This is a genomic window from Alicyclobacillus tolerans (assembly GCF_048984885.1).
In the GTDB taxonomy this organism is placed as follows: domain Bacteria; phylum Bacillota; class Bacilli; order Alicyclobacillales; family Alicyclobacillaceae; genus Alicyclobacillus_I; species Alicyclobacillus_I tolerans.
The window spans coordinates 583,015-640,685 of sequence record NZ_JBMGNK010000002.1 but is presented as its reverse complement, the minus strand read 5'-3'; the positions used below and the strand labels follow the sequence as shown (position 1 = coordinate 640,685).

Annotated in this window: 54 protein-coding genes and 2 pseudogenes (2 of these 56 only partly in view); 13 read left to right on the top strand and 43 right to left on the bottom strand. The window is 45.3% G+C overall.

Annotated elements, in window-relative coordinates; translation table 11 throughout:
* On the bottom strand, positions 1-97 hold the start of the coding sequence (locus ACOJUR_RS03350) for a biotin transporter BioY (protein ID WP_072873040.1). Its footprint begins 500 nt before the window's first position; only the first 97 of its 597 coding nucleotides appear in the window; the start codon lies at positions 95-97; its stop codon lies off the left edge, out of view.
* 101 nt (positions 98-198) lie between these two features.
* On the opposite strand from ACOJUR_RS03350, the gene ACOJUR_RS03345 reads away from it, so the two are divergent.
* Both ACOJUR_RS03345 and ACOJUR_RS03340 read left to right on the top strand, forming a co-directional pair.
* Positions 199-1,071 carry an ABC transporter ATP-binding protein gene (locus ACOJUR_RS03345; RefSeq protein WP_420949246.1) on the top strand — a complete coding sequence of 291 codons (873 nt, stop codon included), beginning with the start codon at positions 199-201 and terminating at the stop codon, positions 1,069-1,071.
* A complete protein-coding gene (locus tag ACOJUR_RS03340) occupies positions 1,068-2,711 on the top strand; it encodes an ATP-binding cassette domain-containing protein (RefSeq protein WP_420949245.1) in 1,644 nt (547 codons plus the stop codon). The genes ACOJUR_RS03345 and ACOJUR_RS03340 overlap by 4 nt, the downstream gene beginning before the upstream one ends.
* Here ACOJUR_RS03340 and ACOJUR_RS03335 read toward each other — a convergent pair.
* From ACOJUR_RS03335 to purN, 10 genes are all read right to left on the bottom strand, one after another.
* Complete coding sequence (locus ACOJUR_RS03335; RefSeq protein ID WP_255567423.1) at positions 2,686-3,231, bottom strand: CcdC protein domain-containing protein; 546 nt, start codon at positions 3,229-3,231, stop codon at positions 2,686-2,688. The genes ACOJUR_RS03340 and ACOJUR_RS03335 overlap by 26 nt on opposite strands.
* A 37-nt stretch (positions 3,232-3,268) precedes the next feature.
* The gene (locus ACOJUR_RS03330) at positions 3,269-3,556 is read right to left on the bottom strand and encodes a 4a-hydroxytetrahydrobiopterin dehydratase (protein ID WP_072873036.1); all 288 of its coding nucleotides are present in this window, start codon (positions 3,554-3,556) and stop codon (positions 3,269-3,271) included.
* A gap of 38 nt (positions 3,557-3,594) precedes the next feature.
* A complete protein-coding gene (locus tag ACOJUR_RS03325; protein ID WP_072873035.1) occupies positions 3,595-4,581 on the bottom strand; it encodes an NAD(P)H-quinone oxidoreductase in 987 nt (328 codons plus the stop codon).
* Positions 4,582-4,639: 58 nt separating this feature from the next.
* Positions 4,640-5,425: a sirohydrochlorin chelatase gene (locus tag ACOJUR_RS03320; RefSeq protein WP_420949244.1), complete on the bottom strand. Its 786-nt coding sequence runs from the start codon at positions 5,423-5,425 to the stop codon at positions 4,640-4,642.
* Positions 5,422-6,228 carry a uroporphyrinogen-III C-methyltransferase gene (gene cobA / locus ACOJUR_RS03315; RefSeq protein WP_420949243.1) on the bottom strand — a complete coding sequence of 269 codons (807 nt, stop codon included), beginning with the start codon at positions 6,226-6,228 and terminating at the stop codon, positions 5,422-5,424. Before cobA ends, ACOJUR_RS03320 begins: the two co-directional genes overlap by 4 nt.
* 33 nt (positions 6,229-6,261) lie before the next feature.
* On the bottom strand, positions 6,262-7,986 hold the full coding sequence (locus tag ACOJUR_RS03310) for an NADPH-dependent assimilatory sulfite reductase hemoprotein subunit (protein WP_420949242.1): 1,725 nt from the start codon (positions 7,984-7,986) through the stop codon (positions 6,262-6,264).
* Positions 7,979-9,139: a sulfate adenylyltransferase gene (gene sat, locus ACOJUR_RS03305; RefSeq protein ID WP_306954237.1), complete on the bottom strand. Its 1,161-nt coding sequence runs from the start codon at positions 9,137-9,139 to the stop codon at positions 7,979-7,981. Before sat ends, ACOJUR_RS03310 begins: the two co-directional genes overlap by 8 nt.
* A gap of 36 nt (positions 9,140-9,175) precedes the next feature.
* Positions 9,176-9,859 carry a phosphoadenylyl-sulfate reductase gene (locus ACOJUR_RS03300; protein WP_420950493.1) on the bottom strand — a complete coding sequence of 228 codons (684 nt, stop codon included), beginning with the start codon at positions 9,857-9,859 and terminating at the stop codon, positions 9,176-9,178.
* Positions 9,860-10,035: 176 nt separating this feature from the next.
* Positions 10,036-11,442 carry an amino acid permease gene (locus ACOJUR_RS03295; RefSeq protein ID WP_072873029.1) on the bottom strand — a complete coding sequence of 469 codons (1,407 nt, stop codon included), beginning with the start codon at positions 11,440-11,442 and terminating at the stop codon, positions 10,036-10,038.
* A 60-nt stretch (positions 11,443-11,502) separates the two neighbouring features.
* Positions 11,503-12,078, bottom strand: a complete 576-nt coding sequence (purN, locus tag ACOJUR_RS03290) for a phosphoribosylglycinamide formyltransferase (protein ID WP_420949241.1) — start codon at positions 12,076-12,078, stop codon at positions 11,503-11,505.
* 235 nt (positions 12,079-12,313) lie between these two features.
* Here purN and ACOJUR_RS03285 point away from each other — a divergent pair, with 235 nt between their 5' ends.
* Together ACOJUR_RS03285 and ACOJUR_RS03280 are read left to right on the top strand one after the other, a co-directional pair.
* Positions 12,314-14,155, top strand: coding sequence for a glucosaminidase domain-containing protein (locus ACOJUR_RS03285; protein ID WP_420949240.1), 1,842 nt, complete (start codon positions 12,314-12,316; stop codon positions 14,153-14,155).
* Between the two features lie 61 nt (positions 14,156-14,216).
* The gene (locus ACOJUR_RS03280) at positions 14,217-15,392 is read left to right on the top strand and encodes an aminotransferase class I/II-fold pyridoxal phosphate-dependent enzyme (RefSeq protein ID WP_420949239.1); all 1,176 of its coding nucleotides are present in this window, start codon (positions 14,217-14,219) and stop codon (positions 15,390-15,392) included.
* A gap of 56 nt (positions 15,393-15,448) precedes the next feature.
* On the opposite strand, the gene ACOJUR_RS03275 is transcribed toward ACOJUR_RS03280, so the two are convergent.
* Positions 15,449-16,678 carry an MFS transporter gene (locus ACOJUR_RS03275; protein ID WP_420949238.1) on the bottom strand — a complete coding sequence of 410 codons (1,230 nt, stop codon included), beginning with the start codon at positions 16,676-16,678 and terminating at the stop codon, positions 15,449-15,451.
* A 136-nt stretch (positions 16,679-16,814) separates the two neighbouring features.
* Complete coding sequence (locus tag ACOJUR_RS03270) at positions 16,815-17,642, bottom strand: undecaprenyl-diphosphate phosphatase (protein WP_072873025.1); 828 nt, start codon at positions 17,640-17,642, stop codon at positions 16,815-16,817.
* Between the two features lie 196 nt (positions 17,643-17,838).
* Here ACOJUR_RS03270 and ACOJUR_RS03265 point away from each other — a divergent pair, with 196 nt between their 5' ends.
* Positions 17,839-18,315, top strand: a complete 477-nt coding sequence (locus ACOJUR_RS03265; RefSeq protein ID WP_420949237.1) for a DinB family protein — start codon at positions 17,839-17,841, stop codon at positions 18,313-18,315.
* 77 nt (positions 18,316-18,392) lie between these two features.
* Here the strand turns inward: ACOJUR_RS03265 and ACOJUR_RS03260 are convergent, their stop codons facing one another.
* The gene (locus ACOJUR_RS03260; protein WP_420949236.1) at positions 18,393-19,676 is read right to left on the bottom strand and encodes an MFS transporter; all 1,284 of its coding nucleotides are present in this window, start codon (positions 19,674-19,676) and stop codon (positions 18,393-18,395) included.
* 387 nt (positions 19,677-20,063) lie between these two features.
* On the opposite strand from ACOJUR_RS03260, the gene ACOJUR_RS03255 reads away from it, so the two are divergent.
* Together ACOJUR_RS03255 and ACOJUR_RS03250 are read left to right on the top strand one after the other, a co-directional pair.
* Entirely contained in the window at positions 20,064-20,336 is a 273-nt protein-coding gene (locus tag ACOJUR_RS03255; RefSeq protein ID WP_420949235.1) for a hypothetical protein, read from the top strand.
* Between the two features lie 146 nt (positions 20,337-20,482).
* Positions 20,483-20,932, top strand: a complete 450-nt coding sequence (locus tag ACOJUR_RS03250; RefSeq protein ID WP_420949234.1) for a hypothetical protein — start codon at positions 20,483-20,485, stop codon at positions 20,930-20,932.
* A 59-nt stretch (positions 20,933-20,991) separates the two neighbouring features.
* Here the strand turns inward: ACOJUR_RS03250 and ACOJUR_RS03245 are convergent, their stop codons facing one another.
* The 3 genes from ACOJUR_RS03245 to liaF are packed head-to-tail and all read right to left on the bottom strand — an operon-like array spanning position 20,992 to position 23,495.
* Entirely contained in the window at positions 20,992-21,648 is a 657-nt protein-coding gene (locus ACOJUR_RS03245) for a response regulator (RefSeq protein ID WP_203115023.1), read from the bottom strand.
* A complete protein-coding gene (locus ACOJUR_RS03240) occupies positions 21,623-22,633 on the bottom strand; it encodes a sensor histidine kinase (protein ID WP_207549689.1) in 1,011 nt (336 codons plus the stop codon). The genes ACOJUR_RS03245 and ACOJUR_RS03240 overlap by 26 nt, the downstream gene beginning before the upstream one ends.
* Before the next feature lie 31 nt (positions 22,634-22,664).
* Entirely contained in the window at positions 22,665-23,495 is an 831-nt protein-coding gene (gene liaF, locus ACOJUR_RS03235; protein WP_420949233.1) for a cell wall-active antibiotics response protein LiaF, read from the bottom strand.
* Positions 23,496-23,722: 227 nt separating this feature from the next.
* On the opposite strand from liaF, the gene ACOJUR_RS03230 reads away from it, so the two are divergent.
* The 3 genes from ACOJUR_RS03230 to rpiA are packed head-to-tail and all read left to right on the top strand — an operon-like array spanning position 23,723 to position 26,701.
* Positions 23,723-25,021 carry an MFS transporter gene (locus ACOJUR_RS03230; RefSeq protein WP_420949232.1) on the top strand — a complete coding sequence of 433 codons (1,299 nt, stop codon included), beginning with the start codon at positions 23,723-23,725 and terminating at the stop codon, positions 25,019-25,021.
* A gap of 43 nt (positions 25,022-25,064) precedes the next feature.
* The gene (locus tag ACOJUR_RS03225) at positions 25,065-26,012 is read left to right on the top strand and encodes a ketopantoate reductase family protein (protein WP_420949231.1); all 948 of its coding nucleotides are present in this window, start codon (positions 25,065-25,067) and stop codon (positions 26,010-26,012) included.
* Positions 26,009-26,701, top strand: coding sequence for a ribose-5-phosphate isomerase RpiA (gene rpiA, locus ACOJUR_RS03220; RefSeq protein ID WP_420949230.1), 693 nt, complete (start codon positions 26,009-26,011; stop codon positions 26,699-26,701). The genes ACOJUR_RS03225 and rpiA overlap by 4 nt, the downstream gene beginning before the upstream one ends.
* Positions 26,702-26,825: 124 nt before the next feature.
* On the opposite strand, the gene ACOJUR_RS03215 is transcribed toward rpiA, so the two are convergent.
* The 9 genes from ACOJUR_RS03215 to ACOJUR_RS03175 all read right to left on the bottom strand — a co-directional run bounded on the left by ACOJUR_RS03215 (position 26,826) and on the right by ACOJUR_RS03175 (position 38,587).
* Positions 26,826-28,100, bottom strand: a complete 1,275-nt coding sequence (locus tag ACOJUR_RS03215; RefSeq protein ID WP_203115017.1) for an MFS transporter — start codon at positions 28,098-28,100, stop codon at positions 26,826-26,828.
* Positions 28,101-28,171: 71 nt separating this feature from the next.
* Positions 28,172-28,687 carry an acyl-CoA thioesterase gene (locus ACOJUR_RS03210; RefSeq protein WP_420949229.1) on the bottom strand — a complete coding sequence of 172 codons (516 nt, stop codon included), beginning with the start codon at positions 28,685-28,687 and terminating at the stop codon, positions 28,172-28,174.
* A 165-nt stretch (positions 28,688-28,852) separates the two neighbouring features.
* Positions 28,853-31,243 carry a glycoside hydrolase family 31 protein gene (locus ACOJUR_RS03205; RefSeq protein ID WP_420949228.1) on the bottom strand — a complete coding sequence of 797 codons (2,391 nt, stop codon included), beginning with the start codon at positions 31,241-31,243 and terminating at the stop codon, positions 28,853-28,855.
* Positions 31,244-31,267: 24 nt separating this feature from the next.
* Entirely contained in the window at positions 31,268-33,004 is a 1,737-nt protein-coding gene (locus tag ACOJUR_RS03200; RefSeq protein ID WP_420949227.1) for an alpha amylase N-terminal ig-like domain-containing protein, read from the bottom strand.
* A 58-nt stretch (positions 33,005-33,062) separates the two neighbouring features.
* Positions 33,063-34,109, bottom strand: a complete 1,047-nt coding sequence (locus tag ACOJUR_RS03195) for a LacI family DNA-binding transcriptional regulator (protein WP_420949226.1) — start codon at positions 34,107-34,109, stop codon at positions 33,063-33,065.
* A gap of 44 nt (positions 34,110-34,153) precedes the next feature.
* A complete protein-coding gene (locus ACOJUR_RS03190) occupies positions 34,154-35,056 on the bottom strand; it encodes a sugar ABC transporter permease (protein WP_072873010.1) in 903 nt (300 codons plus the stop codon).
* Positions 35,053-36,018, bottom strand: a complete 966-nt coding sequence (locus tag ACOJUR_RS03185; RefSeq protein ID WP_072873086.1) for a carbohydrate ABC transporter permease — start codon at positions 36,016-36,018, stop codon at positions 35,053-35,055. Before ACOJUR_RS03185 ends, ACOJUR_RS03190 begins: the two co-directional genes overlap by 4 nt.
* Positions 36,019-36,096: 78 nt before the next feature.
* Positions 36,097-37,353, bottom strand: a complete 1,257-nt coding sequence (locus ACOJUR_RS03180) for a sugar ABC transporter substrate-binding protein (protein ID WP_072873009.1) — start codon at positions 37,351-37,353, stop codon at positions 36,097-36,099.
* Between the two features lie 412 nt (positions 37,354-37,765).
* Entirely contained in the window at positions 37,766-38,587 is an 822-nt protein-coding gene (locus ACOJUR_RS03175; protein WP_420949225.1) for a COG4705 family protein, read from the bottom strand.
* Positions 38,588-38,818: 231 nt separating this feature from the next.
* On the opposite strand from ACOJUR_RS03175, the gene ACOJUR_RS03170 reads away from it, so the two are divergent.
* Positions 38,819-39,040 carry a hypothetical protein gene (locus ACOJUR_RS03170; RefSeq protein ID WP_072873007.1) on the top strand — a complete coding sequence of 74 codons (222 nt, stop codon included), beginning with the start codon at positions 38,819-38,821 and terminating at the stop codon, positions 39,038-39,040.
* Positions 39,041-39,151: 111 nt separating this feature from the next.
* Here the strand turns inward: ACOJUR_RS03170 and ACOJUR_RS03165 are convergent, their stop codons facing one another.
* The 14 genes and pseudogenes from ACOJUR_RS03165 to ACOJUR_RS03100 all read right to left on the bottom strand — a co-directional run bounded on the left by ACOJUR_RS03165 (position 39,152) and on the right by ACOJUR_RS03100 (position 49,615).
* A complete protein-coding gene (locus ACOJUR_RS03165; RefSeq protein ID WP_420949224.1) occupies positions 39,152-39,775 on the bottom strand; it encodes a LysE/ArgO family amino acid transporter in 624 nt (207 codons plus the stop codon).
* A 145-nt stretch (positions 39,776-39,920) separates the two neighbouring features.
* Positions 39,921-40,226, bottom strand: a complete 306-nt coding sequence (locus tag ACOJUR_RS03160) for a hypothetical protein (protein ID WP_420949223.1) — start codon at positions 40,224-40,226, stop codon at positions 39,921-39,923.
* A 164-nt stretch (positions 40,227-40,390) separates the two neighbouring features.
* On the bottom strand, positions 40,391-40,666 hold the full coding sequence (locus ACOJUR_RS03155) for a hypothetical protein (RefSeq protein ID WP_203115010.1): 276 nt from the start codon (positions 40,664-40,666) through the stop codon (positions 40,391-40,393).
* Positions 40,632-42,032: pseudogene (locus tag ACOJUR_RS03150) on the bottom strand (prenyltransferase/squalene oxidase repeat-containing protein). The gene ACOJUR_RS03155 and the pseudogene ACOJUR_RS03150 overlap by 35 nt, the downstream one beginning before the upstream one ends.
* A gap of 38 nt (positions 42,033-42,070) precedes the next feature.
* Positions 42,071-42,304 carry a hypothetical protein gene (locus tag ACOJUR_RS03145; protein WP_420949222.1) on the bottom strand — a complete coding sequence of 78 codons (234 nt, stop codon included), beginning with the start codon at positions 42,302-42,304 and terminating at the stop codon, positions 42,071-42,073.
* Positions 42,305-42,506: 202 nt separating this feature from the next.
* Entirely contained in the window at positions 42,507-42,632 is a 126-nt protein-coding gene (locus ACOJUR_RS03140; protein WP_255567408.1) for a hypothetical protein, read from the bottom strand.
* A gap of 248 nt (positions 42,633-42,880) precedes the next feature.
* Positions 42,881-43,972, bottom strand: coding sequence for a nitric oxide synthase oxygenase (locus tag ACOJUR_RS03135; protein ID WP_420949221.1), 1,092 nt, complete (start codon positions 43,970-43,972; stop codon positions 42,881-42,883).
* Between the two features lie 37 nt (positions 43,973-44,009).
* Positions 44,010-45,212, bottom strand: a complete 1,203-nt coding sequence (locus ACOJUR_RS03130; protein WP_420949220.1) for a VPS10 domain-containing protein — start codon at positions 45,210-45,212, stop codon at positions 44,010-44,012.
* A gap of 164 nt (positions 45,213-45,376) precedes the next feature.
* Entirely contained in the window at positions 45,377-46,216 is an 840-nt protein-coding gene (locus tag ACOJUR_RS03125) for a DNA alkylation repair protein (RefSeq protein WP_420949219.1), read from the bottom strand.
* Positions 46,217-46,896: 680 nt separating this feature from the next.
* Positions 46,897-47,469 (bottom strand): helicase, encoded by a 573-nt coding sequence (locus ACOJUR_RS03120; protein ID WP_420949218.1) that lies wholly within the window; start codon positions 47,467-47,469, stop codon positions 46,897-46,899.
* Positions 47,470-47,540: 71 nt separating this feature from the next.
* Positions 47,541-47,819: a GrpB family protein gene (locus tag ACOJUR_RS03115; RefSeq protein WP_420949217.1), complete on the bottom strand. Its 279-nt coding sequence runs from the start codon at positions 47,817-47,819 to the stop codon at positions 47,541-47,543.
* A gap of 27 nt (positions 47,820-47,846) precedes the next feature.
* Positions 47,847-48,605, bottom strand: coding sequence for an ornithine cyclodeaminase family protein (locus tag ACOJUR_RS03110; RefSeq protein ID WP_420949216.1), 759 nt, complete (start codon positions 48,603-48,605; stop codon positions 47,847-47,849).
* A 255-nt stretch (positions 48,606-48,860) separates the two neighbouring features.
* On the bottom strand, positions 48,861-49,232 hold the full coding sequence (locus ACOJUR_RS03105) for a DUF6904 family protein (protein WP_420949215.1): 372 nt from the start codon (positions 49,230-49,232) through the stop codon (positions 48,861-48,863).
* Positions 49,232-49,615: pseudogene (locus ACOJUR_RS03100) on the bottom strand (DUF6904 family protein). Before ACOJUR_RS03100 ends, ACOJUR_RS03105 begins: the two are co-directional and overlap by 1 nt.
* 274 nt (positions 49,616-49,889) lie before the next feature.
* Here ACOJUR_RS03100 and ACOJUR_RS03095 point away from each other — a divergent pair.
* Together ACOJUR_RS03095 and ACOJUR_RS03090 are read left to right on the top strand one after the other, a co-directional pair.
* Complete coding sequence (locus tag ACOJUR_RS03095) at positions 49,890-50,477, top strand: chorismate mutase family protein (protein WP_420949214.1); 588 nt, start codon at positions 49,890-49,892, stop codon at positions 50,475-50,477.
* A gap of 117 nt (positions 50,478-50,594) precedes the next feature.
* Positions 50,595-52,238, top strand: coding sequence for a hypothetical protein (locus tag ACOJUR_RS03090; RefSeq protein ID WP_420949213.1), 1,644 nt, complete (start codon positions 50,595-50,597; stop codon positions 52,236-52,238).
* Positions 52,239-52,447: 209 nt separating this feature from the next.
* Here the strand turns inward: ACOJUR_RS03090 and brxL are convergent, their stop codons facing one another.
* The 3 genes from brxL to pglX form a co-directional block, all read right to left on the bottom strand.
* Positions 52,448-54,499: a protease Lon-related BREX system protein BrxL gene (gene brxL, locus ACOJUR_RS03085; RefSeq protein ID WP_420949212.1), complete on the bottom strand. Its 2,052-nt coding sequence runs from the start codon at positions 54,497-54,499 to the stop codon at positions 52,448-52,450.
* Positions 54,500-54,513: 14 nt separating this feature from the next.
* A complete protein-coding gene (gene pglZ / locus ACOJUR_RS03080; protein ID WP_420950492.1) occupies positions 54,514-57,081 on the bottom strand; it encodes a BREX-1 system phosphatase PglZ type A in 2,568 nt (855 codons plus the stop codon).
* Positions 57,082-57,149: 68 nt separating this feature from the next.
* Positions 57,150-57,671, bottom strand: the final stretch of a protein-coding gene (pglX, locus tag ACOJUR_RS03075; protein WP_420949211.1) for a BREX-1 system adenine-specific DNA-methyltransferase PglX. 3,027 nt of this gene lie beyond the right edge of the window; 522 of the gene's 3,549 nt are visible here — the last part of the coding sequence; its start codon lies beyond the right edge, outside the window — the gene reads right to left on this strand; it ends in the stop codon at positions 57,150-57,152.

Sequence of the window (57,671 nt, the reverse complement as noted above, 5' to 3'; positions counted from 1 at the left end):
CCGGAGTAAAGGGCAGTTTGAATGAAACAAAACTGAGAACTGCTAATAATGCCGCAAAAAGTGCACTAAAAATGATGCCGCGAACTGTGATACGCAAATGAAATTCATCCTTTCCCAGTTTATCAAAGTAGACAAACCGATTGTTAATATATAAAATTTAATAGGTTGACAATTGGATTGTAGCATAAGTTTAAAAGAGTGCAAGTAGACCTTCTTTCAATTGAAACAACCGACATCATTGCTGGAGGAATAGAGTTGGATACACCTGTTTTGTTAGAACTTCAAAATGCTTCATTCGGTTATCCGACGCATCGCGGATGGGTAGTCCTATTGCACAATCTCTATCTGACATTATATAAAGGTCAGTGGTTAGTCGTATTAGGACCAAACGGTGGGGGAAAATCCACCTTAGCCAGAGGCCTACTCAGACTATCACCAATATTGGAAGGGAGTTTAACTGTATCTTCCACTTCTTCAATGATTTTAAGATATATTCCGCAGCGATTGGGAGCGGGAATCCTGGGTGAAACCGTTGCTGATGAATTAGCAACTGCTCGCAACTGTTCGTATACAGGCAAACAAATAGCTGATCTGCTTGAAGAGTTGGGGTTGTCTGTACCACTTCATTCTCCGGTAAAAAAACTTTCTGGCGGGCAAAAACAACTTCTCTCATTTGCCTCTGCACTTTTAGACAACCCTGACTTACTGATTGTCGATGAAGGAGCCGCCATGTTGAATCCAGCCATCCGTCATCGGTTACTAAACTTTCTTGAAAAAAAAGTTCGCCAAACCAATTTATCTATACTCTGGATGACTCAACAATTAGAAGATATTTTTTACGCTGACGAAATCGCCATCGTGCAAAACGGAACGTTACTCACTGGCTGGCATGCTCGTTCATTTTTTTACTCAGAAGAAAGTCCATGGCAGCCAAGCACATGCAGAAAACTAGGATATATTCCCCCCTTTTCCATACAAGTTGGAGAAGAGTTATATCGCCGCGGTATCCCTTGGTCTGAATTGCCGTTACAAGAAATACAGTCCTTAGAAAGTGCTGGTGTACATTCGTGAATTTACAATTCGAGAACGTAACAGTTCAACATGCAGGAACAGCCAAACCACTATTTGAAAACTTACAAATACAAGTAGAATCAGGGAAAATCCACGTCTTGCTTGGACCTATCGGATCGGGAAAATCCAGTCTCCTACAGGTTGTAGCAGGGTTGTTACCGATACAGTCAGGAAGCCTTTGGATGAACAACAGACCTCTAGAAAATGAACACGACAAAGAATGGTTAAAAAAATTTGCGCTTGTTTTTCAATCCCCTGAGGAAAGCATGATGGCAAGTACCTTAGCCAAAGAATTTGTCATCAGTCACAGTCCTTTTGCCAAAACACCTCCATCATCAGAAGAGATGGCTTATGCATTGTCCAAACAAGGTTTACCAACCTTGCTCCTGCAACAAACGCCACTTTCACTCAGTGGCGGTCAAAAAAGAAGGGCAGCAGTTGCGGTTGAGACTTCTGTACCTGCCGAATGGCTGCTATGTGATGAACCTACCGTGGGATTAGATGGTGAATCACTTAAAAAACTGATAGAAACTCTTCAAAATTGGAAACTGGAACATCCAGAAGGCGGCGTACTGGTTGCCACTCATCAAATCGATGCGTTTTTATCAGTCGCTGACCAGTTTCTGCTCTTGGCGGAGGGTGGAGACATTCGCCAGTGCCATTTATCTGAACTATTCTTACATCCCGAATGGCTAGAAGAAATTGGAATAGAAATACCGACGGTTTTACGCTTGCAGTCTCAATGGATATCCGAAGGACGAGACGTGCCAAACACACGCCTTTTGAGCGCTGAAGAAGTGGCCAACTTCCTCATGGAAGGTTGGACGGTGCGTAAACCTCATTCAGAAAACGAGCTTATGGAAAACCAGCATAGGAGAAGTGTATTAAGAGAAATAGAAGAAGCCAACAGCAAAACACAGAGGCGGACTCATATTGACTTACGCATACTTTGGATAGGCACTTGGTTCGTCACGTTAGGGTGTTTATTCACTCACGATTGGGCAGGTACCCTGCTTAGCTTGGCAATAGCTGTGTCGTCTATATTTTTACTCGGCGCTTCACCAGTGTCTGTGCTCCGCCAGATGCGAGCGCTCTTTTATCTGTCTGTGATTACCCTTCTGTTTGCAGGCTTGTCCCTGCATTTTCACCCATATCTCAATTTGGGCTTCCATCCAGTTTCTATGCTGCAAGCCCTACAGACCAGCATACGCTTGTTAGCCGCCGTTGCGCTTGGTCTCATTGTTCCATTTACAACCAGTGAAGCTGAACTCCAACAGGCGCTTGCATCTATTTTACAACCACTTTCCAAGCTGCGTGTGCCCACAGCGGCACTTTCTTTTGCGACTGCTTATGTACTGCGTTTTCTACCTCATATTCAAGAAGAGTGGCATAGATTTCAAATCATTCATCTGGCTCGCTTCAAAAAACGTCTCAGTTTTTGGCGTCTCCCCTATATCTTTGTGCCATTTTTACTTGTTTTGTTACAAATGGCTGAAGACACAAGTGACGCATTGCATGCCAAGGGGATGGTACACTTACGTGACATCACGGTGCATCCATCCCCTTGGAAACTCAAAAGATCGGATATTTTTTGGTTACTGACTGCCAGCTCACTTACGGTTTGTCTATTTCTTCTCTGAGAACCAACTCTTGTTCAGCCGCTTTTTCTTTGCTAAATCGACGCAGCCGGAACAAAAGGAAAACATAATAACCTAGATAATAAGCAATCACCAAGTAGAATAAAAAGAAAGTCAGAGGATCGCTGGTTGTAGAGAGTGCACTTGGTTTGACGTTATGAAGCAGCTCAGACTGACGAATTTTCTGATACAGTTCAATATAACGATAGGCAAAGCGAAACACAAAAAGAGCAATAACCACCATGCCAATCCAGGGATTGGCGCGATAATACACTCCATCTTGACGTTGTTCAAATCGAGTGCCGCGCAAAGCTAAATAGGCTAGCAAAAAACCAATTACCAAACCCAGCACTGCGTAGAGAAAGAGGATAGGATGCAAAGTAGCGCCAGAAAGAAGCAATACAGCCACTAAAGCAAATAAGATCGATCTCGTTACGAGTAAAGTACGGCTGGCTTTTTGATAGGTTAGTGTACGCCGAGTACGCATATAGAGTGAAAAAAGAAGCAACAAAACGACTACAATGATACTGACTATACTTCCCAGGGGGCATCCGCCTCTCTCAGTCTTCTACAAGTGCATCATACTTGTCAGCCAGTTGAAGATCTAATACTGTTATACCTCTTGCGTGCCAGGATGTCAGTTCTAATGTTACTACGCGAAAATCAATCTGAATAAACGGGTGATGATTGTGTTCCTCTGCAATCTCCGCCACTTGGTTGACAAATTGTATAGATTCAGGAAAAGTTTTAAATCGGAATCGTTTACGAATTCGCTTATCCTGTCGACTCCAATCACGATGTTCTTGTAACCATTCCTGTAACACTTCTTCGATGACAGGTGTATCCATACCCTCTCTCCTTCAATGCAGAAGTGCTTCTTGAATTTTTATCCAGACACACGCAGGACAATTTTACCCATATTTTGATTGGACTCCATGTAGGCATGCGCTTTAGCGACCTCTGTCCAATCAAAAACAGTATCCACCAGCGGAGCAATTCGTCCTTCATTCAAGCCATCCCGTGCAAATTGATAGAATTCACGAGTCAGACGAATTTTCTCGCTCACCGACCGTGATCGTAATGCTGTCCCAATAATTTGCAGACGTCTTTGCAACAAATAACCTAGATCAAGCTGCTGAACTTGCGTTCCACCCATCGTTCCAATGACAATCAAACGTCCATCGACAGCCAAAGATTGAATGTTTTCTGCAAAATAGTTAGCCCCGATAAAATCCAGTATGATATCCACACCGCGTCCATCTGTCTCTTTTTGCACAAAAGGCAAAAATGGACCCTCTTTGTAATTCCAGCCCGCTACAGCACCCAGTTTTTTGCAGACCGAAATTTTCTCTGCCGAACCTGCGGTGACCAATGCAATCGCTCCCACCTCACGAATCAATTGTAAGGCTGAAGTTCCTACCCCACTGGCACCAGCATGAACCAGAACAGTGTTTTCTTTACGTACTTTTCCCAACCAAAACAAATTGAGATACGCGGTTAGAAAGGCTTCTGGTATCGCTGCACCTTGTTCATAAGACATCGAGTCTGGCAATGGCATGGCCATTCCCGCGGGAATTTTGACATACTCCGCATACCCACCACCTGGCAACAGCGCAGCCACACGGCTACCCAAAGTAAATCCTTCCACATCTGCCCCGACTTCCACCACTTCACCAGCCATCTCGAGCCCCAGAATTTCTGATTCCCCAGGAGGAGGCGGATAAAATCCTCGACGTTGCAAAAGATCAGCTCGGTTGAGAGCGGTAGCATGTACACGAACAAGCAAATCGTGAGACCCAATCGTCGGTGTAGAAGCCTCGCCAATATAGAGAACGTCTGCATCCCCAAACGTATCTTGTCTTACTGCTCGCAAAACATCAACACCTCGCTTATCAGCTTGTATCTTCTATCATAACACGGGATGTCCCTGGTCACACGGTTTGCACTGCTCTTCTCAAGCTGAAGAGAACTATTTGCTTGGCATAGACATCCATCAATTCTTCCGATTCACCAAGCAGTGGAGCCGAACGAAAATGTAAATGAGCATGTCCCATAGCCCATTCCTTTAACTGACGATCCAATTGAGCAGAGAGACGTCCAGGAAAAAGCAGGTGCGGCAAGACAAGACACTCTCTTACCCCAGACTTTTCAAGGCGATGAAAAGCTCTCGATAATCCTGCCCCTAAGCCAGCGAAAAAGGCAGATGTTTTTTTCAAATCAGGAAACGAAGCGCTCGTCTGCTGAACGATCTGTTGAAAAATCCGATAGGAATGTGGATACGAGGAACCACGATTCACAAAAAGAAGAGCATCTATTCCCGATTCCTGCTGTAATGCATCATGAATGTGTTGCTGATAAATTTTTACCAGCCTCTCATGATCATTTAATGGTGATGACATTCGTACTCTAAGATGAGGACAATCTCTCTGTATATCATCGATAATACGCGGTAAATCTGCCAGCGCATGTCCAGCACTGAGCAGTAAGAGCGGCAAAATATAAAGTTCTCTAATGCCCTCTTGCTGATACATTTGGGTAGCAACTGCATAGATATCAGGTGTGGAAATTTCTAAAAAAGCCAATCGGCAAAGCGCATTCTCCCATAATGGATTCTGCGCCTTTAGCCTATTGGCTACACCTTCCGCAAAACAAGTCGCCGCTAAAACGCCTGCTGGCACTCGAGTTCCATGAGCAACCAGCAACACGCCGCGTCTCATGCAAACGCCTCCCTACTTGACTTGGCATCTCTATTTATAAAAAGAACATCCTGATTATTTTCCAAATATTGAGCAACTTTTTCTCCATCCCACCAAACAAGCGTCTGCAAATGATTTTTCCATGCAGCAGGGAAAAAAAGGTCTAGAGATTTCCTTGGTATATCCCCTTCTATCCACACTGCATGTATACTTTCAGGTTGCCAAAGTTGCTGCAACGCAGTTAAGGCTGCTGGCCGCAAAACATGTCCATTCTCTTCAAAGACAATATCCATGGCTTCACCGCCAAGTGATTCTATACGGCGCACCCAGTGGTCAGCTAATGCCCTATCACGAGTCACAACTAAAATACGTGATCCAAATAAAGGTTGGGACGACTGCCAATCGAGAATAGGGGCCAATCCTCTATGCGTAAGTGGGATGCCTGCATATGCAAGTGCTCCTACTGGGGAAGTCACGCCTGGCACAATTTCGTAGTCAATACCTGCTTCTCTTAACGCAAATGCCTCTTCCCCGCCCCTGCCAAACACAAACGGATCGCCACCTTTAAGACGGACCACTCTCTTTCCTTCACGTGCTGCACAGATCAAGCATCGGCAGATTTCCTCTTGAGGCATAGTATGTTTTCGATTGGCTTTACCTACATAAACAGCCTCAACCTGTGGAGACGCATAGCTGAACAATCGAGGCGAGATGAGTCTGTCATAGAAAAGAATGTCGGCCGTTTCAATGACCTCTTTTCCCCGTAAAGTCAGGAGCCCTGAAACACCTGGTCCAGCACCAACCAGATACACCTTCCCATTCATAACCTCCCTCCTCCCAGCTTTGATTTGCAGATGTTATCCAATCACTGCTGCTTCCATCTTAGCGCGCAGACCGTCCAAACCAACTCGATGACAATAGGCTCCAAACGTTTCATGGGTTGCAGCGGTTTCCGCATAATCTTGCAATACAGGGCGCAAAACCTCATCAAGTTTCTCTATTGGAACCAATTCAAGTACACGCATGTTTAATTGATTTCCCAAGATTCCGCCACCCAAAAAGATATCGTATTTGCCAGGTGTTCGACCGACAAAAGCAATATCGGCAATATAAGGACGGGCACAGCCATTAGGACAACCTGTCATACGAATGGCGATGGGCAAAGAAATCTCGGAAAGCCCTGTCTCCGCCAATAATTTTTCCATCCGTTCCATAACTTCTGGAAAAACCCGCTCCGACTCAGCGGTCGCAAGACCACAAGTTGGAAGCGCGGGACAAGCCATGGAGTGAAGAACCGCTTGTGAATAATCCACTGGTAAATGGACACCCGCATTTCGCAATTTTTTCTCCACCTCATCTCGCTGTTGCGAGTGAATGCCAACCAAAAGCAAATTTTGCTGTGAAGTTAACTGTATATCGAATTCGTACGTCTCCAATAATTCTTTCAATACACTTTTGAGGCGCATATCATGGGTATCCATTATTCGTCCATTGCGAACAAATAGACCCAAATACCATTGGTCATCTTTCAAAGAGTGCCAGCCAAGATGATCGGAGCCACTCAACCAAACAAGCTGCCGAGGCGAAGCCAGACGATAGCCCACTCGATTTTCTAACTCTTCCTGAAACCATGAGATCCCCCGCTCATCCAGCAAATATTTGAAACGAGAATAGCGTCGGTCGCTGCGATTTCCAAAATCACGTTGAATTTTGACAATCTCCATGGATACCTGCGCTAGTTCTTCTGGTGTCACAAAACAAAGCGGTGTCGCTAAGCGCGGATACGTATCGGGAATGGATGCGGTTCGGCCCATACCGCCTCCTACAAGCAACGTGTATCCCTCGACCTTTTCCTCCGCGGGATCTGGATGCGCTACAATTCCCAAATCATTCGCATAGATATCGACACAATTGTCGCCCTCAACTGTAAAACCAATCTTAAATTTGCGAGGCAGATAGACTTTGCCGTATAACGGCTCTTCTTCCGGCAAGTCCTCTTCGCTATTCCATCGTTCTCCGTCTAACCATATTTCGTGGTACGCATTTGTCTTTGCACTAAATTGCGAGACCATTTTGTGCAAATCACTATGAATTTGCTTGCGAAAACCATTTTCAAGCGGATTGCCACAACAGATAATGTTGCGCACCTGATCACCACAACCACCAAGGGTGGTAATCAACACCTGATGGAGGTGCTGCAACGTGGATTTGACATTCTCCTTCAGAACACCGTGTACCTGAAATGTCTGCCGAGTAGTTATGCGCAATGTTCCATTGCCGTAAGTATCTGCGATATTATCAAATTCCAGATACTGACTTGCATTCAAACGACCTCCCGGTATCCGGGCGCGAATCATCATAGAATAATAGCGTTCCCTGCCCAGCCGCTTGGCTTCTGCACGCAAATCGCGATCGTCCTGTTGATACATACCGTGAAACTTCAATACTTGCACATTTTCTTCAGAAAAATGGCTGCTGCCATCCTGTAGCGCTTCCTCGATAGTTCCACGCAGATGCCGGCTGTTCTTTTTGATAATTTCTACTTTGGATAGTTTTGTTTCTGAGGAATGTTGCTCAGCCAACCGTTATCGCCTCCCGCAATCCTTCAATCAAAACATCAGCAACCTCAGGTCGAGTGAATTTCGAAGAAGGACGTTCTCCACTGCGAAGAATCTGGCGTACTTTCGTACCCGAGAGGATATAGCGATATTCCTCATCGTGCGGACACGTTTTTTCTGAAGCCATGGTGTCACACTTGCTGCAGAAAAAGCTGTTCTCATAAAACAACGGAACAATTCCTAATTCTTGCTCGGAAAAATGTTCAAAAATTTTCTGCGCATCATACGTTCCGTAATAGTTGCCCACGCCAGCATGATCGCGACCTACAATAAAGTGCGTACAACCATAATTTTTCCTGACCAGTGCGTGCAGCACTGCCTCTCTCGGACCAGCGTAGCGCATGGCGGCAGGATAGACACCTAGTAAAACGCGATCGCTCGGATAATAGTGTTGAAGCAACACTTCATAACTCTTCATTCTTACCGTAGCTGGAATATCATCTGCTTTCGTCTCACCCACAAGCGGCTGAAGAAACAGTCCATCCACAATTTCCAAAGCTGATTTTTGAATAAACTCGTGAGCACGATGCACTGGATTGCGCGTTTGAAATCCAACAATCTTCCGCCAGCCGCGTTCTGCAAACATGCGCCGCGTTTCAACCGGATCGAACGTATGAGATGAAAATTGAGAAATTTGCGGACGATTTAAAATTTCGATGGGGCCAGCCAAATAGACATCAGGACGTGCCAACAATTTAGCAACACCCGGATGTTCCTTGTCTGTTGTACGATACACTGCTTGTGCTTCACGAAGTTTGTCTGCCTTATATTTTTCTTCTACTCTGAGCGTCCCATAAATTTGTCCGTTTTCTCCATAGAGGGCAACCATCTCTCCTATTTTGATTTGATGGGCTTCCTCTTCACAAACAGCCAAGGTAATAGGAATCGGCCATACGGTGCCATTTTGTAGACGCATATTCTCTAAAATCGACCAATAGTCTGCTTCCCCTTGAAATCCTGTCAAGGGAGAGAAGGCACCAATTCCAATTAACTCCAAATCAGAGAGTGCCCACATCGTAAGTACAATGGATTTCCAATCCTGAGCTTCGCGAATCCGTTCTGCACGTTCTTCTCCACGTAATTCTCTAGAAACCAGTTGTCCGCCATGCGCTTCCATATCTATACCACTCCTAATCTTTCTTTAGCCGATCCGTTACTGATGTAAACCGCACTCTGTCTTATCAAATCCCGCCCAACGACCAGCACGTGAATCTTCACCTGGTTTGACAGGACGTGTGCAGTGTAAACAGCCGATACTGGGATAACCGCGATCGTGCAAAGGGTTGTAGGGTACCTGGTGTTCATGAACATAGCGCCACACATCTTTCTCAGACCACGTGGCTAACGGATTGACTTTCACCAAGCCAAATTTGTGATCGACCTCAAAGACCTGTGCATTGGCGCGCGTAGGCGATTGCTGACGGCGAATACCCGTAACCCAACCATCATATTCCTGCAGAACACGTGTCAGCGGTTGTACTTTGCGCAAATCGCAGCATTGATTGGGATTGCTCTGCCAAAGCGATTCTCCATACTGTTCTGCCTGTTCTTCCAAGGTCAAAGCGGGCCTGACTTGCCGTAGCCGGGTCAATCCATAGCGTTCTATCGCCTCGTTACATAACGCATACGTTTCAGGAAACAAAACATCTGTATCTAAGTAGAACACGTCAGGATTTGGGCTTAATTGACTGAGCATGTCGAGCAAAACCATATCTTCAATGCCAAAAGAGCAGGCGAGAGTTATATTTTCCACACGGTGCAAAGCTTCACGCAAAATCTCTTGCGGTGAAGCATTTTCATACGTTGCTGCCAATGATTCAATTTCAATTGGACTGATGGCTAAAGTTCTCACGTTATTCCCACACCTCTTTATTATTATTCCGATTGGAATACTTTAATTTTATTCCTATTGTATGGCCAGCGACCCACGAGGTCAATAGGCAAAAAAAATAACCCGCTGACGCGGGTTTTTTGGATATGAAGACCCAGATTGGTTCTGATGAAGTCCGCAGCTTAAGAGTGAATCGATTTTACGTTCAATCGCTGCCGAGCTACCTGCACACTGGCATATACAATCATCAGTACCAACCAAATGAGACCGGCAAAGACGGAAACACGTGTCAAGGGAGATAAGAAGATGGCTAAGATAGCACCGGCCACAAGGACGATACCTATCCAGGGAAGTATGGGCCAAAAGGGCATGGCGTAACTAAGAGTCTGACCATTTTGTTGAGCTCGCCGGCGTAAAACGACTTCTGTCAGCAAAATCATCAACCAAGTAAACAATGAAGCAAACGCTGAGGCGCTCGTAATCCAGACATAGACGTTGTTAGGTGCTAGATAAGTAATAAGAATGCCTACCGAAATGGCAAGAGCCGTTAACCAAACTGCCACACTAGGAACCTGATGACGGTTTAAACGTGTTAAATGAATTTTCTCGATATTACGCTCTTGAGCCACTCCATACAGCATACGACTACCACCGTAAAGTCCTGTATTACAGGAAGAAAATCCCGATAGGACAATAATCAAATTGACCAAGGATGCAGCAAAAGGTATACCTATTCGACTGAAAAGAATGACATAGGGACTTGAATTACTGCCAATCAGGTGTTGCCAAGGAATCACGGTGAGCACAACAAACATCGAACCGACATAGAGAATGGCAATCCTTACAGTAACGGAGCGAAATGCGCGGCGCATGACTTTTTCAGGTTTAGAAGACTCGCCCGCTTCAACTCCCAGAGTTTCCACACCACTGTATGCCTGAACCACCAGCGAAACAGCCATCACAACACCAAGCCAGCCGTGCGGCAGAAAACCACCATGAGCATAAAGGTTAGTCAAGCCTAGAATTTCTCCTCCACGAAAGATGCCTGTGAAGGCAAACAGCAGTCCAAAGATAATAAAGACAGAAATGGCCATGATTTTCAGTACAGCAAACCAATATTCCAATTCACCAAATACGCGCACCGCAAGGAGATTGGTAATGGTGAAAAGCGCCAAAGCAATGACACCCGGCAGCCACACCGGAAAGTTAGGCAACCAAAACTGAATCAATTTACCAATTGCTGCTAACTCACTCATCACGGTAGCTACCCAATAGAACCACCACATACCTGCCATAATCAGACGCATACGAGCTCCAAACGCTTCCCCCGCAAACTCACTGAATGAACCAGAGGTTGGCTGATGGACAGTCATTTCACCGAGCGCCCGCATCACAATAGCTACAATAATGCCACAGAGGATGAAGTCAAGAATGACACCTGGACCTGCCAGCCCAACGGACACAGTCGCTCCGTAAAACAACCCTACCCCAATCACACCGCCAATGGCGAGCATTTGTACTTGTCGATTGACCAAGCTTCGTCGCAACGGCTTTTTTACAGTATGGGTAACATCCTGATTTTGTTGCATCATCAGCATCCTTTGCACACTCTAATCTCTCTCGCGATTTTCCTACTATTATACTATACTTTAACGTTGCCAGTTGGTGAGTACTTTTAAGTAAAGCGGTCCTTCCTGCGCTTTCACTCGCTCCGCTAATGACTGAGGTGTATCATTGGGTAGAACTGGTACAGTGGCTTGAGCTAAAATTTGACCGTGATCGTACTCTGCATCTACAAGATGCACAGTTGCCCCCGTTACTCGCTCCCCTGAAGCAAGAACAGCTTGATGTACATGAATACCATACATGCCCTGCCCTCCGAATTTCGGAAGCAAAGCTGGATGTATATTAAGAATACGCCCTTCAAACGCTGCCAAAGTTTTCGATCCGATTTTTCGCATATAACCTGAGAGTACGACTACATCCGGTCTGGCTTCCTGCAAATGAGCACAAACAGCTTCATCTTCAGAAGCATATGGATGGTGATCTCGAGCGTTCACTATCACACGCGGAATCCCATTTTCAGCAGCATATGCAAGACTGCTACTGTCTGCCCTGCTGGCAATCAAAAGCACTGGTTCGGCTGACAAAATTCCCGTTTTAACCGCTTCAACAAGATAACGCATACTACTCCCGTTATGAGAAGCCAAAAATGCGATACGCAAGCTATCATCTCTCCTATCTTGGACATATTCGATCGACACGCAATATGTAATTCATGGTATTGCACCATACACAGTAGGACATTTGCCGTTTAGAGCGAATTTCCCCCTTAACGCTGTAGGCGATATTTGCATCCAGAGGGACATCCACAGGCGAAGGACGTGAACATTTTTGCTGTATCTTAGGAAATATCGTAATCGACACCCCAAAATGAAACGTCTTTTGGGGAGTGCCTGTATGTTTTTCGCGTTGACTGGCACACCGATAGTAGAAGCGGCGACACCCAACTATACCATGTCCAAAAAGTCCATTATCGTCAATGGGCAAACCGTTGAACAACCGTATGGATTTGTCTACCAGCAAACTACCTATATGCCGCTCTATTATGTCATGCAAGCGCTCAAACCTTTAGGTTTTGTCAGCCAATGGAATGGCCATCTATGGACAATCACTTCCTCAAGCCATTTCCATCCGTCCATACTGCCGCCGCAAAACCATGCTACAGACAGTTTAATACTCAATGAAACCCCTCTTGAGCATTTCCCGACTCTGGTAGCGATTGATCCTGATTCAGGGGCGCCAACCACATACATACCTATCTGGTATATTCAGCAGGCGCTGACGGCCATTGGTATCCAAAGTAAATGGAATGGAACGACATGGACATTGACATTTAACGTCAATCCTGCTGCTTCAATTCCTGAGTATGCTGCTTATCAAAGCCCAACCAGTCAACCTGTGGACTACACTTCCTTCATACAAGCTGAAGCTGCCGTTCAGTCAAGCAATGTAGGTTATGTTGTCAACACCTCAACGAACCAGGTGGTCGTCTGGCCAAAAGACGACTGGTCTTTAATGGACGATCAATATTTCGCGGCCTCTTTTTTACCAGGATACTCATTTCCCGCACCTTCTTTTGCTGTTCCTGGAGCAACCTATGTTTCTCTCAATGCTGTACAAGGTAGCACGCCTAACGACACTGTTTTCTACCAAATTGCTGAAAATGGCACATATATAGACAAATGGGCCGGTAACTACGAGGATCCTTATCGTCAAGTTGATTTGCGTACACCTGCGCCAGCTGGTTTGACTGCCAACAAAATCAATGCCTTTCTCCAGTCTGTTGTACCCAACTCTGGCTTACAGGGACTCGGTCAAGCTATCCTGCAAGCAGCCCAAACTTATGGCGTCAATGCTACATATTTGCTGGCCCACGCAATTCTGGAGAGCAATTGGGGCACCAATAGTCTGGCTACCGAAAAAAACAACCTTTACGGTTATGGAGCATATGATGCCGATCCGTTTGCCGACGGAGGCGTTTTTCCAAGCAAGACATACACCATTCAATTCCAGGCTTGGTTTGTACGCAATACTTACCTCAATCCAGGCGGTCCTGAGTATTACGAATCCCCCACACTAGATGGCATGAACCAAAATTACGCAACTGACCCCACCTGGAGCCTGCAAATCGGCGAACTCATGCGAATGATTTCCCAATTTGCTGGACTTCATCTCAGTCAATACACAATCTACCAACCGGGATCGGCCTCACCGCCAGAGCCAGACAGCAACGAACCTGTTTTTTCTTTTAACGGTGCTTCTGCTATGCTGAAATCTGCCACAACTTCTTCTCTTATCCCGATATACAGCAATCCTGACACGGCGCTCAACTCGTTTGACAACACGCCAACAGGCAATTGGATTTCGGGAATGCAAGTTCAAGTCTTGCAAATGGAACAAGGATTCTGGCAGGGATATGTTACTGCTTGGTATAAAATTCAGAGCAGTAACTATACGGGCTGGGTAATGGGTCAGAACTTGCAATTTAACAACATCTATCAACTAAACTCGAAAGCGAATCAACCCATTCCGGTATACAGCAACGCCCAAGTTAACAGTACTTTGGAAACCACATTGCATACCGGTTCCTGGGTGGTCATGCCAAGCTATAACGCAGCCAGTCAGGATATGCTGCTGATTGACTATGTCAACCCTCTGACCGGAACACCTGAAACGGGTTATATTGAAAGTCAGAATATCACCGTGAACAAGGTAGCACAAAATTCTGCAAACGCGTAAACTGCCATTAGACAGAAGCCCAGAGCGGCAACTTAAGGAAGGTGTCATTGTGACCGTACCTATGTCAAAGCGACTCGCTACTTTAGAAACTGGCATTTTTGCTGAACTAGCTCTTGAAAAAAGGCGTTTGCAAAAAAATGGTGTCGATATTATCGATCTCAGTGTGGGCAGTCCGGACATGCCTCCGCCAGCCTTGGTCATGGAAAAATTAGCAGATTATGTTCGGCAACCAGCCAACTACGCGTACAGCATCACAGGGTTAGAATCTTTCTCTGACGCCGTCGCACATTTTTACGCTAGCCGTTATCAAGTGCAACTCGATCCTCAACATGAAGTCTTGCAATTGACCGGTACGCAAGAAGGTTTGTCACATTTGCCGATGTGCCTGCTTAACGAAGGCGATATCGCATTGGTTCCCAATCCTGGCTATCCTATTTACGATGCTTCCATCCGTCTCGCCGGCGCAACCCCCTATCCCATTCCACTTTTGGAAGAAAATCATTTTTTACCTTGTCTTGAAGATATACCCGAGGGTATTTTGGCACGCGCTAAAATGATGATTGTCAACTATCCTGGTAATCCTGTGACGGCTTTAGCCACCCATGAATTTTTTGAGCAGTTAGTCGCCTTTGCCAAACGCCACGATATTTTCATTGTTCACGATTTCGCCTATTCTGAACTCGTTTTTGATGGCGTTCGTCCCATTTCCTTTCTCTCCATACCTGGCGCCAAAGAGGTGGGCGTCGAATTTAATTCGTTATCCAAGACATTTAATATGGCTGGCTGTCGAATTGGTTATCTATGTGGCAATCGAGATGGGATCGAACGATTGGCATTGCTCAAATCGCATATTGATTTCGGCAACTTTCTCCCCCTTCAGCGCGTAGCCATTGATGCTCTTCTAGCTCCACATGAATTATTTGAAGCGCAACTGAGTGAATATATTCATCGACGCGACCGTCTCTGTGAGGCGTTACAAAATGTTGGTTGGCCAGTAGCCAAGTCTCCAGCCACCATGTTTATCTGGGCTAAGATTCCTGATGGTTTTCAATCACGAGAGTTTGCCTTGAATGCGCTCCGTGAAGCGGGGGTGGCCATGACACCAGGAAACGCGTTTGGCAGTGAAGGTGAGGGGTATGTACGCTTAGCGTTGGTACAGCCCGTCCATCGACTGGAAGAAGCCGCTCAAAGAATTGGTGTATACCTGAAAAGTGTTTCTCATGCCGTGAATCGGTAAAACCTTATCATACATGTCCTTAATCCCGCCGCACATTTATGATGCGGCGGGTATGCTTAGTTGGTATTTTCATTTTCCCCATGAATAGCCATGGCAGCAGCTTGAGCTTCCAATTTCCTATCCGATGGCAAAAGTATGGACAGAATGGCTGCAATCAATGGCAAAAATCCAAGCAAGTAAAATACTTTAGAAACACCCATTGTATCTGCAAGGGTACCAAGGAAAAAAGCGCCTATCCCACCTGCCCCCACTCCAAATCCAATCGTCAACCCTGAGGCTAGCCCAACACTGCGTGGAAGCAATCTTTGCGCATAAACCACCGTAACTGCAAAAGACGAAAGAACGGACAATCCAAAACCAAACAACACAAGGACTGCCCAAAATCCACGCACATGCGGGACAAGAAAAGCAAACGGAATCGCCAAGACCATAGAGGCAACTAGCAAGGTTTTTTTACCAAACCGATCGGAGAGCGGGCCGCCAAGAAAAGTTCCCAAAGCGCCTGCTGCCAAAAAAACGAATTCATATAACTCGGAAATTCTTACTGGCACATGGAACTTATCAAAATAAAAGGGCAAAAATCCCGCTACACCAATTTGACACCAAGAACGCAAAATGATGACCCAAACCATCATCACCATACCAATGACGTGGTTTTCGCCAACAATAGACTTACGATTACTCCGTTCCTGCAAAGTCCCCTTTTTGTACCAAGGTAAAATTCTTAAGGTTAAAAACAAACCGAGTAACGCGAGGATAAAAAACCACGTCAGCCCACGCCTGCCCAAAGGCAAAATAAATAAGGAAACCACCAAGGGTCCAAGTGCCTGCCCGCTGTTACCGCCTACCTGAAAAATAGATTGTGCCAACCCCTTAGCCTTGCCAGACGATGCTAGATGTGTGCCTCGCGACGCTTCGGGATGGAAAGCTCCAGAACCCAAGCCAGAAATGCAGATGGCTACAGTTAACCATACATATGTGGGAGCAAGACCAGCTGCGGCCAGGCCTGCGCAGGAGAGAAAAATTCCCATCGGCAGTATCCAGGGCCAGGGATGTTTATCCGTCAAAGCTCCAAAAAACGGCTGTAAGACAGAAGATGTCAAATAAGAAAAAAGGACAACCAAACTCGCTTCCGCGTAACTCAAATGAAAGGCTGATTTAAAAACAGGCAAAAGCGCTGGCACCATACCGGTTGTCATTAAATCATTCATTAAATGAGTCGCACTGAACGTCCATACTGCCCCCGAACGAATGGAACGACTCGATGCTGTTATCTCATTAGCCATTGATGTTCCCCTTCCCTAAATCGAACATCCATAGGTAGAGTGCAGAATGAACTGGGCGATTCGCTGTCATGACGCAGACAGACGAATCGCCACTTGAATAGAATCCATTTACCTCTGAATTGTTTGTTATAAAAAATTAGAAATGCAGATGCAAAAGCGCCATAATCGCTACAATCACTCCAACAATGATACAATACCAACCAAACGGACGAAGCGCTTTGACTTCATGCGTGCTGAAATAACGCATCAGGAAGGCTGTTGAAAGAAATGCCACAATCCCTGCCAAAAGACCGCCCACCAGTCCTAAATGAAGCATGGCACTAGAATTGCTTTTCAGCATTTTAGGAACTTCCAATACACCTGCCCCAGCTATGATCGGTGTAGCGAGCAAGAAAGAAAAGCGAGCTGATTCTTCATAAGACAGCCCCGTACCGAGTCCCGCCGTCATCGTGATACCGGATCGGGAAAAACCAGGGATGAGAGCAAATGCCTGCACAATGCCAATAAAGAAACTTTGAACATAAGAAATTTGCTGAATTTCCTTGCTGGCTCTGCGTCTGCGTAACCTGTCGGCCAGAAACAGGACAAAACCGTTGACAATGAGGAAAATAGAGGCTGATAAGGCATTAGGAAAGAGTTCTGCAAACTTGTGTTGAAGCAGTTTACCAATGATGGCGGCTGGTATGGTAGCCACAATAATTAAGCCAAGAATCCTGCGTTCATGCGGTTTTCTCATCCACAGGGAAGAAATCAAGTCCACCCAGTCTCTCCAGAAATAGATGAGTAACGCAAGAGCAGTGCCCAAGTGCAACATGACAATGAAGGGCAGAAACTGCTTGGAACCAGAGATGCTGGTCCAATGAAATAAATAAGGTAAGATGACACCGTGACCTACACTACTGATGGGGAACAGCTCGGTAATGCCTTGCACCAGCGCGTAGATATAAATTTGCGAGGCATGCATGGGTTTCGCTCATCCTTTCAGAGATGGACAGTTCTCTGCGATTATACCGAAGGATAACCAGACATGTCGACCGAAAAGCCGTTTTTTTGTCAAACTTCGTCATTCATTTGCTAAAAAATTCGCCAAATTTGCCGCCATCCCATTCTTTGATTATCATAGAAAAGAAAGAGTTTACATATGGGAGGCTAGATATCAGATGAATCGTGAGCAGGTGACTCAACACTGGTTTATGCACCGTAATGTGACACTGGATATCCTGCAAAAGCTGCCGGAGAGCGCTCTTCATTTCAAGCCTTGGGACGGTGCTCTGAGCTTAGCCGATTTAATCGTTCATATGCATGGATCCAGCTTAATGTTTAGCGGAGCTGTGAAAGCTGGTCGTTTTGAGCGCCCAAGCGGACAACAAGCGGCTAAACCAACTACGCTTGAAGAACTGCGACAACTTGCGGCACATATGACCGAAGAAACCAAAAACACTCTGCTTGCCATTCCCCAGGAACATTTAGAAAAACCAGTGGAAGGAACAGAAATGTTTGGTGGAGGACAACCTTTGCAAGGGAAGACTGTACTGTCCATCATGATTGACCATGAGATCCACCACAAAGGGCAACTATTTGTTTATGCAAGAATGGTTGGCGTCCAAGAGATGCCTATGTTTATGAAAAGAGCGTAAAGCCTCCACTGCATCTGATAGATGATGCCCCGTGCGCATCGACTTGCACATGGGGCGTTTGTGAATAAGACCATAGCTTATCCATCTTCTCTGAACGAGATCATATCCGAACTTAAACGAGCATGATGGATTTGCGTCTCAGTCTTTTGTGCGAGCCGATAAAAACCAAACAATCCCAATCCACCCATCATACCTACTAAAATAGCCATCCCCAGACCAGAGAGATGGGCTCCAATTGTAATACTTGCCGAAGCGAGTACTCGGCCAAGTCCCCAAGCAACGCTCATCAGAGCCAGATACATCGTTTTCCCATCATCTGGTGCAATATCTCCAACAAACGATTGACGAACGGGTACATTGAAAATTTCACCTACAGTAGCTACAGCCATCAAGAAAAACAGGCTGGTGGCATTGGTAAAGAAACACTGTAACGCAAAACCCACCGTGTTCAATCCAATTCCCAACAACAAAACACGTTTTTTAGACATGCGGCGACTGACAAAAACAGCAAGAGACGCCAGACAAACAACAATCATCGTGTTTTCAGTTTGTAAAAACCCAACCACAGAAATTCCTGTGAGTGATATTATCCAGTGCCAGACATGGAGTTGCACCGGTTGAAATGTCCGCAACAGATGGACCCCAATGTCGTTTGGCAATTCATTTTCGACTGTAGCCACAGCCACTGTCGAAAAAAAGTAAATCAAAAATGCTTTATCCTGAAGGATAGTTTTTATCGTATGACGGACCTGTGACAGTCCGCCCCTGCCATGTTGCAGCGGCATTGGTTGGTAAGTTTCAGCAATCAACAGGTAAGTAATCCACCAATTGACAAACACAACGCATGCCATGACAAGAAACAGCCAAAACCGATAAGGATAAAAGAAAATTGCTCCAATGGCCGATCCGATGGCCAACGTTAGATTCATCAGCCAATAAAACAGTGTGAAAACAAACGCCCGCGACTCTTGATTCGTTACATCCAAAATCATTGCCTCGTCGACCGGTCCATAAATCCCCCAACACATATTCCCTAGCGTGAACGCTATCAACGTCAACGTAGCGGAGGACCACCATGGACTATTTGCCATGGCCATGACTAGATAGATCAAAACAAACATAGCTTCCGCACTGAGTAAAATTTTACGTCGCCCTACGCGATCGGCAAAATAAGCGCCAAACAAACTGGCAAGCAGAGCAAGAACCATACTTACGGCAAGCAAGATACCACTTAAATCGGCACCAAACGCTTTCGCAAAATAGATTCCCATAAAGGGAATCGTTGTTGACTGGCCAACTCCGACAAAAAAGAACACCAACGCCCGAATGCGAATATTAGGATGGAGTAACTTCCAATTCATGTGAAACCCCTCTCTCAACTCTCCATGTTAAGGGAGCAGAGCGAGACAAGCGTGAGGAAACACTTCTCTCCAGACAAATAAGAGAGTGTCGTAAGCACGCTTGCCTACGACACTCTCCCAGTAACCGTACAAACTGGAATTCTAAGTGATACGTGGCAAGCCTCTAAAAGACAGACGGGCAGAATTTACCGTCATGATTCGTGCTGAATGTACGCCCAACTCTGTACGCAAGGTCTTGCCACCTCCGAAAATCATATTGCGCTAAGTATAGCTGTCGATGCTCACCATAGCAAGCCCCAAATTAACAGAATCACCAACTCATGGCATGTACACATCTGATTTGGACATACTAATACGGCTAATTATGAAAGCGAGGGAAGCCCAACTATGAATCGTGTCGATCGCAGTCGTCAATCACAAAGTCCTCTGTCTGACGCTCAAGAGGCTGTGGAAAGTGCGGTGCGAGCCAGTAAACAGGCTTTGTCCCATCCGTCAACAACCATGCTTTCCCAAGCCGAGCACGCTATTCAACACGCTGAAAAGGGACTGCTTGGCGCTTTGTCAAATAGTCAGGAAAAACCTTGGCTGGAAGCTGCAGAAAGCTTGGAAGAAGCCAAATCAACGGTGAGTGAATTAGAAAACAGCAAAAACAAAGAATAAATCTTTTGCAATACTGCAGACATCGCTTCAAATTGATGTCTGCATTTTTTTATTTCTGTAGATTGCATTTACGTGAAGAACTTGGCAGTATGTATATGAACTCAATATAAACAGTGGAGCGTAGAATCATTCACAGGAGGTAGGTTATGCATACATTTCATGCCTTTTGGTGGCTATTACATATTCTGGGCGTAGCGCTTTGGTTTGGGGGACAAGTTCTCTTTTCCATTCTCTGGGCCAAGATTCGCAAACTTCCTGATTCATGGAATGCTGACATCCTTCAATCGCTGTTTGATACTTTTGACCGAGTCTCCCTGTGGTCGGCATTATTAACGGCTGTGAGTGGTACCGTGCTCTCCTTTCTAGTCGAACCGCGGGCCAAGTTGAGTTACTTCTGGTTGACGTATATGCAGGGAATGGGTATTGTGGCGCTTATTTTGAGCGTCTTTGTATTGCGTTGGCTGGGCAAAACTGTGCGCAATCGGATGATTGCTTCTCGTTCCCCTGGCTCTACTCAAACCTACACTTCCGTCCTTCATTTGAACTCTTTCATTCTCTTGACCATTCTGATGATGGCCGCATTTAAGCCACATTGATTTCACTACTACAGGGGCGCCATGCGATTGACATTCTATGGCGCCTATGCTTTTGCCGTTTAGGAAGAAGAGAAAGGAGAACATTTGTCGAGTCCATGGCGAATCGCATAGATGGCTGCCTGGGTTCTATCTTGCACAGACAGTTTTAACAGTATATTCCCTACATGCGTTTTTACGGTCTTGATACCTATATGGAGTGTGTCGGCAATTTCCTGATTGCTCATTCCTGAGGCTAAACAGGATAAGACCTCGTGTTCGCGAGCAGTCAGTTCTTGGTGTGCGACCTTTTTCTCCGCTTGGAAAAAACTTTCCACAAGCCAAGGTTGCACTTCGCTGTGCAGGTAGGTTTTTCCGGAAGTGACTGTCCGAATGGCTTCTACAATCTCTGTAGGATGGGCAGTTTTCAAAAGATAGGAAGCGGCTCCAAATTTCAAGGCTTCCAGTAACCATTTGTCTTCTAAAGAACTGGTTAACATGACTACGGGTGTAGAATTGCCGACTTCCCTAAACCGCCGCAGAGTCTCTAAACCATCCATATGTGGCATAAGTAGATCGAGTAAAACGACATCTCCAGGATAATCTCGCCACTTGCACAGCATTTCCTGTCCATTTCCAGCTTCCCCTACCACGCAAAAATCTTGTTGCAATTCCAATATCGCTCGTAACCCTTGCCGAACCACAGCGTGATCGTCAACAATCCAGATTTTTATCGTCATACGCCCCGTCTCCTTTCGGTAATCTTGGTATCGTCACCTGTACCGTGAGACCCGGTTGTTGCTCAATCCAATCAATCCTCCCCCCCATACGCTCAGCACGCTCCTGCATGCTCAACAATCCATAATGGTCGGCAGAGATTTTTGTAGATTCATCGATAGGGTTAAGAGCTAAAAAAGGGAGCCCATTACCATTGTCCGAGATGGAAAACGTGTAAGCTGCCTCTTGCTCTATACACTGTACGCGAATTTCCGTAGCATCGGCGTGCTTCAGTGCATTGGAAACAGCCTCTTGGAGAATGCGAAACAGTTCTTGTTCCATCCATTCTGGCATAGAACCATGTACATGAAAAGATTGGTGAACTTGGATATGATGACGTTTAGATACGCTGTCAAGAAACTGTTCGGCAGCTTCTTCCAAAGACTGGTTAGCGAGCGGAAGAGGACGCAGATGCAGCAGCAGCGATCGCAATTCCCTTTGAGTTTGGCGAGCGAGATCGGCCATTTGCTGCAACAGCGATTTGAGGGCATCGTGCTTGGCTTCGACAAGTGCAGATTCAGCTAACAGCGACAGCGAAAAAAGTTGCTGGCTGACCGAATCATGCAATTCACGAGCCAATCGTTGACGTTCTGCATCCGCAGCTGCTAGTTCAGCTTTTTTCAAAAGTTGCTGATTTTCAGCGACGAGTGTTTGCAATTGGCTGACCTGTTGTTGCAAAATCTCGCTCATTCGATTAAATGCGATGGCGAGACGATCAATCTCATCCTGTTGATTGAAAATTTGAATACGATGTTGCAACCGACCAACAGCAAGCAAAATAGCCGCTTCTTCAATATCTCCCATGCGGATACGATATCCGCGAGCAAACAGATAACTGAGCATAAGAGAAAGAACTATCAGCGCGATGAAAAGCAAACTCATGAAATCGGCATGATGTTCGGACAAATCTCCGAGAGTAAAACCAAGTACTGCCGTAAACACGGACACACTTACGAAGGTAGTCGTCAGTCGCATTTTTTCACACTCGCATCACGGTCAATTCACCAACGCGTAATTGGGTCAAAAGCCGCACCCTCCGTTTGGAAATTCCGTAGGTGGGATCTTCATATAGAACAGGATAGCGAATGATTCCTTCATGCGAGTCGCCAAAAATTTGAACTTCCCCCATTCCCAGTGTTGCTTCCACGCGTACATCCAACCCTTCCGGTACAAGAATACGAATTTCACCTATCCAACCGTGTACCAAAATTGTATACTCGCCATCGTCGACATGAGCTGTAGCAAGATTGAGACGCAATTCGCCAATTCCCAACCAGTATTCTCCACTGCGCAGTTTCCACGCCCCTCTACCTATGTTTATTTCTCCCAATAAACGCTTTCCAAAAACAGGTAAATTAGTTGAGAATGGCATTGAAAGTCGCCCTAACGATACAAACTTGCGAAATGAAGACGATTGCCGATAACCGGTGGTTTCCGTTTGGTTTTTGGAGTTATTTTCAATTCGAATGACAGGAATTCTGCCACGAATTAAGATATAAAAACCGACAAATATAATAAAAAGCCCCAACATCAATTGCCACGGCTGTCGAATCTGGTTGAGCCAGGGGAAAAGTTTGGTGTGATACAAGCAGAGATACGTGAAGATGATAAAAATGTAAAATGACCAGATTCTTCCCCGCACTCGTCTCCGCGAGAGTGTAAAATACAAAAACAGCACCGCCAAAATTCCATATAGGATGGAACCACCATTGAACCAAGAACCCGGATGGGGAAAAACATGAAAAAAATAGAGCAAATAAAGCAAACCTATAAGTATAATAATAATGCCCCAATGAGTGCCACGCCTCATTCATAGCCCCCCATACTCTACTCCAATTAGAACAATCACTTTGCTGGCAATCCTTTATTGGAATTAAGACGAAGCATACAAGGATAGACCCAAAACGGCAACCCCTTTTGGTCCGATCACGTTATCCACCAAAAGTCGGAGATACATATAGGAATTGAGATGGATTTTTCAGGATATCCACAAGGATAAAATTCAATTATAATCATAGAGACTAGGAGGCCCCCCTGATGCACTTACTTTTAAGGAATCGGTTATTCCTGATCCTTTTCTCTGGCCAATTTGTATCCAGTGTGGGCAGTAATTTATTTTCACTTGCTCTGCCCTGGTACGTTTTACTGATGACCAAATCGACAACAGATTTGGCCTTAAGCGGAATTATGGGTATGATTCCAAGTTTTTTCACACTTTTCTCAGGGGTATTGGTCGATCGCTGGTCTAAACGCTGGACCATGCTGCTCAGTGATTTCATACGCGCAATACTCTGCCTGGCCATGACGGTTTCTGTAATCATCCATTTTCAGCTTTGGCTAATCCTTCTTTTGCAACTACTGCTTGGCATAGCTGGCTCTGTCTTCAGTCCAGCTTCATCTGCTTTTGTTCCTAGGATTGTTAGTGATGAGGAGATTCCTTTGGCCACAGGCCTGCTGCAATCCATGAACAGTACATCTCAAATCATTGGCACCATGGCAGGCGGAGTGTTAATCGCTCTGATTGGAGCTCCTATGTTATTTTTATTGAACGGCCTTTCTTTTTTTGTCTCTTCTCTCAGTCTGCTGTTTTTAAAAGCTAAAAATGATACACCACTGTCCAAAACAAATGCTTCCAATCTACCTTTATTAAAAAATTTTTGGCGGGAATGGATAGCAGGAATCCAATTGATATGGAAGTTCAAAGTTATGAAGGTGATTATTGCCACTGCCATTGTGGCCAATTTTGCGCTTACCCCTTTCTTCATCCTGTTGACAGCCTGGGTTAAAGGTCCACTGCATGGTACAGCACTCGTTTTGGCCATTATTGAAACGAGTTCATCACTTGGCACCATTCTTGGAAGTTTACTTTCCGCAGAATTAGGACGACGGTTTTCCACACGATGGCAGTTTGGAAATAGCCTGTTTATCATGGGGTTAATGGTGGTACTCATCTCCCTCGTACACCATGCAACTTGGACATCTGTTTTAGCCTTCATCATGGGCATATCCATGGGCAACGTCAACAGCTATCTGTTTGCTATACTCATGCGCTCCATTCCAAAAAATTTGCAAGGCCGGATTTTTGGTAGTCTTTCGGCTATAGTGAGCATTGCCGCACCTTTAGGACTCGTCATCGTGACATTGTTACTTTCTCATGTTCCGCTCTTTATTTTACTGATTGGGATTGGTGCACTGACCATCATAAGCAGTATCTTTTACACGTTTCCCAATATGAAAGACATCTCCTTGTCTGCTTTGGAACAAATGGAGCTGTCCAGAAATGATTTTCCACACTTGCAAAAGGATTCACTTTCTGTAGATTTGCCAGAAATGTGATACTCTGAGGGAGGACAATTCTCAGAGAAAGAAGGTAGAGCGTATGCGCATTGGCATATTGGGAGCTGGCGCTGTCGGAGGATATTTTGGCGGGCGACTGGCCATGGCAGGTGTACCTGTGCGGTTTTTGGTTCGCCCAAAGCGCTACCAGCAATTACGAGAACATAAACTTTGGATTCATACCGATGATGAAGAATGGCAGCTAGAACCCGATCTCGCGGCTACGCCTGAAGAGCTCGGTCATGTTGATGTGCTCCTGGTGGCATTAAAAAACTATCATCTTGAAGCAGCTTTTCCTACCCTTGACGAAGTTGTCAAACGTGGCGCGCGCTTACTACCCCTTCTTAACGGTATGGATCATCTCGATATTTTAAGCGAGCGATATGGATCTCATAGGGTGCTGGGCGGTACTTGTTACATTGAAACCACACTCGATGAAGATGGCCATGTCCGCAAAGCAGGTCCAATGCACGATCTCGTTTTTGGTCCACGCAGCGAAGAGCAAAAAGAGTTTGCGGAGAAGCTTTATCAGACCATGCTGCTAGGGAAATTCCGAGTGACACTGAGTGAACAAATTGAAACAGAAATGTGGCGAAAGTATACATTTCTCACTTGTCTGAGCGGCATGACAGCGGCTACACGCAGTCCGGTTGGCGTTTTTGTGAATGATGAATTCAGTTTGGCTTATTTGCACTCCCTTGCTGAGGAGATTATTCGCATTGCGCGTGCCGAAGGTGCTCAACTCCCCACCGAAATGGCGAAAGAGATTGCTGTACGCATGCAAAAAGCCTCTCCCAGCCTTACTTCTTCCATGCATCGTGATTTGGAAAAAGGACTGCCTCTCGAACTGGAAAGTTTGCAGGGCGGATTTTTGCGACGAGCCCACAAGCATCAAATTGCTGCGCCACATCTGGCTGCTATCTACGCTTTACTTCATCCATACATTCAGGGTAAACCACAACATGTGGAATGGGGTGTCACCCTCAAGTGACTCAACAAAACGGGAAAAAATTGGCCGCCGAGGCGGCTGTAGAACTCATTGAAAATGGCATGTGGGTTGGGCTGGGAACCGGATCGACCGTCTATTATGCCATTGAAGCCATTGGCAGGCGTATAGCAGAAGGGTTGAAAATCCAGTGTGTCTGTACATCGCGCGAAACAGAAAAATTGGCTGGCGAACACGGTATACCCTTTGTGGATATCAATCGTGCTGAAACATTGGACATCGCCATTGACGGAGCAGATGAGGTAGATGATCATTTCAATCTCATCAAAGGCGGTGGCGGCGCACTGTTTAGGGAAAAGATGGTGGCATCCCTAGCGCGACGTTTTGTGATTGTAGTAGACGCCAGCAAGCGTGTGCAAACGCTGGGCAAATTTAAATTGCCCATTGAAGTTGCTGCTTTTGGACACGAGCATACGGCGCGGAGAATTGCCGCGCTGGGCTGCAAAACCTATTTGCGCCACAAAGATTCCGTAGTGTATGAAACCGATAATCACAACTATATCTATGACTGCGACTTTGGTACCATTCAACAACCTGCTGCACTGCATGAGCAGTTAAAATCCCTGCTTGGAGTTGTGGAAACGGGACTCTTCTGCAACATGGCCAATGACGTATTTTGGAGTGACGGAGAGCAAGTTGGTCATTTAGTCTCTGACCTGGCCCCATTACCTTAATGCGCAAATAGCCTCTTATTCATCTCAAAATGGAATCAGGCGGCGATGGATGCGCCTACAGCGCATCTCTTGCCGCCTACCCCTTATCGATGCACATTTTTTCATTCTCTTTCTCGGTTTAAAATCAGGATTCTACAACGGGCTCCTCACCAATCGAACTTTCTGTTATAACGGTCTCTGAATCGGCCTTAATTTGCAGATTCGCCATATCGTCTCGGATGGGAAAAATCATACGCAAGAGTCCCATCACTACAAGCGCCCCGCAGATGACAAAAACCCACCGCAAATCCATATACATGCTCAACACACCTACGAGCACCATGCCAAGCGGCGTCATGAGTCGTGCAAACCCGTTCATGGTTGCAAACAATCGACCACGAAGCGTACCAGGAGCTGACATCAATTTAAGCGCGGTTACACTCATCATCAGCGCTCCACCCATTGAACCGATAAAGAGAAAAATTGTATCAGCGTATGGATTAGGAACTATACCTACCCCAGCAAAAAAGATACTGATGGTGAACCCGCCCAAGAGTATACCCTGTTGAAAACTGAATATTTTGGTCAATGCCCCAATAAATAGTCCCCCGACCACATCTCCAAGAGCAATGGCTCCCATCATGACACCAAGCCAACTGGCATTCAAATGCAGACCCGTTTTAATCCACATCGGCAAAAGAATAGAGAGTCCAGCAGTGCCGATGTTAAAAATCATTGCTGAAATCGAAATCCAGAAGAACAGGCTGGATTGATACATAGTTTGCAAGCCTGCCTTCCAATCACTGAAGAAAGAAGCATGAGCTCTCTTTTCTATTTTTTCCTCGACCCGAATCATGGGTAATGTAAAGATTGAAGATAAAAAGGAGATTGCATTGAGAAGAAAGAGAATAGGTCCACCCAACCACACATAGAGTACTCCGCCAACCGCTTGACTGACCAAACTGACCATAGCATTAGAGGATTGATCAAAGCCTACAGCGGCTGGCTGTTCTTCAGGTTTTACAATAAGGGGAAGAAGCGCACGGGAAGCTGGCATAAAAAACATGCCCACAGCCTCCAAAAAGAATACTCCTGCAATGGTTAAAGCCACGGACAGATGCAAGAAACCAAACACCGCCAAGAGCAGCATCAGCAACATACGAATCAAATCTGATAGTAGCATGACCGTGCGTTTAGGGAATCGATCTACATAGACTCCACTGAAAAGCCCCACCAATCCCGGTATGGTTGTAGCTAGACCCACCCAAATCATGTCTGCCCTAGAGTGTGTGGTAGTGTAAATAAACCACGGTAGCGCAAGCAGGAACAGATTGTTGCCAATACTTGAGACTAACTGGCCAGAGTATAAAATAGTAAAATTGCGATTTTTCCAAAGCGAGCGCAGTTCTCTCACCCCCATGATGTTACAGAGAATATACGCTCTGGAAATTTCATTTCCTTCTAGCAAATCAGTTTAAACAAAAATTCTGTTTACCAAAATTTAGCCGGTGAGAGCCGCTCTGCGATTTTCTTACTTTCTTGGCGATGCCGCATACGAGCCTCCGCTCTTTGCGGAGCCGTTTCATACAGCAGCTTCTCCTCCTCTGTCTCAGGTATCACATTTGGCACAGGCACAGGTTTGCCTTCTTCATCAAGCGCCACAAACGTCTGAAAGGCGGTAGCCGCTATCCGACGCTCACCCGTTTTTAAATCTTCCGCCACTACTTTTACGAAAATCTCCATAGAACTGGTACCTGTCCAGGTTACGTAAGAAGTTAGACACACCGAATCTTTTTGACTAATCGGGCAAAGAAAGTCAACCGAGTCGGTAGATGCGGTAACCACTTCAGCCCGGGCATGCCGAGCGGCTGATATAGAAGCCACATCATCAATGTAGGCCATTAATTTACCACCAAAGAGCGTGTTATGGTCGTTCAAATCTGTGGGAAAAACACGGCTAATTTTGACACATCTTGATTCTGAGCATTTTTTTGCGTTTTGTAGCATGTTTCTTCTCTCCATCCATCTCATCTTTCACTGATACACTGTCAATTGTATAATCCAAAACTTTCTTTGGATAGCCTGCCCATTCCGCACAATTCATTCTCAGCGCGATCGCGATAAAAAATCCGGGCTATTCCCAGCACAGGAATAGACCCGGCAGACGATTTCTTACATAGGTCGGAGAATCAACCTACTTGTCTGGTCAACTGGCAGTTGGACGATGATATCATCCCCATCCTGCCGATAATCCGTATCGATTTGCCAACACTTAGCTGCACCGGTAAACCGCAATTCCCGATACGTGTATGGTGTTGAATACCCTTCATGCACCAAATCCAAAGTGACAATCCACTCGTTGCCTCGCCGTTTAGACTGTATGCGAACTAAGTTGTAAGCATTTTTTTGTTCGTACGCGAAACTATGACCGTCGTCTTCATATAGATCCAGCGTTTCAGCCGTCTCTCCAACAGGGTGACCGTAAAAAACGATTCGCAAGACATCTTGGTGCTCAAATTGGAGGTGTGAATACACATCCGTTTCAGCTATGGGAGCACCCGCTCGGGCAAAAAGCGGCATATGACTCAGCGGAGCATCGACAATATGATACTGGGCACCGCTATAGGTTAGACCGCTTTCCACATCCACCCACTCACCTTCCGGAAAGTAGACCATGCGTTTTCTCTGCTGTGGTCGCAAAACCGGAGCGGCCAACAGATGCCGACCGACAAAAAATTCATCAGCTACCGTACGAGCGGTGCTGTCTCCTGGAGCTTCCATAAAAATTGGGCGAACCACAGGCCATCCCTTACGCGCGGCTTCAGCAAATACGGAATAAAGATACGGAATCAACCGATATCTGCGAGCGATAGCTGCTCGACAGACAGCCTCAATTTCTTCACCAAACCGCCATGGTTCCTGACGAATTGCGTCAATCGCGCTATGATTGCGGAAAAACGGCAGAAACGCCCCCAATTGTGTCCAACGTGCAAGCAATTCCGGTTGCGTATCGTAAGCAAAGCCACCCACATCCACGCCAGCAAAGGGGATACCGGAAAGTCCCATGTTCAACAACATAGGAACCGCCATCTCCATGTGTTCCCAAAAAGAACGATTGTCGCCAGTCCAGACCGCCGCATAACGTTGCACACCAATATAGCCAGAACGCGTCAGGACAAAAGGGCGCTCTCCTTGAAGCTGCTCTCGTAAACCTTCGTAAGTTGCTCGGGACATTTGCAATCCATACAAATTGTGAAGAGCCCTGTGCGGCTGCGGACGTCCCTCTGCCTGATGCATGACATCCAGTTCCATGGTCTTGCTTTCGTTAAAAACAGCAGGTTCATTCATATCATTCCAAATACCCTGGATACCTAATTGTGTATAAAATTTATGTTTTTCTCCCCACCAGCTGCGGGTTGCCGATGAAGTGAAATCCGGAAAAGCGCTGATTCCTGGCCAAACCTCGCCAAAATAAAGTTCTCCTTCTAAGCGTCGACAAAAATAATTCCCACTGACACCTTCTTGATATACGGTATATTCCACATCCCGTTTCACACCGGGATCGACAATAGGAACAATGTGAAACCCTTGCTCCAATAAGTTGCCTACCATTTTTTTTGGATTGGGAAAACGATTGGCATCAAAAGTAAAGACACGGTAACCACGCATATAGTGAATATCCAAATGAATGGCGTCGCAAGGGATCTCGCGAGAGCGAAACTCCTCCGCCAATTGCTCGACTTCCTGTTGACTCATGTAAGAGTAGCGCGACTGGTGGTACCCGAGCGACCAGGCAGGCGGCAGCGGCATACGTCCCGAAAGTTCTGTGTATCGCTCGGTAACCTGTTTGGCGTCTTGACCGAGTATGACATAAAAATCAACCGCGCCTGTATCCAGAGTTATGGTAATCTCTTGATGAGATTTCTGTAAATTCCACTCGCTTTTCGCTGGCGCGTCCAGCAGAAAACCTGTCGCCCCTTTGGCGTCCAATTTCAGAAGGTAGGGTATAGAAACATAGAGCGCTTCCGTTTCCAAGTTATGAGGTGCGTAAACATCAGAATTCCACATGACTGTCTTACTGCCTTGTTTGCTAAGCCAGCCAGTCTTTTCGCCTAGGCCAAAATAGTCAGCTTCTGCCTCAGAAGCAAGTCTCAATTGACTGCTGCCATCCGCAAAAAAACGTATAGAATCCACACGAAGCCGAGATATCCCCTGTGAGTCTGAAATGCTCAGACTGGCGGGCGATCCGTTACTAATCGTGACAGCCAGCTCTCCAAATCGGGAAACCACAGAGGATTGATTCTCTTCTATGGTGAATGGCTGCGCCGCGAGCGGTGTGATGCCAGGTGACGGTACAGAGTCAGTATCTGAACCAGCCTGTACAGTCAAACGCACGATAGACTCCGTCAAATGACGAACCTTGACTTGTATGTCATGTTGAAAAGAAACGCATAGAGTATGCTTTTCTTGATGCGTACTTATCATTTGTTCAAGCCAATATCCTGCAGACTGCTGATCGTAAGAACCTAAACGTTCAGGATGTATAGCTTCACTAGATTGCATCGCTTCCACTCCAAGCTTATAGATTCATTTTGTATCCACACGAGTAATCACAACTCCGTCCGGAGCAAGCATCTGGCTGGACAAATCGTATGCTTGTTCAGGGTAAGCCAACAAAACCTCACCCGATATTGGCAATGACACCGTCGATGGACGATGATTGAAAGTGATCAAAACCCGCGACCTACTGTCCTCGCTCACTCGTTCATATTGCAAAATTCCCGGCTCCACCCGCAAAAAATTCAAATCATCAGACGCCAGTGCCGATTCTTCACGTTTGAGACGCGCCAAGCGTTTTATCAGATTCAAGATATTTTGATTCTGCCTCTCTTTGCGCCACTCCATGCCGCGACGGCAATCAGGATCGGCGCCTCCTTCCATACCAACCTCGTCACCATAATAAATCATTGGCATTCCAGGAAACGTAAACTGAGCAATCAACGCCCGTGCGACTTTATCTTCCTGATGATTGGCCAAGGTCATAACACGTTCCGTGTCATGGCTGCCCAGCAAATTAAACATGCAAAGGTTTGCCTGCCGGGGATAGCTATATAAAAGATTAGTCATACGGGCTGCATAAGTTTTTTCATCCGTTGTTTCACGGATAAAATAATCGAGTACATTCTCGCGAAACAGGTAATTCATCACGCCATCAAACTGATCACCTTGCAGCCAAGGCAAACTGTCATGCCATACCTCGCCAATGATCAAGCATTGCGGATGACACGACTTTACAGTTTCTCTAAATTTTCTCCAAAAAACATGATCAACTTCGTTGGCCACATCCAGTCGCCATCCGTCAATCCCGGTTTCTTCTATCCAATAACGAGCAACCCGGAGCAAATATGCTTCCACATCCGGATGAGCCACATTGAGTTTAGGCATACTGCGAACATCATTGGCGAATGTTTCGTAATTAACTGGTTCAATGCTTACCGTATCTCCATGAATAAAAAACCAATCCCAGTAAGCCGAATCTTTTCCCTTGTGAAGAACATCCTGAAAAGGAGCAAAATCATATCCGGCATGGTTAAACACCGCATCAAGCATGACACGCATACCACGTTGATGAGCCTCTTCTACCAATCGAGCAACATCGTGGAATGTGCCGAAATCGGGATCTACCTGCAGATAATCAGTGGTATTGTATTTATGGTTAGAATCCGCCAAAAAAATGGGCGTCAAATAGATGAGTCCAACACCCAACTCCTGTAGAAAAGGCAATTTCTCCAAAATTCCTGCCAAGTTTCCACCTAAACGCAAACTTGCAGTGGGTGTGGTATACCATTCCGACTCCGAAACATGTTCTTTGCTCCCTGCTCGATAAAAACGATCTGGAAATATTTGATAAACTGTTGTTTGGCGAACCCACTCAGGCACCTGATACAAATCACGCGAGCAGAGATAGGGTAAATGGAAATACCCCGCCAATGAGCGATCTGTGTCTGCTCCCTGACCTCCCAAAAATACAGGTAGTCCATCTGGCTCTTGCCTATCTGTGATTGAAAATTGGTAAAGCAGTCGCCTTGTTGGCACTTCCACATCAATGACATACCAATCCCAATTTTCGTCCGATCCGTTTTTTCTCATTTCTTGACACAGGCATTCTTTTGCAAATTGACTGACATAGCGATCTGCCGTGTAGACATGAACAGCTACAGCAGCGCCTGCTTCGATTGCACATACCAGACGTGCCCGATGAGACGTGAGCGCATAAGCAAATGGGGACTGCGAACGGTGAAACCATTTCCATCGAATCTGCACGGCAAAACACTTCTCTCTTGATAAAATTCCCAGCCGTTATGGAACACAAGCGATTTGGCTAAAACTTCAAACCGGATGATTGAGATAATTGACCCATACGGCGCGCGCCACAAGAGTTACGAACAATCAATTCGTGTTGAATGACACGATGCTTAGTCAATGGTTTACCCGCTTGAATTTGTTCCAAAAGTAATTCACCTGCGGCCACACCCAGTTCGTGCATATGAACACGCACACTCGTCAAAGAAGGATTGGCAATTTCGGCCAAACGAATATCATTAAAGCCTACAATAGCTAGTTCCTCAGGCAGCGCATAGCCAAGTTCTGCTGCTGCTCGCATGGCTCCAAAAGCTAAAACGTCGTCAGAGGCTAACACAGCCGTTGGTCTATCGGACAAAGCCAGCAGGCGCATCATGCCAAGATAGCCCCCTTGCTCCAAAAAGAAGCTCGAGACTTCCATACGCTCCTCTGGTTGAATTCCCCATTCCTGCAACGCTTTTCGATATCCTTGAACGCGATCGACCGTTACCAACAAATCACTGGAGCCACCTAAAAAACCGATGCGATCGTGACCGAGTTGCAAAAGATGCTGTGTAGCTTCATAGGCAGCTTGGACATTATCATTGTTAACTGAAGAGAAATTGATTTCCTGATTAGGACGTCCAAGCAATACTGCCGGAAAATTAGCTTCCGTGATTTTGCGAATGGCAATGTCATCCTTGCGACTGCCAAGGAGAAGAATTCCGTCAACACGTCGACCTCGTATCATTCGGTCCAATACTTCTTCTTCATTTTTTGCAGAAGTAGAGAGTACTGTATCCCAGCCTGATTCCCGAGCTACTTCAGATACACCGCTCATCATCTCTACAAAAAATGGATTTTGAAAAAATTCATTCATCCCTGGTGGTATGAGGATACCTATGGCACGCGCCATGTTTGTGACCAGACCGCGCGCAAAAACATTGGGATGATAATCTAACTGTTCCAACGCTTCACGTACACGCCTTTTCGTTTCTGGCGATATGCGCGGCGAATCGGCAAGCACACGAGACACTGTAGAAGCCGAAACATTGGCGAGCGAAGCAACATCTTTAATGGTGGCCATGGTTTACAACACACGCCTTTCTCTACTGTCTTAAGAACGCGGGATTAACCTTTCACCGATCCGGCCACTAGACCAGAAGCAATCCAGCGCTGGCAAAGGCCAAAAATAATACCAAGCGGAATGGCCGACAAAAGCGCTGCTGCAGCAAATTCTCCCCATGCCTGACCAAAGTGGTTAGAAATCATCCCGTACATACCAACAGCCAACGTATAATTGGAGGGCGATATGAGTATCGCGCTGGAGATGGCATAGTCGCTAAAAATGCCTACCAGTGTAAATAGGAAAATGACCACCAGCATGGGTAGCGCAAGTGGAAGCAAAATCCTCACAAAACGCTGCCATGAGTTGGCGCCATCCATAATTGCCGCTTCATCCAACTCCACTGGTACCGTATCAAAATATCCCTTCAGAAGCCAGACATTAAAGGCACTACCGCCAATCATCACAAGAATGTAAGAGTATAGTGTATCCATCATGTTGAGTTTGGAGAGAGCTGAATAATAAGCAATGACTACCAGTAAATTCGGAAACATCTGTAGCAGAATCAACACCATCAACCCGTACTTGCGTCCCCAAAACCTCATCCGCGCAAACGCATAGGCGGCGAAAGCAGTGATGAAAACCTGTATGATGGCAATAGTTACACCTGCTAAAACCGTATTTTTGACCCAAACAAAGAAACTGCTATGAAACAACAACTGCTGATAGTTTGCAAAGGTTGCATGGGGTGGAATCAATTGAAACGATGTCACGTTATTGATGGGATTGATGGATGCTGTGAATACAAACCAGATAGGCAGCAACACTAAAATGATAACAATCCACAGTACTAAACGCGAAGCCCATAACCCCAACCGTTCACCAGGCCGCATTTTTCTTGCTCTGAGTTTAAGCGTTGGTTCAGCTTGCTCTTCTTTGACAACAACAGGCGCAGACGCCATGCTCATGCTTCCTCGCCCCCTTTGAAGGCTCCTGTATAGCGCATATTCAACCAACTGATGAAAGCTACCAGAATAAACAACAGAACTGACATGGCGGAAGCTAAATCGTAACGGTTATACGTTAAACCCATTTTGTAAATTTCTGAAGCAAGAATATCCGTGTATCCAACAAATTGATTGTTGTCTCGTACCGGACCTCCGCCTGTTAGCAGATAGGCAGCGTTAAAGTTGTTAAAGTTGAATGCGAAGGAAGGTATGAGAAGCGGCAGAGAAACTTTCCAGACACCGGGTAGAGTAATGAAGCGAAATTTTTGCCGCCAGCGTGCACCGTCCATTTCTGCAGCCTCGTATAATTCTGTGGGCACCGCCTGCAGGGCTCCTAAGCAGACAGTCATCATATAGGGGAAACCAGCCCAGACATTGACCATAATCATGGAAAAACGGGCCCAGAAAATACTACTTTGCCATGGAATCCGCGGTAATCCAAATACCTGCAAAAAAGCATTCACTTGTCCATAGCCATCATTGAGCAGACCATTCCAGGACAACATGGTAACCACTGAAGGTATAACCCAAGGTAAAATTAACAGCACTCTATACAACACCGATTCTTTCATATTGGGATTATTGAGTAACATAGCTAGCAACAAACCTATAAAATAACAAAACAGCGTAGTCAAGCCTGCATAGACAATCGTCCATATCAGAGTAGGAATAAACACAGTTGAAAGCGGACTATTCGGATTGAGCAGTGTTGCGTAATTTTTTAAACCCACAAAATGAAACTGTAAAAAATGGAGCTGGTTAAAATCTGTAAAAGAAATATAGATGGTATAAGCAATAGGAGCTAACGTCAGAACACAAAGTGTGATGAGCAAAGGTGACATATACCCATAGGAAATCCACTGAATTTTCCGTTTCGGCCGGGGAATTTCTGACTTTAACCGCCTTGGTACTTGCGCAGACATGGACACCATGAACACCTCCCCTAGAATGAAAAAAGGAAGCTGGCTTGGTCAAACGCCAGCCTCCTCCAGCACATGTCATCAGGACCCTTGGACTTGAATACCTTTCTGAATATTGGCCACGAAATCTTTTCCACCTTGAGCCGGGGAAACTTGGCCACTGATAATATTTTTCAAGATACTCATAGCGTTCCAAACCGCTTGCATCTGTGGAATGTTGGGCATGGGTACAGCATTAGGAATTTCATCGGCAAACGCTTTAAACATTGGACTACTTTGGATAGTCGACGATTGTTGAAGACTCGTCAAAGCCGGAATTTGTTGAGAATCGTTAAAGTAGTCCATTTGCGCTGTAGAGTTTGTTAAAGCTTTTACCAAACTCCAGTCAGCAGGCTGGTTTGGACTCTTGGAAGAAACAAACGCTGTAATAACGCCCAAGAACGGGGTCATTGGATGCCCGTTTGAAAGAGTAGGCAGCGGTGCAATAGAGAATGGGATTTTGGCCTTTTGAATATTCGGCACATCCCATGGACCACTGATGTACATAGCCGTTTTGCCAGAAGTAAACTGGGATAAGGCAATGGTGCCAGTCAAGCTTGGCTGCATCCAATGGTATTTGTGATCCATATCGTACATCAATTGATAAGCTTTAATGGCTCCTGCATTATCCAAACCAATATCGTTTGGATCAAGCGTTCCATTGTTGTCTTTGAAAACATAGCCGCCAAGGCCACCTACAAACGCGTAATTAAAGTATAAATTGTGTTGAGCATATGCAAATCCATATTTGTTGGCATCCGAAACAAACTGTGTCCAGTTCGTCGGCGGTGTTTTAATTTTGCTCGTGTTATAGAATAAGGCTGTTGTCTGTACAGAGACGGGAACAGAGTAAATTGTACCGTTGACAGTGACTGCATCGACTACGGACTGTGCATAATTGCTGGTGTTAATATCGCCACTCGGCACTGGTGCCATTAAGCCTTCTTCAGCAAAAGTACCATTGTTGTCATGCGGCATGCCGAAGACAATATCAGGTCCTTTTCCTGAACGCGCGGCTGTTGCATAGAATTGAAAACCATTTGCATTGTGGCTTTCATCCACAACTTTCACGGTATCACCATGCTTCTTAGCCCATGCATCAGCAATCTTTTTCACGTCCTGCAACTGCGGTCCACCCGCCCAAGACCAAACCGTGATTGTTTGCCCTTTAGGAAGGGAACCAGATGTTGTCGATCCGCTTGAATTGGTGGAATTTGAATTCGGACTGCCACATCCAGCAACCAGACCGCCCATGACAACCAGCGCAGCCGCACCAGTAGCTAAACGAGTTTTTTTCATAATTTAGCCCCCTCAAATAGTCAATGCGTTGAAGACGTTTTCACTAGCGATTTACATCTCTTAGCTTTATGCAAACGTTTGTACAAACTATACTGCCCAAATTACAAAAAATCAATATCTTTACGAGAAAATTTTCATCTCAAACATTTGATAACATAATTTATAAGCAAAACGTGAGAAAAAGAACTTCAAAATAAGCATTGTGTGCCAATTTATTGCACATGTAATAGCTTTCATGTGCAATCGAATGCATCACTATCGAACTAGTGGTTGCCTATTCAAGATGCAAATTCTGAAGTGCTCAAACAAAAAACCTCCTACCCCGCTTTTGAGCGGTTTAGAGGTATTTCTTATCCTACCGATGCCTGATGAAATTCTTTAGAGAAACCTTACGTTCCTCCTCATGCTTTCATCATGAGGAGCTCTCGAACGATGAACGAGACAATGCAGGCTTGATTGGCTCAGCTTGAACATCTTTTTTAGTTATCGTCAAATAGCCAACCAAGATAATGATACAGAAGGTCAGTACAATACTGACAGGACCTTTACCATAACCTAAACCACCTACATATTTAGGCATTCCAAACCAATCAGCAAAAGAAGCTCCCAGTGGACGTGTAAGAATATAAGCAAACCAAAAAGAAAAAATAGCATTAAAGCGAAAATAGCGATAACCGAAAGCTGGGATTAAAATCAAAAATATAAATAGAATTCCAGACGCTAAATACCCTAGATGAAATGCTGTAGCTGTCATATCACCAGTAGCGGTACCAAGAGCAAAAGTAGCTAAAATGGTAGCCCAATAAAACATTTCACGTCGACGTGTATAAATGCTGTGAATCGAAAGCGTTTTTTCGCTCCGGTACCACAGTATGAGAACCACCGCAAGACAGACAGCGTAAAAGGCGGAAGAATATACATAAGGAACACCCAAAGCTACATGCGTTGAATCGGCCACCATCGTACCAAAAATAGCAACCATAACTACTGCCAGCCAATAAACCCAGGCAATATAACGTTTTACACTGAATTGCAAAATGATAGACGCCAGAAAACAAATCCCGCCCAATATTACCGCTACATACGGATTCATATGATAGACCAAAAAGTCGGAGGTAGCTTCTCCCATAGCTGTGGTCAGTAATTTGACAATCCAAAAATAAGCGGTGATTTCAGGTACTTTCGTAAGAGGTTGGGACTGTTGATTCAGAACCGTCGTTCGCAATTGACGCATTCTCTAAAAATTCCTCACTCTCTGAATCAAGATCTGATAAATGAACAGTTTCATTTACTCTTTTAAAATCCTAACACAATCCTAAACCGAAAGTGTCGGTATAATCCATTTTTTGGGTTGCTAAAAATATATTTTAAATTTTTTTCAAAAAAATTTGGACCTGCATGCAGAGAAATACTCAGGAATAAGCATGAAACATATCTAAAGACCAGCTATCTTAGGAGGTGATTTATGGTCATTCTGGTTATTGTTCGACGGCGCAAAACGGATCGTCAAAAGGAAAAGATTCAATCCGTCAAACAAAACCAGAGCATTACGCCCGTCCGCTTTCTTGAAAAATGGTCTCTCTTTCGCATGAATCAATTCCTAATGCTACATCCGCAATATCTGGAGCTTTTACTGATTTATGCAGCAGGCGGGATTGCGCCAGTGTTTGCAGAACAGTCCAGGTAACCAGTCAACAATAAAAAGAGGAGTATCCTAAAAGTACTTCGTTACTGAGGGATACTCCCTGTTTACAACTAAGTCTGCGCGAAAAACATTACCTGGAATTGACTCTACGGCTCATTGAAAAGTATAAATGATATAAGCAAGATAAATAGCAGATAACCACATCATAACCGCCGCCACTTGATGGATCTTGTTGAAAGAAGTACTGCGGAGAGCAGCTTTTCCAGCGATATGACCACCTATCGCAAGGAAAAAGAACCATATCCACGAAACAACCGAACAAGCTGAGGCAAAGGCAATTTTATCCGCCCAGGATGTATATGCCAGCGCACTTCCCCCCAGGATCACTAACGTATCTATAAGAGCATGGGGATTGAATAAAGAAACAGAAGCTGCAAAAGTAACTTGACGTTTAGGCGGCCATGCCGTAGATGTCTCGTCTTGATCCATACTGCCTTTGTCCTGCCACGTTTTCCACCCCATATATAAGAGAAAACCTATTCCAATCATTCCTAAAATATATCGTAACCAGAAAATATGAAGCGCAACTGCCGACAACCCAAGGACAGCTAAACTCACCAAAACAGTATCGCAAACAGACGCCGTGATAACCGCAGGCAAAGCTCCTGTCCAGCGTCGATTTACGACTCCTTGTGTAAGAATAAATCCGTTCTGCATGCCTATCGGCAAAATCAGTCCTAAGGCAAGGATAAATCCATGAACAGCAGCTATCAGCAATGATTCATCCCCCTTGAAAAACTATGTATACTTTTTCCGATAGACGATTTCTTTGAGCATATAACATATCTATCGTAAATGGATACAGACTGAAATGAAAACAGGAGTGTCCCTCAGTGCTGAAGCACTTTTGGGACACCCCCGCTTAGGAGAGAAGTTGCCGCAATTGACGCACCAGTTCAACCAGTGCCCGAAGAGCAACCGCAATAGCAGCCACAAAATACCAAATCAGTATGACTACATGTGTTGGATCTGCCAACATCAGCAAACCCAAAAGCAAAAGAGGAAAAATATCCATGAGAATAGGACGTGTGAGCAATGTTGCCACTTTCTCCAGATCAAATTTGCCTCTGAGCTCGTTGACAATGCGAAAAATAACCGTTAAACCAATGAGTACAAGAACAACCCAGAGCATTGTCAGCATAGCCGGATGGTGAAGGATGATATTCATCTGCACTCCCCCCTCTTTTGGAAAACTCACTTACACTGCATCGTATAAATTTTTCTTCTCATCTGCCCCGGCCAATGCCATAATCAAACATCTGACTTTCCTATGTAAAAAAGTATGGGACTTGCTATAGAAAGAGGACCAATTATTTTGGCCCTCTTTAGTAGTCATGCGCCGTTGACTATATTCCACATTTTTATTTGATGCATAGGATTTTGTGGATCAATTCGCTGTGAAACCAGCCAATGGACAGCATTGGCACGCTGTGAAGGTGTCAGAGGCACCTGCAATGCTCCAGAAAGATGATCGACGAGCGCACCGGCTCCATCAGGAGTGGCCAACACTGAACGATGATAGGAACGAAGTATACGATAGGTGCGACGCCAATATATAGGATTTGCAATACGACTACGGAACGTATTCAAAAGTTTGGGGTCTAACACTTTGCTCACCTCCCTTCATCGGCGCCCTCTTTACTGATTCGAAATATTTTTGAAAATGGTTCAGTGCAATCAATGGCCAAACTTTAGGATAGATGTGATAGCGTATATGCAACGCACCCGGAAATCCTGAGCCAGTAGGTATCTCTTCATGCCATCTACCTTTTTCCCCCTGTTTAAGTAACCAACGTGCCGCTCGCCAAGCCGCAATCCAGAGCCTTTGTCTGATTCTCGGTTCGACCTCTAATTGGTATAAATACAGCAGTGTATCTAAAGCCCACGCCGTCTGAGTTGGCAACCCGAAAGACAACTCAACATACTTACCGCACAAGTCACTTTGGCATGATTCTCCAAAACTACCGTCCTCCATTTGAATGGATAGCAACCAACCTTTCGCCTTTCTTAGAGATTCATCGTCACTCGGTATGCCCACTACCACCAGCGCCTTAACAGCACACCAAGTTCCATAGATGTAAGTCGTTCCCCAACGTCCAAACCAAGAGCCATCTGCTTCCTGATGATTACGTAACCAATAAATAGCTTTCCTGACTCTCGCATCCCAGCACGACAAAATCTTATGATTGACCAGAAACTCCACTACACGTCCTGTAATATCCGGTGTAGAGGGATCAATCATAGCTCTTTTCATATCATTGGCTGGCAGCCAATCGAGCCAATACTGATTGCAATCCTTCTCAAACGCTGACCAACCTCCATCTCGATTCTGCATAGATAATAGCCAGTCTATTCCCTGCCATCATGCTTCCGCACATTCGTCTGCCAAGGGTGCCAGCGCTTCTAAGGAGGCTACCGTGTCATCTACATCAGGATGACACGTATTGTTGCTGGAAAATGCCCACCCTCCTAACTGTTTACCTTTGTTCTTCATCAATCTGTCCGGTATACGATGCTGTTTCGCTAACAAGTATTGTGCTGCCTTACGAAGGTTCATGGAATTTGTCAATATTCCGCAAGAACCGAGAGCCTGCATGGCCAACGCTGTGTTCCAAATATGTGCATCGCAAGTTTGTTGATGATAAAAATCGTCTTCAATATCTTGATATAAAGACTGACGAATAGCAGACAAAATTCTTTCGACTTCTGGATGATCACGTGGATAACCTAGGGCTAGCTTTGCAAACACCCATAAAAAGCTGGAGGAATGATATCCTCCCAACGTGCCATCCGCCTCCTGCTCCTCATCCATCCAAGTCACACAGCGGCGAAACGCTGCATTTTTTAGCCAATTTACTGAATGATACATTGTAGTACGAAGAACAGTCCGTTTTTGTCGATCCGTTAACAACTCTTTCAAAAAGAAATTGCCGGAAGGACATGCGACATATTGAAGGCTGGATAAAATCAGCATAGGCGGCACATGAAGACGAGTAAATGTAACTAAGTCTTCTATATCAATAGGAGAGTATTTGAAAAACAACGTGTCAGCAGCACTTCAATCCACTGCCAGTCTTTCCAATCTAGCAAATATAAACTGATGGCAGTCTGGGCATCTGGCATACAACCGGTATCAAAACAATCCTTCCAACTACCATCTGACATTTGTGAATCGAGAAGCTGTTGAATGGAATTTTCCAGTACAGATGAAAGCATTGTAAATTCCGGGGAGAAAAAGACAGACAATCCAGACACCTCCTGCAACAGACACAAACAACGTATTCCATAGCAGGTAATTTGCTGTCGGCGAATGACTGAAACTTGTCATCCTTATGAAGATATCCACGGAATCCTCTTTAGGGTCATCGTTCCATCCATAAAGTCCAAATAAAAACTGGCTACGTAAGGGCGTAAACGCCACAGACGCAGCCAGGGGACCCGCACTAAATCAATAAACAGGGGTGGTTGTGCAGGTTGTTGTTACAGCTGGAACGAGCAGGATGAAGAGTACGAAGATGATGAGGAATACAACTGCCCAACGAGTATATCCACCAAATACGCCGCCATCGTACATAAGTCAAAATCCTCCTTTCAATTTCCTATCCGTTAGATTTGCATCGTTGCTCTTCTTAATAAGCTGCTCCTGCGCCATAAGCCGGAACAAGTAAGAAGAACAGGACAAAGATGATAAGGAACACGACCGCCCAACGAGTGTATCCACCAAATGTTCCGTACATGCGGTTCACTCCCTTCACTTGTGACATGCTCCAAAATATGTTTGCTGAGCTTCTACAGGTAGTGGTATATGCCCGATCTCGTGAGTCAAGATAGGCACATATTCGTATTTGACCATGATGAATACGGGGAAGTTTGATGGAAATAGTTGGGGGATAAAAGGGTGTTGTCATATTGACTGTGGAAAATGTGAGTGGTTGCAGGAGAAACGGGTGGAATTAACCATGTCCAATCTCCAGTAACTTTACGGCCTGCATCAGCTTCGATTTGCTCAAAACGTTCAAACTGTTTAGCCGCAGTATGATGATCAATAATGGTCACACCGTGATTTTTGTAGGAATGTAATACTGCAATATTTAACTCTATCAGGGCTTTATCTTTCCATAAACTAGCATCGTTTTTTGTATCCAATCCCATAATAGAGGCAACCTTGGGAAGTATATTGTAACGATTTGTATCTGCTAAGTTACGAGCACCAATCTCTGTTTCCATATACCAACCATTGAACGGAGCAGCAGGAAAACGAATTCCCCCTATTTCTAGGGCCATATCAGATAGAATTGGAACTGCATACCATTGAAGATGTAATTCATCAAAAAGAGGATATTCTGGGTGGTGAATCGGAATTTCAAGAATGATATCTTCTGGAATAGAATACCATACGGGCGCCTCGTTTTGGACTTGAATGACAATCGGCAATATATCATAGGCTGTGCCTTTTCCTACCCATCCAAGCTGTTGACAAATACGCGTAAATTTAACAGAATGCGAATCTCCAATGATACCATGCTCTGTTTCATACCCAGCATAACGAATCAATTGATGATTCCAAATACGAATGTCCTGATGAAATATGGTTATGGTTGGACGAATTTTCCCTTCATTTGAAGCATATTGAATGTGACGAAATAGAGCAAACGCTATTTGATCCACACGATGAAGATTTCTTTCATCAAAAACTTTTAGAGACTTCCAGAACAATCTCCCAATACATCGATTGCTATTCCTCCAGGCCATGCGTGCTCCATGTTCCAGTTCTTCATAGGTAAACTCAAACGTCCCAAAACTCTGCAAACTTTTTTTGATCTCGTTCAATCGATATTCTGTCTCTTCTCTACTCTTCCCTAGTTCGTTATAGCATCTCAGAATGAAATCTTGAACTTCATTATCCACGAACATGGACCATTTCTCCCAAAATTACATTATCCTTCTATACTTATTTGTCTTTGTTCCAAAAATGTCCTCCATCGGTTGTATAAAATAAAGTTCCTGTATTCATCACTATCCAGCCGTGCGTTGAGGAAACGAATTGCATATCCATGACGTTTTTTAAAGTCATATTAGGTGTAAATGAGTTCCATGTTTGCCCACCATCCGACGTGGTCAAAATTTGTTTACCGTCTATAACAAATCCATCCTTCATATTAGGAAAACTCCACGCTTGAATGGCTTGATTGGGCTCCGTACTTTGTACGGCTTGTTCAGAAGTCCACGTATTGCCTCCATCATTTGTTCGATAAACGAGCAAACCGATACCATAACTCACTGGCAAGATACCCTTTTGTTGACCAAAAAAAATCGGTGGAAAGGAAGTAAATTGTTCATTTTGAAAAGTATTCGGTACATGTAAAATTTGCAAAGACCAATGATATCCGCCGTCCGTAGTTCGGTAAAAATAAATATGTCCACTTAATGCCGTAAACCCTGTTACCCAACCAACCTTAGCGTTTACAAAGCTGACACCTGTCTTATCGCCTACAAACGGTAAATTTCCTCCCTTCACTTGATTGGTTTGAGCAATGGTGTGCCAAGTCATTCCACCGTTATAGGTGTGATAGATGGTTTCTCCTTCACTACCTGCTGCCGCACCTTGTAATAAAGCTATCCAGCCTTGATCCGGATCGAGAAAATGTAGACTCATAGGATATCCAGTCGCTTGAATTTTTTGTTTCACCCAAGACTGTCCTGCATTGGCCGTGTAATAAATGGATAGCGGAGAAGCAATCGAATTACCGTTACTTGCGGCTATCCAAGCCATTTGATTGCCGATCGCGTTCATCGACATTTGGAGGAATGGTGCTGACTGAAAGCCTGGTGGAGTCACTGCTTTCCAACTTAATCCTCCATCCTTCGTGTACCATACGGTATTTCGCCCCGTAGCCCAACCGATTTGCTCGTTAACCATGTTTATCGAGGTGAAATGAGGCACTTGTGGTGTCTGAACTGATTTAGATGGGGTTGTCGTTGGAAATGAATCTGTCTTTGACTTGGTAGCATGTGATGCGTTTGGATGGCTTACTGAACTGTGCGTATGCATATTCTTGACTGACGTCGTATGGTTTTCTGTTCCACATCCAATGAGGGTGCAATAGATGAATCCCGCTATACCGCTTAACAACCAGAAAGGTTTATATTTCATCCGCAAAACCCACCTCCCATTTTACGCGGATTATGAAGATAAAACAAAAGTCTTCACATGGTTCATAGGATGGTTCAAGTATCTACCCCTTATGCTGAAAATTGTTTATTGTCGCTTGATCCAATAGTATCCAATCTCCGTCATTACCTGCACGATCAACTTGTTCATGAGGAAAAGGGCTCAAAATATTCTGGACATCTTTTGCGAATATTCTTTAATGCCTTGTTCACCGCTCCTTGCACGTAGGGCCGTTCATCCTTCAGAAGGATGTCTATGATATCTTTCGCCTCTAGAGCATAATGAGCACCAACTGCTGCATGAAATACCATGGCAACATTCCATCTGACCTGCTCATCGTTTGACAGAACACATCGCCTCAACCAAGCAAGCACTTCATCTGGGTAGTATTTAATGAGTGCACTGCCAATCGCAAATGGACCAAGATTTTCTTTAACGTATGTTGAACGATCAGAGAGAAGCAGTTCCAAGATGTTCAATATCCGATTTGAAAACTGAGGATTTCGACTCTTCCCTGCGTACATCAGTGCCAGAACCACTGCCCTGCGCACATTTTCAGATTCATTTTTTGCCCACGAGTGGATGGAGGGATAGAAATTTTCAAAATGAGTCACGAGAATCGAGCCACAAGCGTCTGCAACCCATTCTCGAACTTCCCAGTTTGGACTGTCTGCTAAGTCCTGCAATACATGCTCTACTTTGCATGGATCCAAATGATAACAGGGGACTAACAATTGCGAACCTATTTCTTCCGCAGTCGAATTTTTACTTTTACACAACTCTATTGCTATTTGAAAGAGGGTGTCAAGTTCGGATTGAAAATATCTTTCAATGGTATAGATAGCAGTACGTTTTACCTGTGCTCTTGCTGTGCCTGCGTGGGTAGTGGATTGGGATTGCAGTGCATGGATCATTCCTCTAACTGACCTTTGAATCAGAGCATCATCGAATTGCTTTTTCCATCCCTCAACGCTGACGTGTCTCATTGAACACCTCCTGGGATTGCAATAAATTCCATTTAGAGAAATTATTCCACACTATCTATGTTAGTAGTATCAATTTCTTCCGTCTATTACGAAGAAGTTTTGATACTCATGTAACCGTCAAATCAATGTCCCCCTTCTCCTTAATTTTTCCAAATTCATCAATTTTGCGTAAAATGAAGTTGTTCGCTGGCACGAGAGGGAAAGCCGGCTTTTGACCCGAATTCACCCGTGCTGTAGGGAACAAATTATTTTGCTGGGGAGGGATTTAATTTTGCGAACACATAGAACAGGGACGGCGGGTTCAGAGAGATAGTGGATTGTCTCCCTTGTACTAAACTTTCAACTTTGTTCAACCACCCAGGGACGTAAAATGTACTTTAATATGGAATATGCATTGTAGTCTCCCGCTTGGATATTCCCGTATGATAGCAGACGATCTGATGCACTCCTTATATGCTTTTTTAAGTTTCTCAAAGATACCTAACAAGGAATTACGCTTATCCTCAAATTGGTCGAACTTATCCTTTATGTCCTTATCCTGCGTTCCAAATGAATACTGCACTAATGCTTGGAAAATTTTGTGATACACGATATTTTCGGAAAACACGCCGAAGTAAAATGATGTACATGATATACGCGTATATACTGCATTATCTGGAATCTTGACCACTGCGATGAGATCACACTTTCCCTGGACATTTCCCTAGTGACTCTTTTGATTGACAAAAGATAAAATGATCATCAGGATTCCACACGTGTAGATGGTCAGCACGGTATCCGCGTAGCCACAATACTCCGTTCATTCGTCTAAGGTAAAATCCCTTTGGAAAGTCAACGTCTTCAGTCAGTATATCGGAAGCTATGGTGATAGACCCGTATGGAGCTTGATTTGTCTGTAAAGGATGCCCCAAAGAACCTTCAGGCTGGTCGAGATACACCAGTCGTAAGTGAGGTCCCAACTCAAGCGGACATAATTGCAAACCAAGATCGTTCGCTCTTTTAAAGATTTGATCAATAGTAGCTCCATCAGGAAAGCCAAGGTCAGCAACGGTTAGCTCAATAGTCTGCAAGATGTACGTGGTATCAGAGGTCGTAAATCTATCGTCGGCAAATAGTCTCTCTGCAGATTCATTCATTAAGACGGATTGCTGTCTTAATTTGTGTATAAGCTCGGATTTTGTAAGTCCGCCAACCTCCACTATTCTCACTATTACCGGGCAATCAGGATACGTTTTCTCATTTCCAACGCGCATATGAGTTACTCCTCAGTAAAACAACCCGTTATTTATGCAAGACTACCATAAGAAGCGTTAATTCGTTTTCTTCAACTTTTGTGGTTCTTCCAATGCCATTCCAACGCTCGTTGTTCAATCTCCTTGACCAATGTTTCCTTGCCTTGGATGTATGAATCAATGTTATGGCTGTCACGTACCACTGGCATGATGTCGATGATTGGTTTGGCATCTAAACCTGGAACCGCTGTGCTTCCAATGTGATGAATGGCGATCAATTGCCTTCCAAAGATGCGGCGCAGTTTTTCCGCTTCTTCTTCGTACATCTGAACCCATTGCTCGTTGTAGGGCGTTACCTCGACTCGTCTCATCACACATCCCCTAAACCCATTTAGTCATTACGCCTGACCCACTGCCGCTTTCATGATTTCATTCGCGACAACCACTTCTGTCCCTGCCAGACCCACGGAACAAAACAGGGTTATATCATCTTGACCCTTTCTCGCAGGAATTTTCCCTGTAACAACGTCACTTAGCTGTATGATCCGTTCTTCATCGGGTGTCCCGACCAGAAAATGTGGTGTTGGATAGGCTTTGAGTTGCTCCAGAGAATCGGTCGCAATCACCGAACTACGTACTCCCAATTCCATTGGAACCTCATGTCGCTTGACTGATTTGGGACCAACGGTATTGATATGTACTCCTGGTTCAAGCCATTCCGCATCGAAAACTGGCGTACCGCTATTGGTGGCGCAAATGACGATATCGGCTCCCTGTAGGCAACTTTTCGGGGAATCAACGGCTATAACCTCGACATCCAGCTTCTTTATCATTTCAGTCGCAAATATGTCTCTGTTTTCTGGATTGCGACTGAAGACTCGAACCTGCTTAACATCCCTGACAGTAACAGCCGCCTCCAACTGTGTCCGCGCCTGCATGCCTGTACCAATCACCGCAACGTGTTCGGCATCCGTTCGAGCCATGGCTTTGATTGCGACTCCACCGATTGCCCCAGTACGAACAGCACCAAGCAGATTCCCAATCACGATGCCCTTAAACACCCCTGTATCTGAATCAAACACGCACACCAATTGCTGATGCCCAGCCAAATCGTTCGCGTAGGTATCGTACACGCGGAACCCGATGACCTTTTCCACGGCAGTTGCGGCACCCCAGTAAACACCAAGTTCCCCTTTTCCGTTTCCAGCCGAAATCGAGGAGGCGCAACAAGTGTTCCGTTTGCCTGCTCCTCATAGGTGCGTTCAATTGCGCTCACAATCAACTTCATTGAGACAAGTTTCTCAACGTCCTGGTCTGTAAGGACATGATACAAGCGAAGTCACCCCTTCAGACGCGAAAGTACCTTTCACAATTCGTGTCCCTTCTATTGTCTCAAGCTATCCCCTGCTCTTCTAACACTCTATCTTTTTGGGATAATCCTCCACTAAACTAATGTCCTCCACCGAGCAGTTGTGCTCCCGCGCCATCGCTCTAACTTTCCCTTCAATTTGACGGTACTCCTTGCCTTGCTCCACCATGCGCTTGAAGGTCGTCGAAAGAGCCTTAGCCCTCTCATCCTTATCCCCGATCTTCAGATATCGAATGTTGAGTAGATCCAGATACTGCGATATGTATACGTCCAACCATGGATAATCTTTGTGCATCAGGTTGATGATCCGTTTGAAAGAAGTTTCTGTGACCACTTCCTTCACACAACCCATCACCAAGGACTGAAACAATCTGGCGGTCGCAACATTTGCATCCCATTGAATGCGCTTGTCCATTAGAGGGAGAAAGGAGCGGTTCTTGCCTGTTTTTTGGCGTAAAGGCGGATAAAGTCGTTCAGGGCAATTGTGACGAACAGGACTTCGGGGTAATAAACCTGGCATCAATAGTACAAGTTCTTCTCTGGCGTAATCATTCCCAGGGATTTCATTGTGTCCTCGTCCATGCCGTTCGGAACGAACTTGATTTCCCGATCTCCTTGGAATGCGTGTCGAATATCATACATGACTCCAAGAACGCTGAGTCGAGCACCTTCGTAGTCGCCGTATTCCCCTTCATCGCCGATAATGGTGAGCAAAGACATGTACAGGGTGTCCAAATCTCGGTAATCGCCCGATATCGAGAGTCCAGCGATGTTCAGTGTATTGGTGATGGTTAGCATGAGTGTTCACCTGCGTTCGGGTTGATAGGATTAGCATAAGTATAGCGGAAAAGGTAGGGATATAGGTTGGAAGGAGCACGCCAATGCATTGGCGATGTTGATGGCGTAGTTAATTCGCAGGTTATGCTTGTCGCTATGTTTTAAACCTGATAGAGAATTATCCGCCCCTGACCTGTCCAGTCATTATTCGCCCTACAGTCTCCAACCCTTAACATAATCTGCTACAATTATCCTCAAACCTATGATTTTGACTGAGGAGATGAGGAACTGCCTCATGATGCGAGTCCCCTACGACCATCGCCTGGAACCGATTGACGAACAACTGGCGAAGCTGATAGCGGAACGGCTTCGGATCAGCCAAGGTACGAACGGCTATCCAACAAAAGAACAGTTTGACCGCTGGTGTGAAGAATACCATGTTGATCGACACGTCATTGCATCGGTTTTCGCCGCGATGAACAATCCGCGGCGCCCACCACGGCTTCCTGTATCACCGCAAAACTTGGTCAGTATCGTTCCTGTAATGAAGAAGGTCAACGTGAATAGAGTGAACTATCAACTCACTCGGATGGAGCAATACGCCGATTTCAGTCTTGTTTACGTGGAAATCTACACGGATGAGGATGCGGAAACTGCAGAATTGAACATCCAGCTTATTTTAGACGTTGAGCCGAATGAAGGACGACATATCCAATTTCACCGCTCACAGGGTCATACCAACCAACGTTCCTTGGTCTACATGGTCAGCCCAAAACTACCCGACGACCTCAACACGTTCTTATTCCGACTTGTTCCAAATCCCATTCCTCACCATCCGCGTCCACCAGAGAAGGTTCTGGATCAAAGCGTCACATTCGATTGAGATACACGTTACTTTCGCATTGCAACGTACACTAAGACCCATTTTATCGGACAGGCATCTTTGCATGTTTTGCAATACGTTAACAGGTCTAATCTATTTGTGAACCAGGTGAGAAATATGGAGTGGAAAGCGTGGACTGGCTGGTATCAATTAACTGGAGAGAAAGTAGAAGTGAATACGGTAATCGAAAAGATTAAGTCTCTCTCCGCGATTGACGCCCTCAGAATTCTTAGTATTATGGACGTTGTGATGGAACTTGCGGAAGACGACGTTGGAGACATGGAATTAAGGTTCCTGTACCTTTTGAAAGATGGCAAACTGCTCAATCCGCAAATCGTCAACGATATAAGAAAGAGAAGCACTGCCCTCTTTCATCCCCAGGCACGATATGCGTTGACCCAGATGGTATTCAAGTACGCCATACTTGACATGGACCTTCCGCATGAAATACCGAGTTTCGAAATGTGGGAAAACATAGTCACTCTCGTCTTACAATTATCTGATTTAATTCGTGCTAAGAACAGCGACATTGATGGACTGAAATCGTATCTGATACAGTCAATGGGGCTTCATACAGAGGAAAACTGGTCGTCAGAGTTACTTCGGAGTTACGAGCAGTATGTTCTTGTAGCACCAACAGTAGATCAAGATTTGAACAACGGAAAAGGTATTATCCTTGACGAAATCGCTCAAAGAGCTTTTCACACTAATTTGCGCGAACTGTTCGCAAATGAATTTGCGTTACTAACTTACCTGAAGAATCAGTACGACTCCAGGCAAAGCTATGATTCGGTACCAACGACAGCATACATCGGTTCCGCTTTGTTGGATCAGAACCCAACTCTACATAGATTGTTAAATCACGTATCATTTTCATTTGAACAATTCAAGGAGCGAATGCAATCCTATTCCTTCCAACAGTTGCTCTGGCCAACTCGTTACTTCAAACAAGCTCCCTTTCTTAACATGCAAAATCATGTATATATGCCTCTCGGCTTGAGATATTTCATTGGCAGAATGGGTGGTGGGATGTATTACTCACTCATTGACAATGTAGAAGAACACCAAAAACGCCAGTTTCAGAGCTATGTAGGTCGAATATTTGAGACTTGGGCGGTTTCAGAACTACGTAAAGTTTATGTGGATGAACAGCGAATTGAATTTTTTGATCGTATTGTGGAGAAGAAACAGAAGCGGAAACTCCCCGAAGCAATAAGTTTCTATCCCGAAGGAAACATCGTATGGGAATGCAAAACGAAGAGGTTAACAGTTTCGGTTTTTGAGGAGGGTGATCTCGATAATTATAACCACGACATTCTTGAAGGAATCGGTAAGGGGATAAAACAAACCTACGATGTAAGCAGGCAAATACTTGAAAACGAACTCTTACCAGACAAATTTATCAACAATAAGTGTCTGCCCGTGATTGTAACCATGGAGCCATACCCCATGTATGGGATTCTAAAACAAGAGATTTTACAAATTCACCAACAAATCCGTCCCCAGAATGCGATGAATCCAGTTGTGTTAAGTAGCTTTGATTTCAGTTTGTTGTGTGATTATGCCGCGTCACGAAACTTAAATATTTGGCAAACGCTGAATACATGGATCAAATACGATGCCTCGACTGGTTATTCAGTGTCTCTACATGAGTTTTTGATTACGCAGTTTGGAAGACCAATTCTGAAACAAAAACACGAATCGATGATCAGCCAATTACTACATGATGCCAAGACCCTATATGGCTTTTCGAATCCATGAACATCACTCAAATACCCAGCGCGGAAGAAACCTTTTCTAAGCTCGATTAAGGTTACCCATTTATAACAAGCGGGAACTGTGGCAGAACACTCCTCAACACTCCCCTCTCCCACATCTCCCCAGTCGAGCTACTCCAGAACGCTACTGTTGCTATCGCTCCATCTATTTGAGGTTAATGCTGTCCAATTACTGACGCACACCGTGTCCGCTCAACTCACACCCAACGCCTTAAACACCGCATCCGTTGGATCTGAGTAAAAGATCGGCTGAATCTTGATGAGCAAATCCGATGGAACAGTTTGCAGATCCACGACCGACACCGCAGGAATTAGTACCTTCTTGGCTCCTGCATCGACGCATACTTGCAACACATTGGCAAACTCCTCGACCTTCGAAATCGTGCCACCTACTGTCATGTTGCCAAGGACAACCAAGCTCTCCTGCACGGATCGCTCCAAAGCCCCAGAACACAAGCCCACTAATTCTGCGATTGCCAATTCGCTGGTCAGCCCGATCCCCTGCAGGTCACTGATATGCATCAGGTAATCCTTGGTCTTGGTGCTTATCGTGCCGCTGATACTCTTGGCATTTGCGGTGAAGTATCGGAAAGCCGTATCAAGGCTCTCCCTCGCCCCTCGATGGGAAGCCACCCCAGACTTCTCGAATTTACCCGTTCCCGACACAACCTGGTTTTCCAGCTTATACACGCCAATCATGCCAGAATCCCCATGTCCAACCGTATAAACATGACCTGGCTTACCCATTCCCTCTGGAATGAGCTTCCCGCCACCTTGTTCGGGCACGGAGACATACTCTTCATTCAGTGTCTCTCGGTCGATGTAGGAGAAATGAACATCATAGAACTCCATGCCTCCAATTTTCTTTAGCTGTTCCTTAACCCTCCTGCGCCCCTCCAGCGCATATTGGAGGATTTCCTCCACATCTTCTCTGGTGTATTCGCCATTTGGATACAAGAGCTTAATCAGTCCAGATACCGTTTTACGAACAGCAATTACGTCGCGCTGGTTCAGGTTGTTACCGAGTTTGAAGTAACGGTCAATCGCGTCAGCAAATGAACGCTTCCGCATTTCCCTAAAATACTCTGCCATGTAATCCACAATGAATCCGTACTGATTGGTAAAGAACTCGGGACGCATCTTCGGGACTTCCCAACCAGGGAGATAATAGTGCATCCGATCAAAGAATGCTGTATCGTTCGCCATGGCATCAGGAAACGGCGCAAACAGGTGTGAGGTCTTGATGAGAGAATCTAAGCTCTGATTGATGTTCCCCACAAACACCATGGAGGCAGATGCCGCCTTCTCCTCTTTACCTCTCGCAAACGACCCTGATGCCATATAATCCTTCATGATTTGGATGCCATCTTTGTCCTTGAACTGGATGCCTGCGACTTCATCAAACGCGACGACGTCCCACAACCCGACCAGTCCAACCTTCTTGGTTGACATGTTGTAGAAGAGATTTGCAACGGTGGTTTGACCACCAGACACGAGAATGGAGTTGGGCGATAGCTCTTTGTAAACGTGGGATTTCCCCGTTCCTCTTGGTCCCAGTTCGCAGAGATTGTAGTTGTTTTCAACCAACGGAACCAGACGAAGCAGAAGATGCCACTTCACCCTTTCCTCCAAATGGGTCGGCTCCATTCCTGTCGAGCGAATCAACACATCGATCCATTCCTCTTTGGTGAAGCTCTTCCGCCCTTCAAAAATCTCGTTCAAGTCCATATTCGGCATCTGAATGGGTTGTAGGCTACTGATGCTAAAGGGGTTTATGTTGCGGATGTCTTCGTCAAAGTAGTATTCCATCTTCAACATGCACCAGATACCGCCCGCCAACAGCTTGTCGTACTCTTTGACGTAGTTGGGCGAAATGGGGACGTCTTTAAGACCCAGGTTTGAGAACTCTGCTTCGTAGGTATCAATTTTGGGGTTCAGGGTCACGGTTACTTTGTCGATGATGGAGTATTGTCCGATCTCGCGAATTCTTGACTTGATCTTTTCCGCCTCATCGGGTCTGACGAAGTTCTCTGCAAGGATCTTCTTAACGCGATCCACGCCTTCGCGAATGCTCTCCTCATCATTTGTCGCCGCGTACATGCCAAGCAGATATTCCAATACATAGACGGGCACATTGGCTCCCTGCTTGATCATGCTGGTGAGGTCTTTCCGAACAACTCGCCCCGCAAAGACCGTGTTCAGTTTGTGATCTAAGTCTAAAGAGCGTTCTTCACTTCGCTCCATGATGCCCGCCCTCCTTAAAAGTCGAAGTCACTGACAATGCCGAGGTTGATCGTAAACGGAATCTGTTCCACGACAACATTGGTCTCGGTATCCTTGATAACGAGATAGTAGTTTTTAGTTTTGTTATACGGCATCTGTTTCAACGCGAACTGTACCTTAAACGTCCGTTCCTCTGGCTTATCGGTTGTTCGGTCACATATCAGTGTCTCCTCATTGCTGATGACTGCTTCGTTTTCATCCACCATGTAAATCTTTACGGTGCGTGGAACCCTCTTGTCCTCAACCTTTTCCGTTTGAAAGAACGTCAGATTAAATAAGCTGTTGGTTATCTTCCTGGTGGTGTTCGTCAGCTTCACGTCTACCTTCACGATTTCTCGACTGTTCTTCTGCCCACTTCGAATATTTTTGAACTGAATCAGGGGCACCACGATTTCCTGTAAACTGGCTCCCCCATGCACGAAGTTGGCTCCAGCTCCCTGCATTTTAAAACGAATCGTTGCTTTGGGGACATAGGTCGTCATGTGATGCTCATTGACAATGAACGAGTCCATCTTGATATCAAGCAGACCGCTTCTTTCGCCTGAATCCTTCGCCAGCGAGTACCTCCGCTTTGTCTCGATTGCCTCGATGCCTTCCTTTTCGATCTTATCGCTTTCTTCGAGCGGATCGCGCTGATACACGAATCCGTGGTCAGCAGTGACGAAGATGTTTGTGGCACTGAGATCGTCTCGAATGATCTTGATGATGCCATAGATTTCGTCAATCGCATCCTCTGCCGCTTTGAACGTGTTAATCTCCGTCGAAGCTTTGTCTCCCGTTGCATCAATACTGTCGTGATATATGTAAATGAGTTTTTTCCCTTTGAAAAACTCCCTCCGCCCCGCCTTATTCATGGACAGCAGATCACGGAAATGGACAGCAACACTATCCGCCACAGCCCCATGTAGGATGTCGTTCCGATTGTCGAGACCACTGGAGGGTTTCCCATCAACCAGCACCTTGCCACTGAGGTCAATCTCAAGCGTTTTATGTGGGAGCAATGAAGCCATCCCCAGCTTGGTGACTGACGGGATGACACCTAATAAGGGTTGGATATCGCAAGCCCCTATCGTCTCAGTATTGAGCTTCTCCGCCAATTCCACTGCGACCTCATAGCGAAACGCATCGGAAATCACGACAAATACCCGATCACCCTGTCGAATCTTCGGTCCAACAAAGTTTCGGTAGAAGTCTTTCTGATTCTGCACGCCTGGAAGCGACCAGTTTTCTTTCATCTCTGCATCCACAGCAGATGACCAATGAACACTTAGTTCCCCCATAAACCAGTTGGTATAGAGGTTTTCGACCATCATACGTAGCTTTTTCAAAATCTCGCTGTCTGGCTCATTGTCATAGGCAACGTAGAACTTTCGGTAGTACGTGTCCATTAGGTAATAATCACTCACGTAAGCTCGAAACATATTAAGTGCCTGTACCTGCGGAATTCCAGGGCTATGCTGTTTGTGGAACTCAAACATCTTGACGGTGTAAAACAGAGCCTCATAGATGAAACGGTATCGCTCGTAAAAGTGCTTGGTTCGCCGCAGATTGATGAGCTTAATGTATCTCGCAAAGTCCTCAAGATGTTCATCTAAACTATTAGCGATATATGCAATGATTGCTCTGTCAAAATACTGAAAGATATCCGCCGTCTTAAAGTCCTGAATGTCCAACTGACTCACAATATCAGCGAGGTTGATTTCCCGCTCCGCAATACCTGCGAGGTCGTCATACGCGGCATAATCCGTCTTGTGGTTCATCCAATGGTCGATGAACACCATCGCATTCGACCTGTTCCTCGTTGCGATGTAGTGTTTCACCTGCGAAAGATGGCTCTCATCAATCGCGTGACTGAGTGCCGATACGGTCAAGTGAATGAACAATGTCTTTAGCGATGGGCTACTTTGTTCATATCCATAACGGTCATACACATATCTCCAGAACACCGAGAGGTCAAAGAATTTCTCGAACTGTTCCAGGTATTTGTTATCACTGTCGTCCAGGCTATCCATCAGGACAGCCTTTAGAACATCCTCGAAATCAGGGGACTTCAAGGCACAGATCGCGCTCATCATGCCCAGTTCCAGGGCTTCCTCTGAAGTAATGGGTATATCAAATGCTTTCAATCGTCGCGTTCGCTCTTTGCTTCCGAAGAACTTCTCGTACTTCTTGACTACATTTCGCAGACTGGAGTCAATTTTACAATCATCCATCAGCAACGAGATCCTGTCTGCGTGAAACGCTTGAGAGTATAAGTACGTATCCATGAGCCAGTTGTCCTTATGGTTCATGTCCAGATTTGAGTAGATCAGATAGTGAGACGTTGTGTCCTCTTCTTCAAGCATGTATTTCGTATAAAAGCCATTGGTATCAGTCAATATGTGAATTTTGGCGTTGACCAGGGAAAGCTCATTGATGTCCTCAACGAACTCTTGATCCTTATCCAACCAAAAGATAATTTTGCGTTGTTCCCCATCCTGCAAAGGTTGCTGGAAGGCTGTATTCAGCGTGCTTACGATATCATCCAAATTCAAGTTAAACACCCTTTTCCCAAACTGCATACGTTGAGGGATACGCCAAACAACTGGCATATCCCCATTCTGCCCAGATATTAGCCTCGTTTTGCAAGCAAGCCTTCGAACTTGGCGTAGTTCACATCCACACCATCATCCAGGTCGATTTCAATCTGCATGTCCGACATATGATGCAGAAGTTCCTCGTACTCCTTCAGTTCCGCTATCTTCAACTCCAGCGTCTTCAATTCCTTTTTCGCGGCACTAATCTCCCTTGCCGTCCCGCCGCCCTCAATAACGCTGAGGAGGGACTTCTTCTCTGCATCGTACCGCATCTGAAGCTCATGCAAGTAATCCGTCCTGATTCTGGATAAAGTAGTCTTATCATATCTGTGCATGTAGATCAGGCAGTTAAATGCCTTCTGCTTTCCAGAAGTGAACAGCCAGTAAATTGGCTTCTTTTTATATGTCTGGAGGTGCTCCTTAAAGAAATCGTTCAGGAAATACCTACGAATTGCTTCCCTCGGAGTCTCGCTGTCCTTCCTTCCAAGCGAATCAGCGATAAACTCCAGGTTCTTCGTCAGGGTTTCTTCACCAAAGGTCACTTTTACAAACTCGAC

Coding starts and splice junctions, on each gene's coding strand:
- ACOJUR_RS03170 (WP_072873007.1), top strand. CDS start 38,819: ATGGTCATTCTGGTTATTGTTCGACGGCGCAAAACGGATCGTCAAAAG.
- ACOJUR_RS03180 (WP_072873009.1), bottom strand. CDS start 37,353: ATGAAAAAAACTCGTTTAGCTACTGGTGCGGCTGCGCTGGTTGTCATG.
- ACOJUR_RS03095 (WP_420949214.1), top strand. CDS start 49,890: ATGATGCGAGTCCCCTACGACCATCGCCTGGAACCGATTGACGAACAA.
- ACOJUR_RS03225 (WP_420949231.1), top strand. CDS start 25,065: ATGCGCATTGGCATATTGGGAGCTGGCGCTGTCGGAGGATATTTTGGC.
- ACOJUR_RS03215 (WP_203115017.1), bottom strand. CDS start 28,100: ATGGGGGTGAGAGAACTGCGCTCGCTTTGGAAAAATCGCAATTTTACT.
- ACOJUR_RS03190 (WP_072873010.1), bottom strand. CDS start 35,056: ATGAGCATGGCGTCTGCGCCTGTTGTTGTCAAAGAAGAGCAAGCTGAA.
- ACOJUR_RS03120 (WP_420949218.1), bottom strand. CDS start 47,469: ATGCGCGTTGGAAATGAGAAAACGTATCCTGATTGCCCGGTAATAGTG.
- ACOJUR_RS03115 (WP_420949217.1), bottom strand. CDS start 47,819: ATGAGACGAGTCGAGGTAACGCCCTACAACGAGCAATGGGTTCAGATG.
- ACOJUR_RS03255 (WP_420949235.1), top strand. CDS start 20,064: ATGAATCGTGTCGATCGCAGTCGTCAATCACAAAGTCCTCTGTCTGAC.
- ACOJUR_RS03280 (WP_420949239.1), top strand. CDS start 14,217: ATGTCAAAGCGACTCGCTACTTTAGAAACTGGCATTTTTGCTGAACTA.
- ACOJUR_RS03090 (WP_420949213.1), top strand. CDS start 50,595: ATGGAGTGGAAAGCGTGGACTGGCTGGTATCAATTAACTGGAGAGAAA.
- ACOJUR_RS03295 (WP_072873029.1), bottom strand. CDS start 11,442: ATGCAACAAAATCAGGATGTTACCCATACTGTAAAAAAGCCGTTGCGA.
- ACOJUR_RS03330 (WP_072873036.1), bottom strand. CDS start 3,556: ATGGATACACCTGTCATCGAAGAAGTGTTACAGGAATGGTTACAAGAA.
- cobA (WP_420949243.1), bottom strand. CDS start 6,228: ATGAATGGGAAGGTGTATCTGGTTGGTGCTGGACCAGGTGTTTCAGGG.
- ACOJUR_RS03125 (WP_420949219.1), bottom strand. CDS start 46,216: ATGAGACACGTCAGCGTTGAGGGATGGAAAAAGCAATTCGATGATGCT.
- ACOJUR_RS03195 (WP_420949226.1), bottom strand. CDS start 34,109: ATGGCCACCATTAAAGATGTTGCTTCGCTCGCCAATGTTTCGGCTTCT.
- ACOJUR_RS03105 (WP_420949215.1), bottom strand. CDS start 49,232: ATGGACAAGCGCATTCAATGGGATGCAAATGTTGCGACCGCCAGATTG.
- ACOJUR_RS03175 (WP_420949225.1), bottom strand. CDS start 38,587: ATGCGTCAATTGCGAACGACGGTTCTGAATCAACAGTCCCAACCTCTT.
- ACOJUR_RS03135 (WP_420949221.1), bottom strand. CDS start 43,972: ATGTTCGTGGATAATGAAGTTCAAGATTTCATTCTGAGATGCTATAAC.
- brxL (WP_420949212.1), bottom strand. CDS start 54,499: ATGGAGCGAAGTGAAGAACGCTCTTTAGACTTAGATCACAAACTGAAC.
- ACOJUR_RS03265 (WP_420949237.1), top strand. CDS start 17,839: ATGAATCGTGAGCAGGTGACTCAACACTGGTTTATGCACCGTAATGTG.
- ACOJUR_RS03245 (WP_203115023.1), bottom strand. CDS start 21,648: ATGACGATAAAAATCTGGATTGTTGACGATCACGCTGTGGTTCGGCAA.
- ACOJUR_RS03130 (WP_420949220.1), bottom strand. CDS start 45,212: ATGAAATATAAACCTTTCTGGTTGTTAAGCGGTATAGCGGGATTCATC.
- ACOJUR_RS03205 (WP_420949228.1), bottom strand. CDS start 31,243: ATGCAATCTAGTGAAGCTATACATCCTGAACGTTTAGGTTCTTACGAT.
- ACOJUR_RS03260 (WP_420949236.1), bottom strand. CDS start 19,676: ATGAATTGGAAGTTACTCCATCCTAATATTCGCATTCGGGCGTTGGTG.
- ACOJUR_RS03230 (WP_420949232.1), top strand. CDS start 23,723: ATGCACTTACTTTTAAGGAATCGGTTATTCCTGATCCTTTTCTCTGGC.
- ACOJUR_RS03285 (WP_420949240.1), top strand. CDS start 12,314: ATGTTTTTCGCGTTGACTGGCACACCGATAGTAGAAGCGGCGACACCC.
- ACOJUR_RS03210 (WP_420949229.1), bottom strand. CDS start 28,687: ATGCTACAAAACGCAAAAAAATGCTCAGAATCAAGATGTGTCAAAATT.
- ACOJUR_RS03185 (WP_072873086.1), bottom strand. CDS start 36,018: ATGTCTGCGCAAGTACCAAGGCGGTTAAAGTCAGAAATTCCCCGGCCG.
- ACOJUR_RS03250 (WP_420949234.1), top strand. CDS start 20,483: ATGCATACATTTCATGCCTTTTGGTGGCTATTACATATTCTGGGCGTA.
- ACOJUR_RS03275 (WP_420949238.1), bottom strand. CDS start 16,678: ATGGCTAATGAGATAACAGCATCGAGTCGTTCCATTCGTTCGGGGGCA.
- liaF (WP_420949233.1), bottom strand. CDS start 23,495: ATGAGGCGTGGCACTCATTGGGGCATTATTATTATACTTATAGGTTTG.
- ACOJUR_RS03270 (WP_072873025.1), bottom strand. CDS start 17,642: ATGCATGCCTCGCAAATTTATATCTACGCGCTGGTGCAAGGCATTACC.
- ACOJUR_RS03140 (WP_255567408.1), bottom strand. CDS start 42,632: ATGTACGATGGCGGCGTATTTGGTGGATATACTCGTTGGGCAGTTGTA.
- sat (WP_306954237.1), bottom strand. CDS start 9,139: ATGGAAGCGCATGGCGGACAACTGGTTTCTAGAGAATTACGTGGAGAA.
- ACOJUR_RS03160 (WP_420949223.1), bottom strand. CDS start 40,226: ATGAATATCATCCTTCACCATCCGGCTATGCTGACAATGCTCTGGGTT.
- ACOJUR_RS03320 (WP_420949244.1), bottom strand. CDS start 5,425: ATGAGACGCGGCGTGTTGCTGGTTGCTCATGGAACTCGAGTGCCAGCA.